This window comes from Bacillus sp. SD088, from assembly GCF_017355205.1.
Taxonomy (GTDB): Bacteria; Bacillota; Bacilli; order Bacillales; family Bacillaceae_C; genus Lederbergia.
On the sequence record NZ_JADIJK010000035.1, the window covers coordinates 1 to 40,620 of the forward strand.

General features: G+C 37.3%; 43 protein-coding genes, 2 tRNA genes, 1 pseudogene and 1 riboswitch. Of the genes and pseudogenes, 9 read left to right on the forward strand and 37 right to left on the reverse strand.

Features of this window, described 5'->3' with window-relative positions:
- A pseudogene (locus IPU53_RS22075) lies at positions 1 to 111 on the reverse strand (IS3 family transposase); the annotation flags it as partial.
- A gap of 796 nt (positions 112 to 907) precedes the next feature.
- Here IPU53_RS22075 and IPU53_RS22080 point away from each other — a divergent pair.
- Positions 908 to 1,006 carry a YjcZ family sporulation protein gene (locus tag IPU53_RS22080; RefSeq protein WP_207453240.1) on the forward strand — a complete coding sequence of 33 codons (99 nt, stop codon included), beginning with the start codon at positions 908 to 910 and terminating at the stop codon, positions 1,004 to 1,006.
- A 392-nt stretch (positions 1,007 to 1,398) separates the two neighbouring features.
- On the opposite strand, the gene IPU53_RS25360 is transcribed toward IPU53_RS22080, so the two are convergent.
- Positions 1,399 to 1,509 carry an anti-repressor SinI family protein gene (locus tag IPU53_RS25360; protein ID WP_207453321.1) on the reverse strand — a complete coding sequence of 37 codons (111 nt, stop codon included), beginning with the start codon at positions 1,507 to 1,509 and terminating at the stop codon, positions 1,399 to 1,401.
- Between the two features lie 31 nt (positions 1,510 to 1,540).
- A riboswitch (cyclic di-GMP riboswitch) is annotated at positions 1,541 to 1,624 on the reverse strand.
- Positions 1,625 to 2,190: 566 nt separating this feature from the next.
- Between IPU53_RS25360 and IPU53_RS22090 the strand changes: the two genes are divergently transcribed.
- Complete coding sequence (locus tag IPU53_RS22090) at positions 2,191 to 2,679, forward strand: tyrosine-type recombinase/integrase (protein ID WP_441297450.1); 489 nt, start codon at positions 2,191 to 2,193, stop codon at positions 2,677 to 2,679.
- Positions 2,680 to 3,241: 562 nt separating this feature from the next.
- Here IPU53_RS22090 and IPU53_RS22095 read toward each other — a convergent pair.
- The 5 genes from IPU53_RS22095 to IPU53_RS22115 form a co-directional block, all read right to left on the reverse strand.
- Positions 3,242 to 4,369, reverse strand: a complete 1,128-nt coding sequence (locus IPU53_RS22095) for a hypothetical protein (protein ID WP_207453242.1) — start codon at positions 4,367 to 4,369, stop codon at positions 3,242 to 3,244.
- 308 nt (positions 4,370 to 4,677) lie between these two features.
- A complete protein-coding gene (locus IPU53_RS22100) occupies positions 4,678 to 5,892 on the reverse strand; it encodes a hypothetical protein (protein ID WP_207453244.1) in 1,215 nt (404 codons plus the stop codon).
- Between the two features lie 26 nt (positions 5,893 to 5,918).
- Entirely contained in the window at positions 5,919 to 6,122 is a 204-nt protein-coding gene (locus IPU53_RS22105) for an HNH endonuclease (RefSeq protein WP_207453325.1), read from the reverse strand.
- 37 nt (positions 6,123 to 6,159) lie between these two features.
- A complete protein-coding gene (locus IPU53_RS22110; protein WP_207453246.1) occupies positions 6,160 to 7,848 on the reverse strand; it encodes a hypothetical protein in 1,689 nt (562 codons plus the stop codon).
- Between the two features lie 59 nt (positions 7,849 to 7,907).
- Positions 7,908 to 9,023: a dsDNA nuclease domain-containing protein gene (locus IPU53_RS22115; protein ID WP_207453248.1), complete on the reverse strand. Its 1,116-nt coding sequence runs from the start codon at positions 9,021 to 9,023 to the stop codon at positions 7,908 to 7,910.
- 714 nt (positions 9,024 to 9,737) lie between these two features.
- Between IPU53_RS22115 and IPU53_RS22120 the strand changes: the two genes are divergently transcribed.
- Complete coding sequence (locus IPU53_RS22120; RefSeq protein ID WP_207453250.1) at positions 9,738 to 10,442, forward strand: site-specific integrase; 705 nt, start codon at positions 9,738 to 9,740, stop codon at positions 10,440 to 10,442.
- Between the two features lie 82 nt (positions 10,443 to 10,524).
- On the opposite strand, the gene groL is transcribed toward IPU53_RS22120, so the two are convergent.
- Both groL and groES read right to left on the reverse strand, forming a co-directional pair.
- A complete protein-coding gene (gene groL / locus IPU53_RS22125; protein ID WP_207453252.1) occupies positions 10,525 to 12,159 on the reverse strand; it encodes a chaperonin GroEL in 1,635 nt (544 codons plus the stop codon).
- Positions 12,160 to 12,192: 33 nt separating this feature from the next.
- Positions 12,193 to 12,477 (reverse strand): co-chaperone GroES, encoded by a 285-nt coding sequence (groES, locus tag IPU53_RS22130; RefSeq protein ID WP_057994068.1) that lies wholly within the window; start codon positions 12,475 to 12,477, stop codon positions 12,193 to 12,195.
- Positions 12,478 to 12,884: 407 nt separating this feature from the next.
- On the opposite strand from groES, the gene IPU53_RS22135 reads away from it, so the two are divergent.
- Together IPU53_RS22135 and IPU53_RS22140 are read left to right on the forward strand one after the other, a co-directional pair.
- Positions 12,885 to 13,622, forward strand: a complete 738-nt coding sequence (locus tag IPU53_RS22135; protein ID WP_207453254.1) for a CPBP family intramembrane glutamic endopeptidase — start codon at positions 12,885 to 12,887, stop codon at positions 13,620 to 13,622.
- Entirely contained in the window at positions 13,619 to 13,816 is a 198-nt protein-coding gene (locus tag IPU53_RS22140) for a YdiK family protein (protein ID WP_207453256.1), read from the forward strand. Before IPU53_RS22135 ends, IPU53_RS22140 begins: the two co-directional genes overlap by 4 nt.
- Before the next feature lie 37 nt (positions 13,817 to 13,853).
- On the opposite strand, the gene tatC is transcribed toward IPU53_RS22140, so the two are convergent.
- Genes tatC through IPU53_RS22155 form a run of 3 tightly spaced genes read right to left on the reverse strand, consistent with a single transcriptional unit; the run spans position 13,854 to position 15,526 of the window.
- Positions 13,854 to 14,603 (reverse strand): twin-arginine translocase subunit TatC, encoded by a 750-nt coding sequence (gene tatC / locus IPU53_RS22145; protein WP_207453326.1) that lies wholly within the window; start codon positions 14,601 to 14,603, stop codon positions 13,854 to 13,856.
- Positions 14,604 to 14,620: 17 nt separating this feature from the next.
- Entirely contained in the window at positions 14,621 to 14,794 is a 174-nt protein-coding gene (locus tag IPU53_RS22150; protein WP_207453258.1) for a twin-arginine translocase TatA/TatE family subunit, read from the reverse strand.
- 51 nt (positions 14,795 to 14,845) lie between these two features.
- Positions 14,846 to 15,526 (reverse strand): redox-sensing transcriptional repressor Rex, encoded by a 681-nt coding sequence (locus IPU53_RS22155; protein WP_207453260.1) that lies wholly within the window; start codon positions 15,524 to 15,526, stop codon positions 14,846 to 14,848.
- Positions 15,527 to 15,855: 329 nt separating this feature from the next.
- On the opposite strand from IPU53_RS22155, the gene IPU53_RS22160 reads away from it, so the two are divergent.
- Positions 15,856 to 17,787, forward strand: a complete 1,932-nt coding sequence (locus tag IPU53_RS22160; RefSeq protein ID WP_207453331.1) for an ABC transporter ATP-binding protein — start codon at positions 15,856 to 15,858, stop codon at positions 17,785 to 17,787.
- A 464-nt stretch (positions 17,788 to 18,251) separates the two neighbouring features.
- Here the strand turns inward: IPU53_RS22160 and IPU53_RS22165 are convergent, their stop codons facing one another.
- The 6 genes from IPU53_RS22165 to IPU53_RS22190 all read right to left on the reverse strand — a co-directional run bounded on the left by IPU53_RS22165 (position 18,252) and on the right by IPU53_RS22190 (position 22,872).
- Positions 18,252 to 19,517, reverse strand: a complete 1,266-nt coding sequence (locus IPU53_RS22165; protein WP_313886550.1) for a glycosyltransferase family A protein — start codon at positions 19,515 to 19,517, stop codon at positions 18,252 to 18,254.
- 32 nt (positions 19,518 to 19,549) lie between these two features.
- The gene (locus IPU53_RS22170) at positions 19,550 to 20,005 is read right to left on the reverse strand and encodes a dTDP-4-dehydrorhamnose 3,5-epimerase family protein (RefSeq protein ID WP_207453262.1); all 456 of its coding nucleotides are present in this window, start codon (positions 20,003 to 20,005) and stop codon (positions 19,550 to 19,552) included.
- Positions 19,998 to 20,852 (reverse strand): dTDP-4-dehydrorhamnose reductase, encoded by an 855-nt coding sequence (gene rfbD, locus IPU53_RS22175; protein ID WP_207453264.1) that lies wholly within the window; start codon positions 20,850 to 20,852, stop codon positions 19,998 to 20,000. Before rfbD ends, IPU53_RS22170 begins: the two co-directional genes overlap by 8 nt.
- Positions 20,849 to 21,820, reverse strand: a complete 972-nt coding sequence (gene rfbB, locus IPU53_RS22180) for a dTDP-glucose 4,6-dehydratase (protein ID WP_207453266.1) — start codon at positions 21,818 to 21,820, stop codon at positions 20,849 to 20,851. Before rfbB ends, rfbD begins: the two co-directional genes overlap by 4 nt.
- Positions 21,817 to 22,554 (reverse strand): sugar phosphate nucleotidyltransferase, encoded by a 738-nt coding sequence (locus tag IPU53_RS22185; RefSeq protein ID WP_207453268.1) that lies wholly within the window; start codon positions 22,552 to 22,554, stop codon positions 21,817 to 21,819. The genes rfbB and IPU53_RS22185 overlap by 4 nt, the downstream gene beginning before the upstream one ends.
- A 105-nt stretch (positions 22,555 to 22,659) precedes the next feature.
- Positions 22,660 to 22,872: a hypothetical protein gene (locus IPU53_RS22190; RefSeq protein ID WP_207453270.1), complete on the reverse strand. Its 213-nt coding sequence runs from the start codon at positions 22,870 to 22,872 to the stop codon at positions 22,660 to 22,662.
- Between the two features lie 291 nt (positions 22,873 to 23,163).
- On the opposite strand from IPU53_RS22190, the gene IPU53_RS22195 reads away from it, so the two are divergent.
- The 3 genes from IPU53_RS22195 to IPU53_RS22205 all read left to right on the forward strand — a co-directional run bounded on the left by IPU53_RS22195 (position 23,164) and on the right by IPU53_RS22205 (position 25,479).
- Complete coding sequence (locus IPU53_RS22195) at positions 23,164 to 23,388, forward strand: hypothetical protein (protein ID WP_207453272.1); 225 nt, start codon at positions 23,164 to 23,166, stop codon at positions 23,386 to 23,388.
- A 3-nt stretch (positions 23,389 to 23,391) separates the two neighbouring features.
- On the forward strand, positions 23,392 to 24,357 hold the full coding sequence (locus IPU53_RS22200; RefSeq protein WP_207453274.1) for a CgeB family protein: 966 nt from the start codon (positions 23,392 to 23,394) through the stop codon (positions 24,355 to 24,357).
- 309 nt (positions 24,358 to 24,666) lie between these two features.
- Complete coding sequence (locus IPU53_RS22205; RefSeq protein ID WP_207453276.1) at positions 24,667 to 25,479, forward strand: nuclease-related domain-containing protein; 813 nt, start codon at positions 24,667 to 24,669, stop codon at positions 25,477 to 25,479.
- 177 nt (positions 25,480 to 25,656) lie between these two features.
- Here the strand turns inward: IPU53_RS22205 and pseI are convergent, their stop codons facing one another.
- From pseI to IPU53_RS22295, 19 genes are all read right to left on the reverse strand, one after another.
- Positions 25,657 to 26,709 carry a pseudaminic acid synthase gene (pseI, locus tag IPU53_RS22210; RefSeq protein WP_207453278.1) on the reverse strand — a complete coding sequence of 351 codons (1,053 nt, stop codon included), beginning with the start codon at positions 26,707 to 26,709 and terminating at the stop codon, positions 25,657 to 25,659.
- Positions 26,706 to 27,260 carry a UDP-4-amino-4,6-dideoxy-N-acetyl-beta-L-altrosamine N-acetyltransferase gene (gene pseH, locus IPU53_RS22215; RefSeq protein ID WP_207453279.1) on the reverse strand — a complete coding sequence of 185 codons (555 nt, stop codon included), beginning with the start codon at positions 27,258 to 27,260 and terminating at the stop codon, positions 26,706 to 26,708. The genes pseI and pseH overlap by 4 nt, the downstream gene beginning before the upstream one ends.
- Positions 27,257 to 28,342 (reverse strand): UDP-2,4-diacetamido-2,4,6-trideoxy-beta-L-altropyranose hydrolase, encoded by a 1,086-nt coding sequence (pseG, locus tag IPU53_RS22220; RefSeq protein WP_207453280.1) that lies wholly within the window; start codon positions 28,340 to 28,342, stop codon positions 27,257 to 27,259. The genes pseH and pseG overlap by 4 nt, the downstream gene beginning before the upstream one ends.
- A gap of 17 nt (positions 28,343 to 28,359) precedes the next feature.
- Complete coding sequence (locus tag IPU53_RS22225) at positions 28,360 to 29,085, reverse strand: cytidylyltransferase domain-containing protein (protein ID WP_207453281.1); 726 nt, start codon at positions 29,083 to 29,085, stop codon at positions 28,360 to 28,362.
- 1 nt (position 29,086) lies between these two features.
- A complete protein-coding gene (gene pseC / locus IPU53_RS22230) occupies positions 29,087 to 30,274 on the reverse strand; it encodes a UDP-4-amino-4,6-dideoxy-N-acetyl-beta-L-altrosamine transaminase (RefSeq protein ID WP_207453286.1) in 1,188 nt (395 codons plus the stop codon).
- Entirely contained in the window at positions 30,271 to 31,218 is a 948-nt protein-coding gene (locus tag IPU53_RS22235; RefSeq protein ID WP_207453288.1) for a dTDP-glucose 4,6-dehydratase, read from the reverse strand. The genes pseC and IPU53_RS22235 overlap by 4 nt, the downstream gene beginning before the upstream one ends.
- Positions 31,219 to 31,453: 235 nt before the next feature.
- Positions 31,454 to 32,458 (reverse strand): SDR family NAD(P)-dependent oxidoreductase, encoded by a 1,005-nt coding sequence (locus tag IPU53_RS22240; protein ID WP_207453290.1) that lies wholly within the window; start codon positions 32,456 to 32,458, stop codon positions 31,454 to 31,456.
- A 6-nt stretch (positions 32,459 to 32,464) separates the two neighbouring features.
- Positions 32,465 to 33,868, reverse strand: a complete 1,404-nt coding sequence (locus tag IPU53_RS25505) for a CDP-glycerol glycerophosphotransferase family protein (protein WP_207453292.1) — start codon at positions 33,866 to 33,868, stop codon at positions 32,465 to 32,467.
- Positions 33,869 to 33,872: 4 nt separating this feature from the next.
- Entirely contained in the window at positions 33,873 to 34,640 is a 768-nt protein-coding gene (locus tag IPU53_RS22250) for a glycosyltransferase family 2 protein (RefSeq protein ID WP_207453294.1), read from the reverse strand.
- 192 nt (positions 34,641 to 34,832) lie between these two features.
- The gene (locus IPU53_RS22255; protein ID WP_207453297.1) at positions 34,833 to 36,068 is read right to left on the reverse strand and encodes an MFS transporter; all 1,236 of its coding nucleotides are present in this window, start codon (positions 36,066 to 36,068) and stop codon (positions 34,833 to 34,835) included.
- Positions 36,069 to 36,251: 183 nt separating this feature from the next.
- Positions 36,252 to 36,620: a hypothetical protein gene (locus IPU53_RS22260; protein ID WP_207453299.1), complete on the reverse strand. Its 369-nt coding sequence runs from the start codon at positions 36,618 to 36,620 to the stop codon at positions 36,252 to 36,254.
- A gap of 36 nt (positions 36,621 to 36,656) precedes the next feature.
- Positions 36,657 to 36,782: a hypothetical protein gene (locus tag IPU53_RS25365; RefSeq protein WP_278253324.1), complete on the reverse strand. Its 126-nt coding sequence runs from the start codon at positions 36,780 to 36,782 to the stop codon at positions 36,657 to 36,659.
- Positions 36,783 to 36,812: 30 nt separating this feature from the next.
- The gene (locus IPU53_RS22265; protein ID WP_207453335.1) at positions 36,813 to 37,376 is read right to left on the reverse strand and encodes an AAA family ATPase; all 564 of its coding nucleotides are present in this window, start codon (positions 37,374 to 37,376) and stop codon (positions 36,813 to 36,815) included.
- Between the two features lie 134 nt (positions 37,377 to 37,510).
- Positions 37,511 to 38,530, reverse strand: coding sequence for a tRNA (adenosine(37)-N6)-threonylcarbamoyltransferase complex transferase subunit TsaD (gene tsaD / locus IPU53_RS22270; RefSeq protein WP_207453307.1), 1,020 nt, complete (start codon positions 38,528 to 38,530; stop codon positions 37,511 to 37,513).
- Position 38,531: 1 nt separating this feature from the next.
- A complete protein-coding gene (gene rimI / locus IPU53_RS22275; protein WP_207453310.1) occupies positions 38,532 to 38,996 on the reverse strand; it encodes a ribosomal protein S18-alanine N-acetyltransferase in 465 nt (154 codons plus the stop codon).
- Positions 38,996 to 39,694, reverse strand: a complete 699-nt coding sequence (gene tsaB, locus IPU53_RS22280; protein ID WP_207453313.1) for a tRNA (adenosine(37)-N6)-threonylcarbamoyltransferase complex dimerization subunit type 1 TsaB — start codon at positions 39,692 to 39,694, stop codon at positions 38,996 to 38,998. The genes rimI and tsaB overlap by 1 nt, the downstream gene beginning before the upstream one ends.
- Positions 39,675 to 40,145, reverse strand: coding sequence for a tRNA (adenosine(37)-N6)-threonylcarbamoyltransferase complex ATPase subunit type 1 TsaE (gene tsaE / locus IPU53_RS22285; protein ID WP_207453320.1), 471 nt, complete (start codon positions 40,143 to 40,145; stop codon positions 39,675 to 39,677). The genes tsaB and tsaE overlap by 20 nt, the downstream gene beginning before the upstream one ends.
- Before the next feature lie 170 nt (positions 40,146 to 40,315).
- A tRNA-Asp gene (locus IPU53_RS22290) sits at positions 40,316 to 40,392 on the reverse strand.
- Between the two features lie 27 nt (positions 40,393 to 40,419).
- Positions 40,420 to 40,493 (reverse strand) — tRNA-Met (locus IPU53_RS22295).
- Between the last annotated feature and the right edge of the window lie 127 nt (positions 40,494 to 40,620).

The following is a 40,620-nucleotide window of genomic DNA, read 5'->3' on the forward strand; positions in this document are numbered from 1 at the left end:
GTTGGGCTGGGTTCGGTATTGTACTGGGCTTAATCCAGCCAATTTTAGTTTTAAACGTTCATTGTTGTACCAATGGATGGACTCTTCAATTCTCTTTTCTAATTTCTCATAGTTAAACTTTGCCATAAAAAAACCCAAGTGCTAGTTTTTTACTCTAACATTTGGGGGTCACCACCAGCGTGAGGGCTATTTTTCATCTTGAAAAGGCCCTTCTATATTAGAAGGGCTTAAAGGCAAGGAGGTGCTACCTACCAATCATCATGTCGACGGCGAACTTCTCGACACTTACAAATGAATCTCTCGCGGTCGCGATCACAATCATCCCTATCCCGCACTTCTCGACACTTGCAAATCAATCTTTCCCGTCTCCGCCTATCTCTTTCTCCACCTACAAAATCATCGTCATAGTCATAATAAGACATATACTCATCGCACCTCCTATATATATATTAAAGCCGGCCGACCTTAATACATATATTATTGAAAAATGTCATATTTGTTTGGACGGAGTGTCTGGTGATAAAGAGGATTTTATATAAATAAAAAAGTGACCGCGGCCTAAACTGTTCAATTCAAAATTCAATCCTCTTAGATTAGTGGTCATTATAGTTCATAAAACTATTTTTAACCTAATTTAGTCCTCTACGTGTATTTGTCCATTTCAAAAAGGAGTTTTCAATCATTTAATAGTAATGAATGGAGGTGATTCAATTGTTTGCCCATAACAGGCCAATCGTTTGTCTTATCCATCCCGTTGTGCACGTTAATCGTCTAAATGTAGTAGATGTACCTAGACATATTTACAGACCAGTCACTAGAACTGAATTCGTTGAACATAGAATGAGGGGGCCTTTTTGTCGCTGGTAAATTCCGAAATTGCACATTTTATATAAAGGAGGGATTAACTATGAGCGAATATGGACATGGGACTGGATTTGCTTTAATTGTGGTTCTGTTTATTCTTTTAATCATTGTTGGGACTTCATATGTTGGCGGCGGATTTTAATATTTAGTTGTGCAATAAAAACAGGGTTATTAAATCGTACTTTCCAGTTTAGTTTCATTGGTAATTCCTCCTAGAATAATTTTGTCAACACAATACCGACTAACCCACCGACTACAGCCGTGATAATTGCTGTAATGATTGCTCCCGTGACCTTACGTCTTATCCACTGGGTATCGTTGCGGATTTCCTTTAACATGTCTCTCAGATAACTAATCTCGCTATCTTGCAACTTGTCATTGATCTTTAATGCCTCCACGTCGTTTTTTATTTGGCCCTGTTCTTGCTTTTAATCGTTTATGTCCTGCTGTACCTGATTTTTCCACACGTCCATATCTTCAACCTCCAAGCGATCCGCCCCCTTCTCTCTAAATTTAGCCAAAGAAAAAGAGCCCCTAAGGACTCTTTTCAATAAACTCTCTAATTTCTTTAACCGTAATACCAAATTCTAAAGCCTCTTTAATGAGCTCAACCCATTCTTTGTCTAAATCCCTATTATCAGCAATAACCCCTAAACCTCCCTAAAATAAGACTATTTTAGGCAGCCCAGCCATCATAGCATTACGCCTTAGACCTGTAGCTTTGCGTCCCAATCTTTAAAGTGGTTTGCCTTTTTCACTAATTCCCTATAGACCCATACCAATAGTACCAGAAATTAGCTATGCATGGTTTAGTGATCGTTCTAAAAACTTCGACATTATTCGCCATATTCCAAGTTCACCAAATAAAGCACCTCGTGTGAGATGCTTAATAACTATTTTTTCTTTTTGATTTTTTCACGAATTATTTTATTATCAGGCTCCTTGACATTAGACAACGTTATATAATGTCCATTTTTATTAAGAATAACTCTGTTTTCTCTTGTTACTTTACGAATTTCCCAGTACTCTTTTTTATCTTCATAAAGTTTAACTTCGTATTTTGGATAAGCCTTCAACAAAATCAAAAGAAAGTGAGCGACTATAAAAAATGACAATAGTAAATATCTGACATATCACAGTTAGGACTATAGAAAAAATAATGTAGTATACGAGATCAGATTCATCCTTAATCTCAATTAACTGTTCAAAAGTTGTCATTACAACTATATGGAGAAAGAAGGCTTAGCTTGATTTCGAGACGTTTGTCACCCTCGCTTATACAGGATTAAGGTAGGTGAACTATGCACACTGAAAGAAACCGACTTAATAGAAAAAAATGATGGAAACTTTTCTTTATCCATTACAAAAACATATTACAATCCAACTAATAATATTAGATCATTTCAACTTGTGACTCCAAAAACTTTGTCATCAAGAAGAATAATTGACATTGACAATTTAGTTGTAGGTTGCATTAAATCTGTCTTAGAAAGAAATAAGGAAATAAAGAAAATTGCCAGAGAGGAATATTATGATATTTTCGTTAACAACGGAACATATCCAGGGTATCCTCTTTACATAAAGTTGATTGAGCAAAGAATGGCGAGATTATTAAAATTATGCGGATTAAATGAATCCTTAACTCCACATTCATTGAGACACACTCATACATCTTTATTAGCTGAGGCGGAAGCTAGTCTGGAAAGCATTATGGAAAGGTTAGGACACTCAGATGATGATATCACAAAAAAAGTATATCTCCATACAACAGAAGCAGTAGAAAAAGAGATGCCGAAAAGTTCGGAAATCTCATGAAAGGTGTACTCGATTTTGACTAAATATGGTCAAAAAATGGTCACAGGATAATCCCATGACCATTCAGACTTGCTATTATAGGGTTTTTTGATGTTTATTACATCATGCCGCCCGTGAATTGAGAGTGTGTAACATCGTTAACGAAAGGTGAAAAAAGTGCGGTAAATCAACGTTTTGGATATTTTTGGCTGTAACATCTTTAACGGGGATTTACCGTTTTTTATGGAATTGCGTTAGCAAAATGTTAGCAAGATCGGTAATGACAAAATTAGCATTGGAAATAATCATAAATAATTTCCTTCTTACGCAATTAGTCATCGTTTCTTACCAATGAAAGAATACAGCTTACCCGTATCAAAATCCTCTTCGAAAAGGTAAATCCCAAAATACCTCACATTACTGTTACACCTATTACTTGGATATCCAATACCAACATTTTGCATTTCATTTTCGATGTCTCTTTGACTTATTTACAAGCCATATACTTTTTGGTATTTCTTATTATGTTTCAAGTGATTTACAGTCCACTTCGGATTGTGCTTTCCAATAATCCCCAGTATATTTAGCTCTTTTTTGCTTCAATATGACCGCCTTTCTCAATCCATGAATATAACCATTTAACCTCTATTTCGTGAAAATCAAAATAGCGTACTATATCCTTTATGTTGGAATATCCATACCAGTCATATTTATGAACAAGCTTCACGTTTCTCTTTGAAATACTAGATAATTTTTCATCTTTCGAGTCACATAACAATACTGACGCTAAGAATAATGATTCATTATTATCCTCGCTTATTGGTACTTCAAACAACGTTTTAGATATCGCTTGTTCTAATTCAGTCAATCTACATTTACTTTTATTAGCAATATAGTAATCTACTAACGATTCCACAGTTATATTTTTATAAGTACCTTCAATAAGGTCAGAGCCAGTTATATGCTCATCGGGATTTTTAATAAACTTCATAAGTACCTCATCTGATGGTGGTAAGGTATCATGCATGGACTCCCATGCTTCTTTCCAAGCGTCTAAACCCATATGTACAGCAACGGCTCTGGCTGTCAATATCTGAATTTGATAGATAACCATTTGAGACTCATCACTTGTAATGTTGAAGAAAGGAGGGAGTGGCCAGATTAGTTTTTCTTTGTATGACATTCGGCCATGAGCTATGGAATTACGTGACTTAACAATTTTATTAATTAAAGAATAGGTGCGTTCATCTAACATAGAGTGCCTTTTTAAAAAGTAATTTATCTTTGTAATGATTGAGGCTTCTTCACTAATTAATACTTCCTTTAAGATCTTTAATTTAGAATTGATTGTATTTTCACTAGCTTTACCACTTTGATTAAGTGTTTCCCTAGAGAATAAGGTTAAAAAACGTTCTATTTCATCAGTAGCTTCCTTTTTAAAATCATTATAGTAGTAGCTTACAAGTAATTCTAGAATATGAAAATGTGTTAGAATTGCTTCGTCATAAAGAGTATCCACTTCACTTTCAGAAACCATATAAAGCGCTTTTCTCCATCTATCTAATAAAGTAATTATTAATGTTTTGAAACGTTTATCTTTCAGCTTCTCAAGCAATAAATTTAAGTCCCCCGAATAGTCTGACCCTTCTAATAAAAAAGAAGCGCCTTCTATTTTTTTGGTAGGATTAATTTCGACTATCAATACTTTCAATTGTTCTTATACTTTCAACAATAAGTAGATTATCTCTGGTATAAACTGTTGAGTTATTTAATTTAAACTCAACATTAAGACTATCTATACTAGGTATTTCATATACTTCTTTTGAAAAAATAACTCTTTCTTGCTTTTCCTTCAACTTCGTACACCTTCTCTGTTAGGATAATTGTCTCATAGTACTTTAGTGCTACAGCTAAGTAATTAATACGGAGGTCAATCGATATGATAAGGTCGATATTCAACAATAAAGCTCTTTAATAAATACAGTAGCTTTAATACGTTAAAGCCACTGTCCTACACACTTATATATCACATTCAAAATATGGCGAGTATTTCTTATCAACCTCAAGGCAATATTTAAAAATCAAAATGTGAGCAATTTCCTGTATTATAGAATTCCATAAATTTTCTTTTTTCTTCTCAATATCATCAGGTATCTTTAAGTTAAATTTATAGTCACCTTTCCCATGAACAATACTATTTCTATAAATATAAATTCCTTTTGAAAATTCTTCTATCTTATTCTCTCTTATCAAACCGCTCTTTTGTGCAAATATCATAAGTTTATCTATTTCATTCCCAATTGAACTCAATAAATAATTTAATAATTCCTCTTCACCTTGTTTGTAAATTTTACTAGTAGCACTTATAAAATCATTTATTTCACTATTTATCTTGTATGTATTAATATTTTCAATAAATATAGATTTTTGATTTATTATAAAAAAGTATTCTAATACCTTATAAAAATATAAAAATGAAACTTCCTCTTCCTTTATACTTATTGCAGCATTATAAAAACTAATTACTTCTGGAAACTTAATTTTATTGAATACCCCTTTTTCTATTTCTTGTTTAAAAGTTAATTGCATTTGCTCTTGTTCATCAAATTCATAGCCTGAGATATTATAATATTTCCCACTAAAAGCACGAATTCTTGGATATTCGTCAGTATGTACCGAAGGATTACAATACCCTATGTAAAATAAAGCTTGTTGAACCATACTTTTGTAATTAGAATTATCGACACCCGATAATTTTATTGTCTCATTCATCTCCCAATCGCCCAAATATTTATCATCTTCTAATTGTTTGAAGACTAGTTGAAAACTTTCAGAAGGCACCCCTACCTTGACACCCACTTCATCAATAAAAAATTCCTTTATCTTGTAATCATCATTATAACTAACGTTACCATAATCAAAGAATAATTCTATATAATCACCAAATTTGAATCCCACACATGGAAATTTAATTAATTTATTATTAAAAATGGATAAATCAAAATCATCTTTTTTTATATAATAATTAATGTCCTTGTCTTTTAAACTATCCGGGGACTTTAAAGCTAAAAGATTACTATAATCGTCTTTAAATAGCTCCTTAAAATCAACTGCAATTTTTTTATCACCCAAAAATTGCAATACAAATTTTTGATCATCTATATGCAATAGTAAAATATCATTAAAATAATTTTCTACCCATTCAGAAACAGCTTTATGAACTACTTCATTCATAATTTCACCCCTTATTATACTTTGAATCAATCCCACCAAGAAATACTCATTAAATTTGTTGCCGTGTTTCTTGATCCTTTAGATGTATTACAGGTATCACACAGTAGTTGAAAGTTAGAGGCATCATTAGTTCCAGCAATTCTATTATTGCCTTGATAATTTAAAGGGATGATATGATCGATGTGTTTGCTGACATCACTATTTACAATTCCAGATAGGTGGAATGCCAGAGCTTATACACCTAATGAGAATTTGACTTTATTTTTTTTATAAATCATCAAATTTGCTAAGCAACTCTTTGTGTTCCAAATACTTTTCATTGGATAAGCATCTTTTATATTCAGTCAATTTTATAACTTGGTTTGCTTTATTCTCAAATCCTGTCTTTCTTTCAGTCCCAATAATAAATTGACCTTTCTCTGACAAAACCAAATCTAATACTAAATCAATATTTTTTAAATTTGTTTCATCTTGTCCTTGTTGGTTAGGGGTATCTACAACAAGCCAATTAAAAATATTCTTACCTTTTTCTAAGTTAAATAAATACAAAGCAATATGGTATGCATATATAATTCTAGGTAATTCACTACCGGTTTTGTTTAATACCTGAACAAAATCCCTGAACTTCATATAAGATAGGGGGATATTCAGCTTATTCATTACGATTTTATAATGCCTTTTTAATTCTGAATATACTTGTTTTCTCTTTTCTTCTGAATTTAATTCCTTCAAATACTCATCTTTATTTAAGAACTTGTAATGTTCTTCCTCAAGTTTTCTTCTTACCTTTCTACTTTCTTCCTTACTTTTATGTATTAATTCTTTTTTTCCTTCGTAACGATATGTATTTACTACAGAAGCCCCACTCTGTGTACTCTCAAGATTCTTTTTAAGTTCTACATATTTAGAGTTTACAGCATGATACTCCTTCTCTAAATCAGAGACCTTACCTTCTATTTTTTTCAAATCATCCCTATTTAGTTTTATCAATTGATTCCCTACCTGAATATCCTTTATGATTTCTACCCGTTCCTCAAGAGAATTTTTATGCTCTTTCCCACAAAAAGGACATAAAATAATATCATCCTGTTCCATTGCAAACTGATGATCGTCGTTCAAAGAGTGAATGTTCCTTTTTAAAATTTCTAATGACTGCGTTTTTTCATATCTCTCGTTCTTCAAATTAGATAAACTGTTATGTATCCTTAATCTTTCTTTCTCTAGTTGGGTCAAATTTTTGAGTAATCTTTTTACTAACTCTAAATCTGTTTGTGGGGGAGTATAGGTTCCCTCCACACTTGAATTTAACACTTCAAATTCTTCTATCAATTCATTATAATGATTTAATTTTGACTTTAGTTGGTCAATTTTTTTATTTAATTGGTTTATTTCCTTTTTTGTTTTATAGAACTCTTCTCCTTGAAATCCAACAATGTATTTATTAGTGTAGTCCTTCCAATTTATAATATATTGAGTATTTGTAAAGCTTTCACCTATCTTGTTCCATCCTCTATCCTGATCTATATATTGAAATCTAAATAATAGCGGGGGAGTTATACTAACAGTATCCTCATCCTTAGTTAATAGATCTATGCTTATACCAAAAATTTCTCTCATTAGATAATTACTATATTCATGAAAATGCAAAGTATCAACAAGCAACTTCATACTATCATCTAGTATTTCAATTAATCTAAATTGTTTGCCCTGCCGAACTACACAATATTCATTATCCCCATATATGAAAAACAACAAATATGAATCTATTAATTTTTTCCAATCACCCTCTAGTTTCACTTCACAACCCAAGGAATGAAAAATACTTTTGATTAAAGATGACTTCCCCGTCTTATTTTCGCCGATAATAATATTTAAACCTTGACTAAAGCTTACCTCTTTTGATTTTTCTTCACCATCACTTATTACTATCAATTTCCTTATTAATAGCCTTTTCATTTATAATACCTTCCTTTAGCAATCTTAATTTTCTAATAAGACGTTTATACTTAGAAGATTTATCCTGTAGATAAGAGTCTTTCATATAATAATGCCTCCACCAATACTTTATTAAAATTACTATCTTCAAATAAAGCACCTTCACAGTTTGCGTGAACGTTTTTACTTAGAAATTTTAAATCAGAAATCTTATCATAATTTTCTTCTAGGGTTGTATCAATAATTTCTAATACTTTGTTAGTAGTGTCCTGATATAGTGAATTATTAATATCTAGCATTCTCATATGATGTTTCTTTAATTGCCTAACAATAAGTCTACATTGCTGAACAGGATAATCATTGTCTCCTAAAAATTCTTCAATCTGATCATACATTTCAGAATTATGAGGTGTGGTGTTTATTTGTTCTTTCAACTTTGTAAAAATAGAAGATGATATTCCTTTAGCTTCTTTTAATGACTTATAACTGATTGGCATAGCTATTTTTTTCTTGCTTTTTTTCCTTACTTCCTCAATAATATCTCTTAGAATTTTATTACTATTTGACGTAAAAATTTCTTTATTATCAAGCATATGAAAGAATTCACCAGCAACTACTTTATCGTAATTTTCTAACGGTAAATCCCCATGATATATAAATGTATTTTGGATAAACTTGTCAAATACAAAATCAAACTTTACCTGCTCTAAGTCTTTATATTCTTTCCGTAAAGAATTCCTAATTTCTTTATAAATACTTTCATCCTCTTTTTTTAAACTTTTCTCATCTTCTATAATTGCTTGCCATGAGCTTATTTGTTTGTCCATTTTTATATTTGAGACAAAATGACATTTGCTACATTCATCTTCAAATTTCAAAAAGTTGTAAAAAATAAATCCCAAAAATGAATGTTTTACACCTCCGTTACTTTTCTTGGTTGTTTTGGTAAGTCTAGAAAGTGTCCATTCTTTATACAATTCAGTTGTCTTAATTTGGAAGAATTCAGCACAATCGGGATTTGATGAAAGGGTTGTTTTTGCCATATCATCGTGGAATTCACAAAAGATAAAAAACTCTGTGTTCATCTTATACTCGTTTATCATATGATAAACAATCCAATGAGCTTGGTAATCAAAACGATTATAACTATCTGATCCTGCTTGTTCTCTCAACTCTGAGCCTAATATATTTTTCATTCAACTAAACTCCTATAGATATAATATTCAATAGAATAAATAGTATAATTAGTAACTATTAGATTACACTGCATAATAAACAGTTGTTAAGTGCATTTTGGGTCATAGAAGGGGTACGGTGACATCTCTTTTTTATATTTCCTAATTAAAATAATTTCCGATGCTTATAATTTCGTACATTACTGGCGATAATTTTAACTAAGTTGTTAGTGCAACTTGTATTTCAGACAGGGAGGAGATGCACAAGCATCTCTTCTTATACAAGGTACATCTATGTTTGCACCTTATATATCTTATAGTTTTCAGCAAGCGTTAAAACAAGATTAATTTTGACTCTGCCTTAATATCATTACGACTTGACGAGTCTGTATAACTAGCTTCCTCCGCAATTATCTATTTTACCTCCTGTTTTCCACATCTATATCTATCATTAATGAAATTCAAAGTAATCATTATTGAATTAGGACATCTGTCCCTATTAATCTGTCTATTCATATGACATTTCCAATATCAATTATACATTATTATAACGTGAAAGCCCCTTCATATAAAGTAACATCGACTTTAGGTTCGAATCTAATAACTGACTTATATTTCGTTAATTCTTTTCCAATCCCAAATAACTCCAAACAAATAGTTCCCTTTACCCATGTGGATATTAATTTCTTAAAAGTAAGATGATTAAGCAACGGCTAAGTTGTGGTGACCACCCTTATGGATCTCAAGAAGGAAAAGAAAACAATTGAACAGTTGGAAGAGGAAGAAATTCCAAAGTATCTCGAAAAAGAAGAACTTGCTCTGTTTCTAAAAACAGCGGAGGATTATGGACTTGAACATGATTATTTAATGTTTCTAATACTCTCCTACACAGGGATTAGAGTTGGCGAATTAGTCGCTCTCAAGTGGAAAGATGTTGATTTTATCAATCACACAATCAACATCTCAAAAACGTATTATAATCCGAAAAATAATACGTTAGAATATTTACTAGTCACACCGAAGACACGAAAGTCTCGACGTAAAATTATTGTAGATGAAGAAATCATTGACGCTTTGAAGGAGCATAGAGAGGTTCAAAATCAAGTGATTAAACAATTAGGGGATGCTTACTATAACAAAGACTTCATCTTTGCAAAATTGGAACGACAACACGGTTATCCCATCGTCATTAAGACCGTTCAGAATCGTATGAAAAGGTTGCTACGCCTTGCCAATCTGAACCGGGAATTAACACCACATTCTCTAAGACATACGCACACATCACTCTTAGCAGAAGCGGGTGTAGCACTTGAACAAATCATGGATAGACTCGGTCATTCAGATGACCAAATAACAAAAGATGTTTATCTCCATGTGACACAAGATATGAAAAAAGAAGCCTCTCAAAAGTTCAGTGAACTCATGAGAAGCCTCCGTTAAAAACCTCAATGTTAGCAAAATGTTAGCATTTCACTCTCATCTTACATCAAAACCCACTCATATCAAGGGTTCAGACGGCTTATTACATCATGCCGCCCATTCCACCCATGCCGCCCATATCAGGCATTGCTGGAGCGCCGCCGCCTTCTTCTGGTTTGTCGGCTACAACAGCTTCAGTTGTAAGTAGCATGGATGCTACGGAAGCCGCGTTTTGAAGGGCATAACGTGTTACTTTTGTTGGGTCTACGATGCCGGCATCGATCATGTTAACCCATTCGTTTGTCGCTGCGTTGAAGCCAATGCCTGCTTCTTCTCTCTTGAGACGTTCTACAACGACAGAACCTTCTAGACCAGCGTTATGAGCGATTTGACGAACTGGTTCCTCTAGGGAACGAAGTACGATTTTCACACCTGTGTCTACATCGCCTTCTTCTTGAAGGGATTCTACTTTATGGTAGACGTTGACTAGGGCTGTACCACCACCGGATACGATCCCTTCTTCAACTGCTGCACGAGTCGCATTCAAAGCATCTTCAATACGAAGTTTGCGCTCTTTCAATTCAGTTTCAGTCGCAGCACCAACTTTGATTAGGGCTACACCACCAGCAAGTTTTGCTAGGCGCTCTTGTAGTTTTTCTTTATCGAAATCAGAAGTCGTTTCATCGATTTGTGCACGAATTTGGTTAACGCGTGCTCCAATTTCGGCTGAATCGCCATTTCCTTCTACGATTGTCGTGCTTTCTTTTGTAACGACAACTTTAGAAGCACGTCCAAGTGAATCAACTGTAGCAGATTTTAGATCAAGTCCAAGATCTTCTGTAATCACTTGGCCACCAGTTAAGATGGAGATATCTTCTAGCATTGCTTTACGACGGTCACCAAAGCCAGGAGCCTTCACCGCTACAACGTTGAATGTACCACGAATTTTGTTCAATACAAGTGTTGCAAGAGCTTCACCTTCTACATCCTCTGCAATCATCAATAGAGGCTTACCTTGTTGCACAACTTGCTCAAGAACTGGAAGGATTTCTTGGATATTGGCAATCTTTTTGTCTGTAATTAGAATGTATGGATCCTCTAAAATGGCTTCCATTTTATCAGAATCTGTTACCATATATGGAGATGCATAGCCACGATCGAATTCCATTCCTTCTACAACATCAAGCTCTGTTGCAAAACCTTTGGATTCTTCGATTGTGATAACACCGTCTTTTCCAACTCGCTCCATTGATTCAGCGATGAGTTGGCCAACTTCTTCATCACCAGAAGAAACAGACGCAACTTGTGCAATTGAGTCTTTATCTTCGATTTGCTTAGAAATTGCACGTAGCTCTTCAATTGCTGCAGCAACTGCTTTTTCGATTCCTTTTTTCACGCCAACAGGGTTCGCACCCGCAGCAACGTTCTTCAATCCTTCACGAATCATTGCTTGGGCAAGTACTGTAGCCGTTGTTGTTCCATCCCCTGCTACATCATTCGTTTTGCTTGCTACTTCAGAGACTAGTTTTGCCCCCATGTTTTCGAATGCATCTTCTAGTTCGATTTCTTTTGCAATGGTTACACCATCATTTGTAATAAGTGGAGAACCGAATTTTTTCTCAAGAACAACATTACGTCCTTTTGGTCCCAATGTTACTTTTACAGCATCTGCTAATTGGTCAACACCACGAAGCAACGCACGACGTGCATCTTCTGAAAATTTCATTTCTTTTGCCATAATCGAATAACCTCCCTAAAAGTTTAATAAAACTTAACCAACGATTGCTAATATGTCAGATTCACGTAGAATCAAGTATTCTGTTCCTTGGTATTTCACTTCTGTTCCAGCATATTTAGAGAAAATAATGCGATCACCTTCAGAGACTTCAAGAGCAACTTGCTCACCGCTGTCTAGTACTCGACCAGAACCAACCGCAACAATTTTCCCTTCTTGTGGCTTTTCCTTTGCTGTTTCCGGAAGGACGATACCGCTTGCAGTTTTTTCTTCCGACTCTACTAGTTCAATAATAACGCGATCACCTAATGGTTTTAACAAGTGAAACAACCTCCTTAAATAAGTATGTAGATTATTATATTTTTATTAGCACTCTACCTTATCGAGTGCTAACACAGTTATTATCATAATGAATTCATAACTATTTTGCAAGCCCTAAGCTTTCTTTTTTGAAAAAAATCTTTCTTCAGCTCTCTCCATAATTTTTCAAGAGCTGCTAGCAATGGATTCCCTATTTTTTTCCATTCTTTCAAGGGGGATTCTTCCATCCCACAAAAGTCATTTAAATTGAATGGCTCAGTGTTTATTAGTAAAATATAAGTTACGTCTTTATAGCCCGATCATCCCTTTCTCGCATAAGGGAAGTCGTAGGGGAGTATTGATAATAAAAGGGGGATAAAGAACCCCACCTGTTTTTATTTGACTCATGATAAGAAGGGACTTTTTATATGAATAAAAAATATTTATATATCGTGATTGCTTTCTTGGCAATGCACTTATCTGCCTTTATTGGCGTTCCTCTACTGTTTTTTTTAGGCGTCTTAGCCTTTGACGTTCCTCAAGATACAATGCTTATGCGGTCTACAAGTATTTGGACAATCCTAAGCTTTATATTAGGGTTAATCGTCATTTTACTTATTCTAAGAAGAGCTGAGCCTTACACGAACATAGAGAAGGATACACCTCTTCCATTAAACCTTTCCATTCTTTGGGGAATCGCTGGAGTGTTTATTGCCTTAATTGCACAAATTGCTGCAGCTGGACTTGAATATCTTATTGGGATTGATCCTGGTTCAGAGAATACAGAACAGATTATGGACATGATTGAGATGATGCCGATGGTGATTATCGCAAGTTCTTTAATTGGTCCTATTCTGGAGGAAATTGTTTTTCGAAAAGTCATTTTTGGCGTGTTATATAATCGATTTCCTTTTTGGGCAGCAGCTCTTATCAGTTCACTCGCCTTTGCGATCGCCCATATGGAACCGACACATTTAATTTTATACGCGGCAATGGGCTTTACCTTTTCATTCTTATATGTCAAAACAAAAAGAATTATTGTCCCGATTATCTCGCATATGCTGATGAATACACTGGTGACGATCAATGCATTTTTTCTTAATCCGGAAGACTTAAGGCAGGTTCCCGAACAAGTGCAAGCGTGGATTGGAGGGATCTTTTTATGAGGTCACCATTTTTCTCTGGTTTGATCTATATTGCATTAGGCATTACCTTTACGATTTTTGCCATTCAACAGGTGATCAGTAATGATTGGGGCTTTTTCGTTTATGTTCTCCTAATTTTCGCGACTCTTGACTTTGGAGCCGGCTTCCGATTAATCAAACTACATTTTCGTATTAAAAATAATAGTAAAAAATGAAGAGGATCAAAGGCTTTACTATCAAAGCCTTTGATCCTTATTCTTCTTGCTCTACTATTTGCTTGGCTTTTTGTGCTTTTTTATAACCGATTTTGGAAATCCAGACACTTATTTCATAAAGAATAAGTAAAGGTACGGTTACCATCATATGAGAGAGTAGATCTGGTGGTGTAATAAAAGCAGCAATCACCAATAAGACAAAATAGGCATATTTACGAATTTTAGATAAGTACTGAGGGGTGATAATCCCTAGTCTTGTTAAAAATAAAATCACCACTGGCAATTGAAAAAGTATGCCAAATGGGAGGGTAATTTGAAATAGGAATTGGAAGTATTCATTAATCCCAATCGTGGTTTCAATCCCCATATTTCCAGATAGATTGAACATAAACTGAATTACAAACGGAAATAAGACAAAATAAGAAAAAGAAATCCCTGCTAAAAATAATAGAACAGATGCCGGAATATAGCTTAATGTGACCCTTCTTTCTTTCGTTAATAGTCCTGGACTAATAAACGCCCAAAGCTGATATAGGATAACAGGAGAAGTAAGTAGAATCCCAATCAAAAAGGTCATTTGCATATATACCTTAAAAGGATCTGTTGGTTTAAAGGCATTCATCACTAATTCTTGCACAGCACTTGCATCCTGCAGGAAACGGATGAGCGGCTGGGAAAGAAAGAAACCAATGAGTGAAGCCAATACGAAGAAAACGACGATAATCATCAGCCGTTTTCTTAATTCCTCTATATGCTCGAGAATGCTCATGTTATCATTCTGATTCATCACAATTTTTCATCCCATCAACGGTCGGCGTCTTTCTTGTCCTTGTCGTCATCCTCTGCGAGTCCCTTTGTTGCATTTTTAAATTCACGCAACGTACTACCTGCTGCCTTTCCAAGCTCTGGTAATTTTTTCGGGCCAAATATTAAGACTGCAACAAATGCGATGATGAGTATACTTCCCCATCCCACCATAATTGCGCCCACCTCCTTTTATATTACTCATTTTAGCTGATTTGGCGAGAATTATCTATCCTCTGACTCTATTTCTTGTGAATTTTCCGTGTCAGGGGTGGGATAATTCTTCAAAAAGTAAATAAGTGACTGCAATTCTACAGCAAGATCAATATGATGAACTCGGATAGATGGAGGAACTGTTAATCGAGCTGGAGTAAAATTCAAAATTCCCTTTACATTGGTTTTGATCAATCGATCTGTCACTTGCTGAGCTACTTGAGAGGGCAATGTTAAAATAATGGCACTCACCGCTTCTTTATTTAAGTGATCTTCAAGCTCGGCTAAGTCATATATCGGTACGTCACTAATGGTTGTACCAATTTTTTCAGGGTCGACCTCAAAAGCCATGGCAATTTTTGTATTATTATTTTTTAAAAAGTTATAATTCAAAAAGGCTGTACCAAGATTCCCTACGCCGACTAAAGCTACTTTTGTTAGCTCGTCCTGATCTAGGGTTTTCGCAAAGAAATTTAATAAATAATTCACATTGTAACCATACCCTTTTTTTCCAAGGGCACCAAAATAGGAAAAGTCACGGCGAATGGTGGCAGAATCCACCTTCACAGCTTCACTTAATTGCGCAGAGGAAACCCGTTGCTTTCCTGACGCATGTAAATTTTTAATAAAACGATAATAAAGAGGCAAACGTTTTGCCGTTGCCTGGGGAATTTTCATTGATTCTACGTTCATCGTTCACCCTCCTTAATTTAAGCATTGTCAACCATTCAAAAGGATGTATCTTTATCTTCTATATCGTGTGCTGAGTTTTCCTGTTTGCCTATAAGCAAACCTTTATTCATAGCTTAAATCGCTGACGATATCGGACTGCAAGTTCGCTATGCGTGTGTTATTTTATCAACTTGTTCATTTTTTCACGCAGTAACCTCTCCTATTATCATACACTATTTTCTTCAAGCTGTCTTTTTCTAATTCTCCTGACCTTCTGCTAGCATACTGAACGAGCAAAGATTGCTCCCTCCCTGCTCCTTATTGTAAACTGTTCATAGGAGTGAATAATGATGATGTTATTGCAATTACAACAAATTACAAAGTATTTCGGTGCGGAATGCATATTATCGAATATAAAATTAGAAGTGAAATCACGTGATCGAGTTGCGCTTGTAGGGCGTAATGGTGCAGGAAAATCAACTCTTTTAAAAATTATTGCCGGTCAACTTTCTTATGATTCCGGACAAATTGTTCGTCCAAAAGGTGTTACAATCGGCTATTTAGCGCAAAACACAGGACTAGAATCCAATCAGGTCATTTGGGATGAAATGCTAACGGTGTTTGCTGAAGTTCGTAAAATGGAAAAGGAAATCCGCCAATTAGAATTAAAGATGGCAGATCCTGCCCATTACGAAAACCCACAGCTCGCTGATTCGCTTTTCCAAGAATATGACCGTTTGCAGGAAAAATTTAAAACAGCTGGCGGCTATCAATATGAAGCAGATATTCGCTCTGTTTTACATGGCATGCGCTATTATGAAGAGGATTATCAAACAAAGATCTCTACATTAAGTGGCGGACAAAAAACAAGATTAGCTTTAGCAAAGCTTTTGCTAATGAAACCAGATATTTTAATTTTGGACGAACCAACCAACCATTTGGATATCGAGACTTTATCTTGGCTCGAACAATATTTGCAAGGCTATGAAGGGGCGATATTAATTGTTTCTCATGACCGTTATTTTCTTGATAAAGTCGTTGACCAAGTGTATGAGTTATCCAGACATGAAATGATCAAATACCATGGGAATTATAGTCAATATCTAACAAAAAAAGCAGAAATCTATGAACGTGATTTGAAACATTTTGAAAAACAGCAAGACGAGATTGCTAAAATGCAGGATTTTATCCAACGAAATTTAGCAAGAGCCTCGACAACGAAAAGGGCGCAAAGCCGGCGTAAGCAATTAGAAAAAATGCAGGTCCTCGATCGTCCTAGTGGTGGGGAACAATCCGCTACTTTCCATTTTGATATTGAGCGACCAAGTGGCAATGATGTGATAAAAATAAATGAAGCGACGATTGGCTATAATGGACAGCCTTTAGCGAAAAACATTCATTTTCATATGGATCGGCAAGATAGTATTGCGTTAGTTGGACCAAATGGCGTCGGAAAATCGACCTTGCTAAAAACACTTATTCGAAAACTTCCGCTTCTTTCAGGTCAAATTGATTATGGCACCAATGTGCTCATTGGTTATTATGATCAGGAACAAGCAGAATTATCGTCCAATAAGACGGTTTTACAAGAATTATGGGATCATTATCCGTTAAAAGAAGAAAAAGAACTTCGCACAGTGCTCGGAAATTTCCTGTTCAGTGGGGATGATGTGCAAAAGATTGTTTCTACTTTAAGCGGAGGAGAAAAAGCTCGCCTTGCCCTTGCCATTCTTATGTTAGAAAAGGCAAATGTGCTGATATTAGACGAGCCAACCAATCATTTGGATTTAGATAGCAAAGAAGTATTGGAAAATGCGCTTGTGGATTACCCAGGTACTTTGCTGTTTGTCTCCCATGACCGTTATTTTATCAACCGAATTGCAACAAAAGTGATTGAGTTATCCACAGAGCAGACAACTGAGTATTTAGGTGACTATGATTATTATGTGGATAAAAAACAAGAAATGAAAGAATTAGCGGAATTAGCAGAAAAACAACAACAAAAAGCCGAGCCAAAGGTTCAATCAAACAAACGCTCTTTTCAAGAAGAAAAGGAATTGAAAAAGCTCGAAAGACAAAGAAAACGCAGACTCGAGGAATTGGAACAGCAATTGCATGATAAAGAAGAAAAAGTGTCTGAGCTGGAAGAACAATTATGCCTGCCGGATGTATTCGAAGATCATGAGCAAGTCCTATCTATTAATACTGAAAGTGAAAAATTAAAACAAGAGATTGAACAACTATTAGAAGAGTGGACAGAACTTGCGGAACAATTGGAATAGAGGCTGGGAATAACTAAAATGTTAAACTCCAAAGAAGAACAATGTATTACCTTAGCGAAGGAAATATACGTAGACTTCTGCGGGAAGTGAGAGTTAGGCAAGACCCCGGAGGGCGAAAGCCTGGGGAGGCTTGCCACTCGCCCGCGGAAAGCGAAATATATTTCCGGAGCGAGTATATTCAGTTCGTTTTTTTCTTTGGTGAAAATACTTTTATCTCAGCCTCTTTTTGTTGTTGATTTTAGCAGTATAATAATTATCCACAAACTTATACACATTATCAACAAGATCATAAAAGGATTCTTTAAACTTTTCCACATTATACACATCCATTGATATAGTTATCCACAAAATTAATATATTCCTAGTGTTATAGGCTTTTATTTAAAGGAAGGGTTAGTTATCCACATTTTTCATCCACAATTTCCCGTGAATTTATGATTATAAGTGAATATCGCAATAGTTACTCACAGATATCCACTTACAATAGGTGGACCGATTTTCCATTTCTTTATTTTATTACTTGGAATCGCGATTGGGTCATGATCAAGCTTCAATCTTTGTAGTACTTTTTTATCAATCGGCAAGAGAGAGCAATCACTCATTAACCAATACTGTATGTGATTTTTATATACTTTGTTTTCTAATAATGGCTCTGAAAAATGACTGTCCACATTAGGACCAACTGGAATTTTTCTTAACCTCTCTTCCTCTGCTTGAATGATTTCTTGACGATTAAAACGGTTTTTCATTAAAAGCAGTGGATTGGTAATTCTTCTCCTTTGCTTCTGTTCCAAATAAAAAACGTCTCCATCTTTATCTTGAAAGAGGCGAAATGGAGGAAGTGAAGAGGCCTTATCAAACGGGATTCCTTCTTCATATCGATAAAGCAATGGATCCGGAATATTGACAATTTTTTTCGGATCATATTTATAAAAGGAAAACATCGCTGGGTTAATCAATCTTCTTTGTCCATTATTTAGTAAATAGATTTTCTCGCTCGTTCCCTTCACTAAAATTCCGTTAGGAAGTGAAGCCGGAAGATGCTGAAACAAGGATTGGACTGATTGGGATGTTTTATAGGTGATATCTAATACTTTAGAGAGGGGATGAAACGATTGGAAGGTATTCAATCGTTTCCAGAATACAGCATCTCCCCTGCACCAATGTTGAGGATCATCATCCCAATAACTGCCAAATCGATCCCTTACTTGCTGAAGGATTTCTCTCGTATGCATGACCGAGCAATGATCAACTTTATCAGCCGCCTGAACAAGGATCACATTGGCTTCCCGTGTATATTCCTTCAGACAAACCATCTGTTCATTCACGACTTTTACTTGTTGAGCTGAATATACAATATCGATGCCAGCATTTTTTTCTAAATAGGCCACCATTTCTTCAAGACGATCTGGTGCGTAAATCGTATCATCTGTTAGGTATGTGAGATACCTTCCTTTTGAGAGGGGAATCGCCTCGTTAATCATCGTCGCATACCTTGTCGACTGATGCCGCTCCTTATCCTCAATCTCACTATTTCGATATCGGATCCGAGGATCTTCTAGATGGCGCTCGATCGTTTGAACCGTTTCAGCATTCGAATGATCGTCCATAATCCATAATTCCCAATTTGGCATGGTTTGCTTTAGCACACTCTCAATCGCCTTTTCAAGCAATTTTGGCTTATTATAGCTTGTTAAAATGACCGATACCTTCGTTTCTATAGAAGACACCCCCTTTTAGATAAACAGCAGAAAAGTTCGGATTAACGATTTTCGGTTTCCCACTGGAAACCAATCTTCGGATCATCCCAGGAGATTCTTTTTTCATCTGGGTTGTGGCGATTATAAGATTCAGTTGTAAAATAAATGATGGTCGCAGGTTTTTGCCCAAGAACTCGATATCCATGTGCAACGCCCTTCGGAATAAGAAGCAGAATCGGATTATCCTCCCCCATGTAAAATACATTGGTTTCCCCCATTGTACTCGAATCTTTACGCAAATCATAAAGTACGACTTGTGCATGACCGGCTGGGAAAAACCAAAGATCATCTTGCTTTTCATGGTAATGAAAGGCCTTGATTACACCTGGATAACTCATCGACCAAGACGCTTGACCAAACCGTTCTAAAATATACTCATCATCACGCACTAATTCAGCAAAAAAGCCACGATCATCATGATGCTTCACAATCCTTTTTATAATCACGTCATCAATCATATTTTCCATCCTTCCTGTCCAGAAATTCTTCAAGCGCGACTTGCCAATGTCTCATGGTGATCCCTTCATTTTCAATTGATTCCTTGCTTAAAACAGAAAATGCGGGTCTTTGCGCGATAGTGCCATACTCTTCCGTCGAGATTGGTTTTACAAGCCCTTCCTTGTATCCCGCTAGTTTTAAAATCGCTTGAGCAAATTCAAACCAGCTACAGACCCCCTGATTCGAGATATGATAGATGCCATAGGGCTTGCCGATCAGTTGTTGAATGGCAGCAGCCAAATCCTTCGTATAGGTAGGAGACCCTATTTGGTCCTCAACTACGTAAAATGTCTGTTCATTTTCCGCTAAACGAAGCATTGCTTTGACGAAGTTTTTTCCGTTTTCTCCATATACCCATGAAGTGCGGACAATATAAAATTCTTTTACAAGCTGTTGTACAAAACGTTCCCCAAGTAATTTACTCGCCCCATAGATCGATAAAGGATCGGGTGCATCAGCGCTGGTATAGGGTTGCCGCTTCTCCCCACTAAAAATAAAGTCTGTGCTAATATACATCATGGCTGCGCCCACTTTTTTGGCTGCTTTAGCCATGTAGTACGTTCCAAAGCTGTTGACGTTAAAAGCTGTTTTCCAATTCGTTTCACACTCATCTACTGCTGTATATGCGGCTGTATGGATGATCAAATCAGGCTCTATTCTCTTTATCACTTCATTGACTTTTGCTTCATCCGTGATATCTAGTTCCGCTTTATTATATGGAAATAGTTCAACATATGGATCGGCAGAAAATATCTCAACGAGATCTGTCCCTAATTGTCCTTTCGCTCCTGTGATTAATATTTTCATTGAGTATCACGCTTGTTTTTCTGGAGCCTTTCCATATACCATTGGACAGTACGTTTCAATCCCTCTGTAAAATCCACTTGTGGCCGCCAATCCAATTCTTTTTTAATTTTTCCATAATTGATAGAATAACGACGATCATGACCTAAGCGATCTTCGACAAAGGTAATTAAATTTTGATCTGCACCAAGATAGTCGATAATCTGTTCAACAACAGCTAGATTGGTCTGCTCTTCATCTCCGCCAATATTATAGACAGAGCCTATTTTTCCCTTTTCAAGAACCGCATGGATCGCTCGACAATGGTCTTCCACAAATAACCAGTCACGAATTTGTCCTCCATCACCATAGATCGGAATTTTATCACCTGCTAAAGCAGATGTGATCACTTTTGGGATAAATTTTTCTATATGCTGAAAAGGCCCATAATTATTGCTACAGCGTGTGATCATCACAGGGATATTGAAGGTATGGTAATAGGAGCGAACAAGGAGATCTGCTGCTGCCTTACTTACAGAGTATGGATTATTCGGTGAAAGTGGGGTTGTTTCGGTAAAAGCAGGCTCCGTTTCCTGCAGACTTCCGTATACCTCATCTGTGGAAATTTGAATCATCTTTTTAGCTTTTCCCTCTCGTACAGCTTCCAATAGATGGAGCGTCCCTTTTATATTCGTATCAATAAACGGGACTGCTGACTGAATGCTGCGATCCACATGAGATTCAGCCGCAAAATGGATAATCGCCTCATAGGTTTGATCAAAGACTTTTTCAACCTGCTTTGGATTCGTCAAATCACATTGAATGAAGCGATATTGTGGATGATCAGGGAAGGAGTATTGCATAAATGGATGGCTGGCATAGGTAAGTGCATCGACATTGGTGACGGTGTAATCCGTTTGCTCCATTAAATAATGGATAAAATTTGCGCCAATAAATCCCGCTCCCCCTGTAACAAGTAACGCTTTTTTCATGGACCTTCCCTTCTCTCTATTTGCTCATAGATCAGTTGATTAGCAAGAAAGAGAGAGTCATGAGTCCCTGCATCTACCCACCAACCTGACAAACGATCATACTGTAAAACGGATTCTTGGATATAGACATTGTTTACGTCAGTAATCTCTAACTCTCCCCGATCTGATGGGGATAGTGCTTGGATATACTCGAAGACTTTTGGATCATACATATAAATGCCAGTGACGATATCGTTGGAGATAAGGGTCTTCGGTTTTTCAATAATGGACGTAATACATCGGTCCTCCTCATTCAACTTGGCAACGCCGAATCTCTGGGGATCTTCTACCTCTTTAATTAAGACTCTTGCGCCACTCTTCTGTTTTTGAAAAGCCTGAATGAACGGAACCAATGAATCTTCGAAAATATTATCTCCTAAAAGTAAAATAAATTTATCCCCGTCCGCAAAATCCTCAGCATGCGCAAGGCCAGCAGAAATACCTGATGCTGTAGGTTGAATTGCATAATGAAGGGAAACACCTAATTCGCTCCCATCCGCTAATAGCTTTTGAAATGAATCCATATACTCTTCATGAGTGATCAGGAGAATCTCGTCTATGCCTGCTTCTTTTAATTTCATGATGGACCAGTAAATCATAGGATAGGGACCAACAGGTAAAAGATGCTTATTGGTTATCTTTGTCATCGGCTGCAACCGCGAACCTGTTCCACCAGCTAATATAACTCCTTTCACAAAAACACATCCTTTCCTATCATAGAGTGAAACGATCGATTTCCCTTCCCTCCTATGTTGACAAAGCTCCGGAATCCGGAGCTTTTGTCAACATATAACATCCTTTTAAAATGTTCCGACGCTTTGTACCTGACTGATGGGTACATACATTGTGCCGTCTGTATTAGGGTCTTCAAATGCAACCATATCTGTTCCCACCTGAGCAATCTGCAAATTTTGTAGTTTTTCGCCTCCAACTAAGCGGATAACGGGAATGGGTTGACCAGATTGTGAAATACTAATTAACTGTTGTTGGAACGAGGATCTAAAAACAGCCATAAAATAGCCTCCCTTCTCTTTCTTTATTACGATATTAATAATAATTAAAATAGTGTAGACAACCGTTTACTCTATAAAAAAATGAGAATCTGACTTATTCTTTTTGTCTATGTATATACCAATTTCTATAGTAAAAATGTGGATTTTCTTTATTTTTAGGGGGGTGTCTTAACGATTCTCCCTTTTTGTCATAATGTATCATGAAGCAGTACAAAAAGGCTTTGTATAGTTACCTATCAAAATAGATAGGTGGAAACAAAGCCTTAAATTATATAAATTGAGGTGAAAAAAATGAACTTTGCAGATTATATTTTCAGGCGTTTAATTCCTGGAACCACGATTACGGTGACAATGGATTCTGGAAATATTATTGGTCCAGCCATTTTCACTGATTATAATCCAGCTACTGGTATTGCAGTATTAGAAGAAGAAGGGTCAATGTCTCCTCCCACAAATATGATTATTAATATAGGTTCGAGTAAAGTGGAATCTATTATTTATGATGTATCGGAGTAATCAATGAACGTACTATATGTTTCATCTGGATATCCGATGATCTACCAATATTTAGATAGAAATATTGAAAAAACACTTCGTAAGATTTACAATACATGTATTCTCTTTCAACCCGGAGAATCTCTTCAGCGTTTGCAGGCGATTTTGCATGATGATGATCGGCCGCATTTGGCCTTGATTCTTCTTGGAGATCATTTCTCGAAGCAAGCGAGTGACCTGTTGAGGAAATACGGAGTAAAGCAAGCCATTTGGTTAACAGAGGATCCTTATTATATGAATAAAACACTGCAAAATATTCACCTTTATGATTACGTCTTCACAATTGATTCAGGTGCGTATAAAGTCTATCTTACCGCTGGTTTCCCATATGTTTATCATCTTCCTCTAGGGACAGATCCTATCATTTTTACAAGACAGAAGGTAGATTTTTCCTTTCAAAGTGATGTGTTGCTCGTAGGCTATCCCTACCCTTCTCGCGTTCAATTGGTAGAGTTTCTCTTAAAAAATGGGACATTCCCTATTACGGTCATTGGAAAACAGTGGCATAATCAGTTAGCAAAAAAGTTTAGGCGAGATGATCAACTCACTATTTATGATCAATGGATGGAACCCGAGATGGTAGCGAAATTTTACAATGGGACAAAAATCGTATTAAATCCGCATCGTCAGGCGCATTTTTCCTATAAAAGAGACGTTATAAATGAGACCATTAACAATCGGACATTCGATATTGCTGCTTGCGGAGCTTTTCAACTAATAGAAGATTTGCCTGGATTACGATCTTCTTTTTCAGAAGACGAAATAATTGCCTATCAAGATCCGTCCGATTGCCTAGCAAAGGTTTACTTTTACTTGGAAAAGGAAGAATTACGTGAAAAAATTGCAAGCCATGCACAAAAAAAGGTATATCTTGCACATACCTTTGAACATAGAATAGACATGATGAAAGATATTATAGAGCTGCCTTAAAGGGTGGCTTTTTTCTTTCTTGCTAAGGAACTTTTGACCTTCATTGTGAATTGTTGAACGATCGGTGGAGCTTACTGAATAGCGAAGTGCACTTTTACAATGAGCGGCCTACTATTTCATCAATAGTTATGCTAGGATAGTAGCAATCCAATGGAGGTGTTGCATCATTAATGTGAAATTTCCTTCTGAGTCACTGGTTCTACAAGCTTTACAGTCTACTTTACATCGATTATCTCCACGTCATCCCCAGTATCCACTCATTTTGCAAAAACTCCGTTCCAAAGAAGCTGGTATTGCTGGTAAAAAAGAGTGCAGGACATCTTCCGCAAAACGATCTTCCCTAGTGAAAACCGCGTTTTCCATGATTTATCTCTCCAGACAAGTACTACTTTTCAAATGGATAGTATTTTTCTCACAGAAGCATTTGCCACCATAGTCGAGGTGAAGAATATTGCCGGAACCCTATCCTTTAAAGAGCATCCACCTCAATTAATTCGTGAAAAGGCAACAGGAGAGATAGATAGTTTTGAAAGCCCTGCTAGTCAAGTAGCCCGGTATGTGGAGTTATTTCAGGAGTGGCTTGAGCAGCGAAATATACAACTCCCTATCTTTGGCGTTGTCGTCCTTGCTTATCCAAAGCAAATTGTGAAAGAGCCACCCAAAACATGTAAGGTTATTTTTCCAAATTTGATCCCCTCATATATTAAGAGTCTTAAGTCTTTTCCTCATAAAATCGGTTTACACACTTTAGATGCATTAGCTACTGACTTATTAAACAGTCATAAAGAGTATATCCCCAAGCCGATTTGTGAAAGTTACTCCATTCCAAAGGAAGATATCCAACCAGGTGTAAGGTGTCCAGCGTGCGGATTTATCGGTATGTTGAAAATCCCACGATCTTGGCACTGTCCTCATTGCCTAACAAATGATGCCTCTGCTCATATCTCAACCGTCAAAGATTGGTTCTTAATAATGGGGAGAAACATGAGCAATCGTGAGTGTCGAGCGTTTTTACAGCTAGAAGAGGATCGATATTCGGCCATGCGTCTTTTAAAATCTATGAACCTTCCAAGCTCTGGCACCTTTCGAGACCGCACCTACCAATATAACTTTTTCAATTAAATTTAAGCTGCTAATTTGCCTATCCGCTCGTAAATTTGCCTATCCGCTCGTAAATTTGCCTATCCGCTCGTAAATTTGCCTATCCGCTCGTAAATTTGCCTATCCGCTCGTAAATTTGCCTATCCGCTCGTAAATTTGCCTATCCGCTCGTAAAAGGCTGCCCAAGCGGGCAGCCTTTTACATAAATAAATCCCAACTAAGTGGCGTTCCTGCTGATGAATGTTTGCTAATTTTCTTGCCTAAGAGAAGATCGATGTATTTAGGGGATAAGCCTGCTCCCGGTCGGATCGCTCGCAGGTTTTCTTTTGTGAACGTATCTCCCGCTTTCATGTCTTGGGTAATATAGAGAGATCTGCGAAATTGCCGTGATTTTTCTTCGTCTTCGGTTGGACCGTACTGGATCTTTCCGATCGCCTGCCATGCTCGTTCCGTCTCGACAACAAGGGTTCGGAATTCCTCAGGCTCCAGAGAAAAGGCGGAATCCACGCCCCCTTCCGCACGTGATAATGTAAAATGCTTTTCAATCACAGTCCCTCCCATTGCAACACTGGCAACGGCGACTCCACTTCCTAATGTATGGTCTGATAAACCGACTTCACAACCAAAGAGTTCCCTCATATGAGGAATTGTGGCAATATTTGAGTTGGTTGGTTCTGCTGGATAGGTGCTCGTGCATTTTAATAGAATTAAATCTTTACAGCCTGCGTCCCGCGCTGTCTGAACAGCTTCATCTAATTCTGCGATCGAGGCCATTCCTGTCGAAATAATTAACGGTTTTCCAGTAGCAGCCACTTTCCGGATCAAGGGAAGATCATTATTTTCGAAAGAAGCAATCTTGTAACAAGGAACAGCTAGTGTTTCCAGAAAGTCGACCGCCGTTTCATCAAAAGGCGTGCTAAAAGGAATCATCCCTAATCTTTTACATTGATCAAAGATTGGTTGATGCCATTCCCATGGTGTATAGGCTTCTCCATATAATTCATATAGCGTTTTTCCGGCCCACATATTCTCTTTATCATCAACAAAAAAATCCCCTGCGCGAATGTCTAATGTCATCGTATCAGGTGTGTATGTTTGGATTTTTAATCCATGAGCACCTGCCTTTGCGGCTGCTTCCACAATCGCAAGTGCACGATCGAGCGATTGGTTATGATTGCCTGACATCTCTGCGATTATAAATGGCGGCTCCCCGACGCCGATCTTCATTTCATTCAATACAATCTCACTCATATGATCCTTCCTTCTATTTGTTTTAATATATCAACTCGCTTCTCATTCCAATCTTTCGGAAATAACGACATGAGGATAACATCAACCGATTGGTTTTCTTTCAGGATATGCTCTTTTAAGTTTCCTTCTACGTGAAAACCTAGTTTTTTATGATAGTGAATACTCTTTGCATTGATGGATAGAACTTCGGCGCAAAGCTTTCGAACAGATAACTGTTGAAAAATATACTCAATCGCTAAATATCCCATGAGCTTTCCGATACCTCTTGGGGCCTGAGGCTCTCCAATATAAAAACCCCATTCCGCTCGCTTATTTTGTTCATCTAAACTTATTTGCACAACACCCATCGGCTGTTCATCAAAATAAAAAACTTTCACCTGTTTCGTATGATCAGCTTGAATGCCTGCAAACCACTTATGGTGCTGTTCGAATGTGATCTCCTCATCTTGGTACATAACGGAGCGTACAGAGAATTGATTCCGCCAAGCTAAAACTAATTCTAACTGAGAAGGGCTCATTTCTTTTAATGATGACCGTTTGACAAGATTCATTTTAACGCCTCCAAAATTGCCGCGCGAACAGGGTAGGTTCGAACCCGTTCTTTATCCATAAATCGAAGGGATTTTTTAGACATTTCCTGAATAATATGCGGATGTTTACGTAGATTTTCTAAGGTCTTTTTCAGAGTGATTTCTATTGTATGGGGATGACTTCCTAAACTGATCGTAAGTCCTTCTTTTTCAATATTCTTCGTGAGTTCCAGCTGATTATCGGCCGTGACAACGGTTAGGGAAGGCAATCCAAGAAAAATCCGCTCCCATGTCGTTGCCCCTCCTGCTCCGATGGCAAGATCCGCTTGCTTCATCAGCTGTGCCATATAATCAATCTGGCAATAATACACATACCCTTCTCTTTCACGACATTTCTTTTTAATTTGTGTCCTTTCAGGATTGGACATCCCGACAACGACATGGATATGACAATTTTGAAATGAGATCTTTTGCAGGATATCTACCGTTTTAAATGTTAAATACTGTGGATCCGAGCCCCCGAAAAACACAAGTATGTTTTTTATATCGCCTTTTCTGATCTGAATATTATTTGCCATCTCGATAAATTCATCTCTTAATAGTAGGTAATCAGTTCCCAATAATTGCTTGCAGCTTGCTGGAACTAATTCTTTATAGCGTCCTGGATAATTTTGAATGTTTTGATCAAGTAAGATGTTACAATCATGCCTTCGATCTGCTAAATCATCAATCACCATTAAGTGTTTAACATACCTTTTTATCATCCGTTCCCAGTTTGCGTCTAATCCATAATGATCGACTATAAGGAGGTCAATCGATCGCGCTCCCAGTCTTTCGAAAACTTCACTAAAATCCCTCTGCCAATTTTCTCGATACCAGTCATACTCACTTTGATGTATAGATAGATCGATAGAACTTAATTTCTCCACTTGGATATCCTGATCTTGAATATACGAAATTAAGTTACCGCTCAATTCTCGACAAATAAAGGTAATCTGAACATGATCGGAGATGGCTTGCAGTTGTTTCGCTAAAGTTAAACAACGCATCATATGGCCGGTTCCAATTTGTTCAGACGCATCAACTCGAAAAATAATATTCATCTATTTCACAACCTCATTTATTTTTGTTTGATATGACGATTGATTTCTCGCCACTCCGGGTTCATCTGAATGAGGGTAAGCACATCTTCCATTGTGTAATCTGGTTGGTGAGGATAGAACGACTCAATGATCTTTTTTATGAGCTTAAAATCCTCCCATGTGTCTACGGTCCAGCGATGTTCACTTTGATCTTGGCTATTTTCCACATTCAACAGCTTAAACTGCTTAGGATGCTGGTATAGATAACTCGTGACATGCTCCCGATCACTTTTTTGCTTCGCCAGTTGATGACATTTTGTTAATGCATCATAGGAAAACACTTCAATATCCATCCCTCTTGGAAATGTCCGTTTGAGCACATTGGACACATAATCATAATGATTTGGCTCCGCACAATACCTTTGAATCACTTGATCGATTATGTTTGGATCAATCAGTGGACAATCAGAGGTTAGTCGAATAATGACATCTGCCTGATAATAAAAGGCCGCTGCAAAATAGCGAGATAGCACATCTTCTTCAGATCCTCTAAACACCGGAACACCGAGTTTCTCACATAGTTTTACAATCGCCTTATCCTGATCTTTCGTTGTCGTGGCTACAACATAACCATCCAGCTCATTCGCCTTTGCAATTCTTTCAAGTTGATATTCTAGTAATGACCTATTTAAAACTTTCTTGAGCACCTTTCCCGGCAGCCGTGTCGATCCCATTCTCGCCTGAATAATAGCTACTTTTCTCATTTTATATCCTCTTATATCTTTGAATCGTTCTATTTACAGCCGCAATCACGTACTGCACATCTTCATTGGTCATCGCTGGATATAATGGGACCGTGATAAACTCTTCATATACCTTTTCTGCGACAGGACAAAGCCCTTGTTGAAATCCAAGGTCCTGATAATAAGGAAATAAATAAATCGGGATATAGTGAACGTTCACACCAATATTTTGTTCTATCAATTCAGTAAAAATTGTTTTACGATCAACGCGTACTGCATCAGAATTGATACGGAGAACAAATAAATGCCAACTCGATTGTCCATCGATCTGTTGGAATGGAAGAATCAGCTCCTTATGGCCCTTCCATGCATCCTGATAGATGGCAGCAATTTCACGTCTCCTGGAAATAAATCTATCCAATTTGTTTAACTGGCTATTTCCTAAGGCCGCCTGGATATCGGTTATACGATAATTAAAGCCTAAATCCTGCATTTCATAATACCAAGGCCCGTGATCTACCTGCATTTTCCCCCGGTCCCGCGTAATACCATGGGAGCGAAATTGACATAATTTCTCGTAATACTCCTTATGATTGGTTGTAATCATGCCGCCTTCCCCTGTTGTAATATGCTTGACAGGATGAAAGCTAAACATCGTCATATCACTTATCGACCCAATTCTTTTTCCTTTATACGTACTTCCTAATGCATGCGCCGCATCTTCAATGACCACCAGATTATTTTCTCGCGCGATCGCGATGATTTCATCCAATGCAGCAGGCTGTCCGGTAAAATCCACCGGTATAATCGCCTTAGTCTTCTTTGTGATCTTCTTCTTTATTTCCTTCGGATCGATATTGTAGGTCCGTTCATCAACATCAGCAAAAACAGGCTTTCCACCTTGATAAAGGATACAATTAGCACTAGCCGCAAAAGTTAAAGGAGTGGTAATAACTTCATCTCCTAATTGAACCCCCGCCGCATAGCATGCTGCATGTAAGGCTGCTGTACCATTTGAGAAAGCAACAGCATACTTCGCCCCAACATATTCCGCGATTCTCTTTTCAAACCGCTCGATTTCCGGCCCAGTGGTTACATAATCACTTTTTAGAACATTGATAACAGCCTGAATATCATCCCCATCGATACTTTGTTTGCCATATGGTAATAAGGACTGACGAACAGGTCGCATCTCCGATGAGTGACTCATGATTCTCCAGACTCCTTTATCCACTGACTTGTTCTTTTGATTCCTTCTTCTAAGGAAACTTTAGGTTTCCAGTTTAAAAGTTTTTTAGCTTTTTCATAGTTACAAAGCAATTTAGGGATTTCACTTTGGGGATGAATATGTTCCACATGCTGAACTTGCGCTGGATTTTTTGCGATCAACAAAGCTAAATCATTAATCGCTATATCACGTCCCGTTCCAGCGTTAATAATTTCACCATTAGCCTGCGAGGAATACCCTGCTGTTACAACAAAGTCGGCACAATCCTCCACATATAATAGATCCCTCGTTTGCGTTCCATCTCCATAAATCTTTAGGGGGCTTCCATCCAACTGATTATGAATAAAGATCGCTACGACCCCTCCTTCTCCACCTGTTTTTTGAAAAGGACCATAAGTATTAAAGGGACGAACAACGACAACAGGCAAGTTATACGCATAGTAATACGACAGCACCATATTTTCAGCCGCTATTTTTGCACCTGCATAAGGAGAAGCTGGTTTAATTGGATCTAACTCAGTAATTCCATTTGCGTTAGAAGCTTGGTCATAGACCATACATGTACTCATAAAAACAAGCCTTGTTTTGTATTCCTTACACAATTCTAGTAAATGGAAAGTTCCAATTGTATCATTCTCGAACGTTGTCCTTGGGTCATCAATACTATCCTGAACATTAATACTCGCAGCTAAGTGGTAACAAATATCAAAATCTGTCTTCCTAAATAACTCCTTCAGTATCTCCTTATCTTTAATATCCCCCTCCGTAAATCCTTTGAAATGATCAGAGTGGATAAATTCTTCTATATTGGTTGTACTAGAATTAGCTAAATTATCGATCACCCATACATCATGCTGATCTTCTAATAATTTTCTTGTCACCCATCTTCCAATAAACCCTGTACCACCTGTCACTAAAATGTTCATCCTCTCGGCTCCTTTCATAGGATGTTCAAAAAGTCCGGTAAAAATGATGCTACGAGATACATGATCTTCGACTAAGTACCGACACGTCCAGTGGGCAACGTCGAAGTCAACACATCCCGTGCAAGTCCGCCTCGAACTTTCGATGTACACGATGTACTAGTGTCGGTCGTTTGCGATTGACATCAACGCCTTTAGCCGACTTGGTCCTTTTTATCCTCCTTTTTGAACCACAGTTTCAGATTAATTCTTCCTGTAAAATCAATCTTCTAAGTTCCTCGATCTCAATTGGTTTTGGATCACCAGATTGATAGTTTCCGGGTTTTGCCTTTTCCCCATTTTTATATTGTGGTAGTGGCTTGAATGGAGAAGGGATAATAAACATATTCGGCAGTTCAATCGCATAAAGAGATTCATCATACGTCATTAACTCTTCATATTGCTTTTCGCCTGGCCGTAAGCCAATTTCTTTGAGTTTGATCTCCTCTAGCGGGATCGCATACTTATTCGCCACTTCTTCCTTCAATACTTGCACAAGATCCCCTAATGAGATGACGGGCATTTTTAAAATAAAGGTCTCCCCACCTTTTGCTACTTTCATTGCTTCGATTGTAAGAGTTGTAGCTTGGTCCAAGGTCATCATAAACCGACTCATCCTTTGATCTGTCACCGTCATTTCCCGATTCTCAAGGATTTGTTTTTTAAATAATGGAATCACTGAACCCCTTGCCCCCATTACATTTCCGAAACGCACACTAGCGAAAATCGTTTTACCCGACCCTTTTGAATACTCGGCAGATGTGATCAATTTTTCTGCGGTTAGTTTTGTCGCTCCATAATTATTTGTTGGGGAAATAGCTTTATCTGTACTTGTAAAAATCACCCTTTTCACCTTTTGGGCAAGCGCTGCTTTGATCACATTGTAGGTGCCGATGATATTCGTGAGAACCGCTTCAAATGGATTATATTCACAGAAGGATACATGCTTCATGGCTGCAGTATGGAAGACGTAATCAATTTCCTCCATCGCACTCTCTACACGGTCATAGCTTCGTACATCCCCAATCAAAAAGCGAAGCCTGGTATCGCCAGCAAACTGATTTTGCATAAGAAATTGTTTCTGTTCATCCCTACTGAAGATCCGGATGACTTGTGGGTCTTCTTGAAGGATTTTTTTTAATAGACTTTGACCAATTGTGCCTGTTCCACCAATAATTAACACTTTCTTTCCTCGGAAAAACATTCTCTGTCACACCTCTTTAACACACTTTTTTATAAAATTTTGAAGGGTAGACATGGAAGCTTGGATGGGATAGTTATTGTGGATAAATTGGTTGCGAATTTGCTTAGCATTTTTTTGATGAGTGGGAGAAGTCAAAAGGGCCGCAATGATTTCGTGTACTTCCTTTGTGGTTGTTTTAACAAGATCTCCCAATGAGTCATAATAAGGGTAGTCTCGATTGGCTGTTGGTGATTTAAAAATAACGACAGGTCTGTCGAGCAACATGGCCTCTAATCCAACAGTTGAATTCGCCACAACAACCAGATCAGAAGCTGAAATTAAACTATATAGAGGAACTTCAGAGGTGACATATTGGATTTGCTTATACTTTTCCGCTAAAGCTTGGTAGGGATGGGTTCGATTTTTTGCTTTCTCCCATGGATGTGGTTTGATGATGATTTGAATATCAGGAAGCTTTTCCACGATTTTTGCAATCTCTACAAACAAAGAAGAGCTATTGGGCTGGGTTGCCATGAAAATCGTCTTTTTATTTGCGTTTAAATTTAAGTCCTTTAAAACCTGTTGCCGATTTAAATGCTTTGTTGTAAAGATCGCGTCATAACGCGGATGACCGGCAATCGCAATTTGATTGTCTGGAACTCCCTTATTTTGGTACCACTCCCTCTCATAATTTCCATAGACGACATAATGAGAAGCAAAAGCTGGTAAATAAGCCTCCTCTCCAAGAATCAGTCCATGCTGCAAGCAAAAGCTAGGGATGCCTAATGTTTGACCAATAATCGCTAAAATACGACTTGTTAATTCCTCTGTTGTTCCGACTAATATTGCCTCAATAGGATTGCTTTTTAGTACGGAATAAACCATATCAATTTTTTCAATCATTTGTGGAATGTCTTTTAGAAATCCCTTTTGAAATACTGGATTGGAAAAAGCCGGATGCTGATGATGCGCTTGAAAAATGGCCTTAACTTTTCTCGTGAAAGACTGAGCAATTTGTGGAGAAGTCTTTATATGGTCTAACATACTGATAATGGGAATGGTATAGAGCCCCCTCATCCTCCATCTCGTTAAAAGCAACGTAGTTTCTGGAGAAAACGCTCGATAGTTTTCCTCAGTAAAACGTAGATAATCAAAGTTCATTAATAACTTTCCTTGCTTAGGTTGAGTGTGCGGTGATTTTCTAAGCGCTCCTAACCACTTTTCAAATCCTGGTTGGATCTCTCCCTCTTTAAAATCTTGCGATGAATGTTGACAGAAATCCTCTGATTGCATTTCTGTCTGTAATGTTGGAGCTAAATAATGATAAAAATTACTTAAAAGCGGCAAGGGAATATTTTTATACGTTAATGCTGAAAAAGCATCGATAAACTCCAAATTTAATAACCAATAATTCCGCAAATACACATCCACAACATCACCTCCTTCTTTTCCGTAAATCTTCTCGAAGCTCATTGCAATCGCGCTGTTCTGGAAGTAAACGAGCAAACTCATCTTTTTCCTCTGAAAAAAGTTTATAATGGATCGAACTTGGTGTGATAAAGTTTTCGTCCAACACTTCGTTGATAGGATAGAATGGCCACTCTTGGTTCAATCGCCAAAAAAAGCGCGCATCGCCAATTCGATAAAATTGTGGATCCTCATCCCAATATGAACCCCATTTCTTTTTAATCGTGGGAAGAATGGCTGCCCTATGCATCATGGCACAATGATCCAAGGCACAAGGAGCGATCCATGTAATGGAAGAAGCCGGTCGTGTTATTTCTTTCGTCTTTTGACCGTTCTGATCTAAATACGTCGTTTTCGAACCGGAATAAACAATTTGCGCATGCGGATGAAAATCTAGATATTGCGCCATTTTCTGGAGACGATGAGGTTTATACACATTATCATCTGTCGCATATGTTATATATTTTCCCTTAGCCATTTCTAACGCTTCATTAATAAGCACGGCATAGCGCGTTTTCTCCACGCGTTCTTGAATGGTTTGAATATTACTTTTAAAGAAGCGAATTCTTTTATCCTTTAAAAAAGGAGCGATGACTTCTTGGGTCTGCTTATTTGAATGATCATCCATTAAAAGCAGTTCAAAGTCTTTCTCCGTTTGTTTTAAAATTGCAGATAGGGCACTTTTAATATAATCTGGCTTATTGTAACTCGTCATAATAACGGATACCTTTGGCAACAGTAAACCTCCCTTCAAACGGATTATTTATTAGGTATCATACGTCATGAAGACTTATTAGTAAGTGCGATTATACTAGTTTTTGTAAATTGGTTATCCATAAGAGGTAGAACTAGAGTCATATGCGGAATCGGGGGATAACGAAGTATTTTTGTACTTCTTCTAATCATCTAAGTTGCACAAGCAATTCGTCTACGACCTATTCGTATTGTCTTCTTCCTGGTAAAAGGACTTTTTAGTTGGCTTCATAACTAAAACGGAAAAAGTGAGGGATGATAGCAACATAATAAGTGACAAAGTAACGATGGTCTGCCGTAATGAAACAAAATCTGCTACAAATCCAACCCCTAAGATAAATATAACTTGAACGGCACTTTGGATTAGTTGATAGATACTCGTGACTCTCCCCATGACCTCAATTGGTATATTATTTTGATAGAAAGTCATTATCCCTGCATTTAAGAAAACATTAAAGAAACCTAAAATGATAAATCCAGCAACAATCGACATAAAAGACCATGAAAATGCATATATAACGTAACCAACCGTCGTCATCATTAGACCAATGACAATCATAGACCTAATAGAGAGGCTGTTTGAAAAAAGTGACAGTAGCATAGCGCCTATAACTGAACCAATTCCAGTTATACTTATTAATAGACTATACTCCACTTCAGAAAGTCCAATAACTTGTTGTGTAAAGACAACCTCCTGCGCATCCATGGCAAAAGAAAAAATCATTACCATAATAAAACCAAAATAAATAAAAGATACATATTTATTATTTGACATGAATTTCTGAACAACTGTAAAATCACGAATCACCTGTGAGAAAGTTAATGCTGGAATCGTATCTTTATTAATATTTTCTTCTTTTGGAAGAAATAATAATAAAATTGCTGAGATGACAAAGAATAACGCGTTCAGCCATAAGGTTGTTTTTACCGATGTTATTAATATAAGTGAACCCCCGATTGCCGGCCCAATAATAAATGCGCCAGAGCTTACAAATGAACGGATTGCGTTAAATCGCTTCCTTTTATCTTTCGAAACAAGCATGGTAACATACGTCATGGAGGATGGATTAAAGAAAGCCTTTGCCACACTTAAAACAACTAAAATTCCATAGATTACGACTATATTCGGTGCAAATGGAATGAAGAAGATGAAAACGGCCCTAATAAAATACGTTACAACCATTACTTTTCTTTTACTTCGATAATCAATGAAGCTGCCAGTCCAAAATTTGGTTACAATATTCGTTAATGGCCCAATGATCCAAAGTCCCGCAACAGCGGCAGCTGAACCTGTAAGTTGATATACAATTATATTAATGGCAACTAAGTAAATAAAGTCCCCGATACTTGAAATTCCAATCGAGGACAATAATATCGTTGGATCTTTCCAGGCTTTTAAGTCTTTTTTCATTTGAATTCCCCTTATGTTAGATAATCGTAGTTTATCATATTCTAAGAACGGACTGCTAAAAGGGATAGTATTCTCACGTCCACAACAGATGTATAAGCTGACGTATGGATATACTTTCTATTAAAAATAGACTGAACGGTAAAACCGTCAGTCTATCTATATAAATCAAATTTGCCTATGAAACTATCGTCCCCTAATAAAGTAGTGACGGTAGGCTAAAATAAAGGACCCAATAAAAAGGATTGGGATAAGAACAAACATCAATAAAAATTGCTTAAATACTGCTCTCTCTAACGATGCTTGTAGATCATTTAACGTAGTAAAACATGGAACAAATAGTACCAATATCATTACACTGATCCCCAGGCACAGCCATATTTTATGGTCGGGATATAGTTTAGAAACAGCAAGTATGGCTACTAACATAATGATCAATATAATCCCGACAAATAATAGCGCATCTTGAGATAGGCCGCCATTTACTAAAAATAATGTACCCAATAAAATGCAGGCTGTAATAATGAATATGAAGAAATTCACAATGTTTTTCATGACCTTACCCCCCTAATATGGAATAATAATACCAGTTCACACGACTTTAATAGGTGCTTTTGTTACGTATGGTAAAAGCTCCTCTACCGTACCAGTCAAATCCCCATTCATTATATGATCATTCACTTCTTTGTATGCCGATACAACTTTGATGAACATCACCTCAGTGAACGCTCTACGCCTACTAAAAAATCATAACCCTTGTGCAATATGAATAATTTTTCGAATAACGGCATCTACTTCATCCCTATCTGTAATTACGAATAGGTGATCTGCTTCTCCCTCTATTGGATCTGTCACATCTTCTTTTAGAGAATCAGCTTGCTGACGCATAAGAACTTCTTCAAAATTAGAAGCAGTTCTCAATATATTTGTGCTACGTCGGCTCTGTTTCACACGGGCCTGGAGAACTTGATCTGGAATAGCAAAATGGACAAGTATTCGGATAAATTCAGCTTTTGGAAACAACTCTTCTAGCAAGTACACTCGCCCTTTTTTCCCGCGATTAGAATTACAAATAATGAAGTGTAAATCTGTGTGCTCCTTGGCATAAGAGACAATTTGTCTTGTAAGAGTATGTTTAAGCGTATTCTCTCCCCGCTTTGGTTGTAGTTTCTTATAATGATTATTTATAAATTCAGCTTGGTTATCCTGATCCATTACAAAAGAGTTATCTAACTTATTTCCTAAAGCCTTTGCAAATGTCGTTTTACCACTATGCGTTTTACCTACCGTGATAATGGCCAATCTTTTCATCATTTTCAACTCCATTGTTAAATCTCTTTTTTACACTGAATAAATGGCTTTTCTTTTTTCTAAATAAAAATAGGAATACAAATGCATAGATGCTTTGTATCCCTAGGTGAAGTATCATTTAACGAGTTTTAAAATCAAAAAATTTCAATATCCAATCCTGGATAAGCGTTCATATCCATTTTACCGCGCTTGCCTTGTTCAAACAATACCGATCCAGCTGCTGCAATCATCGCGGCGTTGTCCGTACAGAGATTTAGTGGCGGGATAATCAGTTCTATTGCTGATAGTGGCTGAAAAGCCTCCTGCAATGCTAAACGCAAGCCTTGGTTTGCCGCAACCCCACCCGCTAATAACACCTGCTGGACATTGTATTCCTCAGCAGCACGTACAGTCTTCTCTGTTAGAACCTCTACGACACTTGCTTGGAAACTAGCTGCTAGATCTTCACTAGCAATCGATTCGCCACGTTGTTCTGCATTATGCAGGGTATTAATCACAGCTGATTTTAAACCACTAAAACTAAAATCATAGGATCCTTCCTCCAGCCAAGCTCGCGGCAACTCAATAGCAGGATTTCCCTTTTGAGCTAGTTTATCAATATGCGGACCGCCTGGATAAGGTAACTTTAATGTTCTCGCTACCTTATCATACGCCTCTCCCGCTGCATCATCTAAAGTCTCACCGATTACTTTAAAGGCTCCATGCTTCTCCATATAGATCAATTCGGTATGTCCTCCAGATACAACGAGAGCAAGTAATGGAAATTTCAATTCGGTTATTAAGCGATTGGCGTAGATATGTCCTGCAATATGATGGACTGGAACGAGTGGAATATTATGCGCAAATGCTAAAGCTTTCGCAGCATTCACTCCGACAAGTAATGCCCCTACTAGACCTGGGCCCTCTGTAATCGCAATCCCATCAATATCTGCTAACGTAACTTTTGCTTCTGTTAATGCTTCCTCGATCACGATCGTAATTTGCTCCACATGATGTCTAGAAGCAAGCTCTGGTACAACCCCACCAAAACGTTTATGACTTTCAATTTGTGAGGCTACTACGTTTGAAAGAATGTCTTTTCCATTTTTTATAACGGCTGCAGCCGTTTCATCGCAGCTTGTTTCAATTCCTAAGATGAACAACTCTTTATCCATTTTATAAATTCACCCACATTACTAATGCGTCTTCTTGATTATCTGTATAATAGTTTTTTCGAATTCCGCCTTCTTGAAAACCTAACTTTTTATAAAGTGATTTGGCCGGAAAATTGCTTACCCTTACTTCAAGCGTCATTGTCTCTGCACCAGCTTCTTTAGCAGTCGACATCATTTTTTCTAATAAGTTTTGCCCTAACTTCTTTCCTCTATATTCTGGAAACAAAGCAATATTGGTAATATGAGCTTCGTCTATGACAATCCAAACACCACAATATCCCGCAACCTTCCCCTCATATTCTAACAGTAAATAAAGGGCAAATCGATTGGTTAGGATATCCTGATAAAAGGCTTCCGCTGGCCATGGCACAGTAAAAGCTTGATTCTCGATTTTGACAATTTGTTCAACGTCTGCTTCTGTTGCCACTCGATAAGTGATTGCCCCGCGATCTTGACATGATTCCATTAGTTCTTACGCTCCTGTTTTTCTAACCATTTAGCCTCGGCTTCCACAAGTCGTGCATAATTCGGGACAAAAGAATGAATAGTAACTTCTTCTGCCGCTAAGCCCAGCCTGCCCAATTCTCCTGGACGAGGATTATGTTCGGTCATTTCTGCAAAGCAAGCCTGATCATGCAAAATAGTAGTAATAAGCTCCCGGTGAATAGGAATATCATTTCCCATAAATAAAATGGGTCTCTCCATTATTTGCAATTGTTCAGCCCATTCCTTTGCCAATATATTACGATCATCCAAAACAGTCAATAGTTTCCCGTCCTGATATTCATATAATCCGGTATAAACCAAACCACGTCTCGCATCAAACAGTGGTGAAATGTACCCATCAAAATAATGAGCCGATGCCGCAAGGGTTGCTAAGCTCGATACACCAACTAAAGGAATCTGCAAAGCCCACGCTAATGTTTTTGCTACCGTTACACCGATTCGTACGCCTGTATAAGAGCCTGGTCCTTGGGCCACGACAATTTTATCTAGATCAGTAGGTTTTGTTTCACAATCTGACAACAGCTTTTCAATCGCCGGCATAACACGGATGCTATGATTTTTCTTCATGTTCGTCATATATTCACCAATGACTTGAACTTCATCCAACAAGGAAATTCCCAGTACTTCATTTGATGTATCAATGGCTAAAATTCTCATTCCATAACTCCTCACATAATGCTTCATACCTTTTTCCATTCGGTTGGAAGGCAATCCTTCTTTCTGTCTCACCTTCACGATATAAATATACCGTAAGATTCTCAGAAGGCAACTGCTCTTCGATTAAATGGGCCCATTCTACAACAGAAACACCTTGATTGTAAAAGTATTCCTCTAATCCTAGATCTTCAAGTGAATCTTCTACTCGATATACATCCATATGATATAAAGGGAGTCTTCCTTTATATTCTTTTATAATGGTAAATGTAGGACTATTCACTGTCCTTTGGACATCCAATCCAACAGCCAGTCCCTTTGTAAAGGCCGTTTTACCTGCCCCTAGATCACCTTCAAGTAAAACCACATCGTTTGGACCAAGGAGCTTTCCAACTGTTTTCGCTATTAAATAAGTATCTTCTGGTCGATTGGACCTGATTTCAAAGTTCGCCATTCGTCATTCCCCTTTTACATCGCTCATTACAAGTTTACCCGAAAAAAAAAGAATGAGCAAAAAAGCTTCCTCATTCTTTGATTAATTATCTCTCAGCATATATAGGAAGAGAGCAAATTTATCCTTTTTTAAATAACAAAAAAACGAACACAATTGTTCGTTTGCAATAGTGGCGGTCCGGACGGGACTCGAACCCGCGACCTCCTGCGTGACAGGCAGGCATTCTAACCAACTGAACTACCGGACCTAACGTTCATTATTATGTATAAAATGATTGCGGGGGCAGGATTTGAACCTGCGACCTCCGGGTTATGAGCCCGACGAGCTACCAGACTGCTCTACCCCGCGACGATAAAATAGTGAAGGAAATTTGAAGACAATTACCATATTACATGATTATTTTTAGTAAAGCAAATATTAATCATAAAATATTATAGTTTAGATGAAAGCACGATCTGGGACCGTGCTTTGCATT

Coding starts and splice junctions, on each gene's coding strand:
- IPU53_RS22080 (WP_207453240.1), top strand. CDS start 908: ATGAGCGAATATGGACATGGGACTGGATTTGCTTTAATTGTGGTTCTG.
- IPU53_RS22100 (WP_207453244.1), bottom strand. CDS start 5,892: ATGAATGAAGTAGTTCATAAAGCTGTTTCTGAATGGGTAGAAAATTAT.
- IPU53_RS22110 (WP_207453246.1), bottom strand. CDS start 7,848: ATGAAAAGGCTATTAATAAGGAAATTGATAGTAATAAGTGATGGTGAA.
- IPU53_RS22115 (WP_207453248.1), bottom strand. CDS start 9,023: ATGAAAAATATATTAGGCTCAGAGTTGAGAGAACAAGCAGGATCAGAT.
- IPU53_RS22120 (WP_207453250.1), top strand. CDS start 9,738: ATGGATCTCAAGAAGGAAAAGAAAACAATTGAACAGTTGGAAGAGGAA.
- groL (WP_207453252.1), bottom strand. CDS start 12,159: ATGGCAAAAGAAATGAAATTTTCAGAAGATGCACGTCGTGCGTTGCTT.
- IPU53_RS22135 (WP_207453254.1), top strand. CDS start 12,885: ATGAATAAAAAATATTTATATATCGTGATTGCTTTCTTGGCAATGCAC.
- IPU53_RS22140 (WP_207453256.1), top strand. CDS start 13,619: ATGAGGTCACCATTTTTCTCTGGTTTGATCTATATTGCATTAGGCATT.
- tatC (WP_207453326.1), bottom strand. CDS start 14,603: ATGAATCAGAATGATAACATGAGCATTCTCGAGCATATAGAGGAATTA.
- IPU53_RS22150 (WP_207453258.1), bottom strand. CDS start 14,794: ATGGTGGGATGGGGAAGTATACTCATCATCGCATTTGTTGCAGTCTTA.
- IPU53_RS22155 (WP_207453260.1), bottom strand. CDS start 15,526: ATGAACGTAGAATCAATGAAAATTCCCCAGGCAACGGCAAAACGTTTG.
- IPU53_RS22160 (WP_207453331.1), top strand. CDS start 15,856: ATGATGTTATTGCAATTACAACAAATTACAAAGTATTTCGGTGCGGAA.
- IPU53_RS22170 (WP_207453262.1), bottom strand. CDS start 20,005: ATGATTGATGACGTGATTATAAAAAGGATTGTGAAGCATCATGATGAT.
- rfbD (WP_207453264.1), bottom strand. CDS start 20,852: ATGAAAATATTAATCACAGGAGCGAAAGGACAATTAGGGACAGATCTC.
- rfbB (WP_207453266.1), bottom strand. CDS start 21,820: ATGAAAAAAGCGTTACTTGTTACAGGGGGAGCGGGATTTATTGGCGCA.
- IPU53_RS22190 (WP_207453270.1), bottom strand. CDS start 22,872: ATGGCTGTTTTTAGATCCTCGTTCCAACAACAGTTAATTAGTATTTCA.
- IPU53_RS22195 (WP_207453272.1), top strand. CDS start 23,164: ATGAACTTTGCAGATTATATTTTCAGGCGTTTAATTCCTGGAACCACG.
- IPU53_RS22200 (WP_207453274.1), top strand. CDS start 23,392: ATGAACGTACTATATGTTTCATCTGGATATCCGATGATCTACCAATAT.
- pseI (WP_207453278.1), bottom strand. CDS start 26,709: ATGAGTGAGATTGTATTGAATGAAATGAAGATCGGCGTCGGGGAGCCG.
- pseH (WP_207453279.1), bottom strand. CDS start 27,260: ATGAATCTTGTCAAACGGTCATCATTAAAAGAAATGAGCCCTTCTCAG.
- pseG (WP_207453280.1), bottom strand. CDS start 28,342: ATGAATATTATTTTTCGAGTTGATGCGTCTGAACAAATTGGAACCGGC.
- IPU53_RS22225 (WP_207453281.1), bottom strand. CDS start 29,085: ATGAGAAAAGTAGCTATTATTCAGGCGAGAATGGGATCGACACGGCTG.
- pseC (WP_207453286.1), bottom strand. CDS start 30,274: ATGAGTCACTCATCGGAGATGCGACCTGTTCGTCAGTCCTTATTACCA.
- IPU53_RS22235 (WP_207453288.1), bottom strand. CDS start 31,218: ATGAACATTTTAGTGACAGGTGGTACAGGGTTTATTGGAAGATGGGTG.
- IPU53_RS22240 (WP_207453290.1), bottom strand. CDS start 32,458: ATGTTTTTCCGAGGAAAGAAAGTGTTAATTATTGGTGGAACAGGCACA.
- IPU53_RS22255 (WP_207453297.1), bottom strand. CDS start 36,068: ATGAAAAAAGACTTAAAAGCCTGGAAAGATCCAACGATATTATTGTCC.
- IPU53_RS22260 (WP_207453299.1), bottom strand. CDS start 36,620: ATGAAAAACATTGTGAATTTCTTCATATTCATTATTACAGCCTGCATT.
- IPU53_RS22265 (WP_207453335.1), bottom strand. CDS start 37,376: ATGAAAAGATTGGCCATTATCACGGTAGGTAAAACGCATAGTGGTAAA.
- tsaD (WP_207453307.1), bottom strand. CDS start 38,530: ATGGATAAAGAGTTGTTCATCTTAGGAATTGAAACAAGCTGCGATGAA.
- rimI (WP_207453310.1), bottom strand. CDS start 38,996: ATGGAATCATGTCAAGATCGCGGGGCAATCACTTATCGAGTGGCAACA.
- tsaB (WP_207453313.1), bottom strand. CDS start 39,694: ATGAGAATTTTAGCCATTGATACATCAAATGAAGTACTGGGAATTTCC.
- tsaE (WP_207453320.1), bottom strand. CDS start 40,145: ATGGCGAACTTTGAAATCAGGTCCAATCGACCAGAAGATACTTATTTA.